The following is a 53,979-nucleotide window of genomic DNA, read 5'->3' on the forward strand; positions in this document are numbered from 1 at the left end:
ACCTTCTCCGGATCACCGTTGAACGGCACGTCCTCCACCAACGTGCCGTCCCGATCCAGCAACACCGCATCGAACAGGAAGGGCCCGGACCCGGCCCGGTCAGCACCGGCGTTCACCCCGGCTGACCTGCGCTGATCCGCGTCCACCTGGTCCTGTCGCACAGCCGGCGGGTTCCCTGCGCCCCGGGGAGTAAACATCATCTTCAACGCGGTGCCGCACCGCGTACGCCCGGGGCGTCCGCACGGCCGCCCGCGCTGGCCTTACCCGCCGCCCCGGAGAAGCTAACCCGGCCCGCCTGTTAGCCCCGGGGGCAACGCGGGTATGGGAGCGCAGTGGCGATTGTGGAGAAAGTGATCGACGCACGGCCGGAACAGGTGTGGGCGGTGCTGGCCGACGGCTGGACGTACAGCGACTGGGTGGTCGGCACGGTGCACGTCCGCGGCGTGGACGAGGCCTGGCCGCGGGTGGGCAGCGAGCTGCACCACCGGGCCGGGCCGTGGCCGTTCTCGCTGGAGGACTCCTCGACGGTGCTCGCCTGCGAACCGCCGCGCCGGCTCCTCATCAGGGCCGGGCTCTGGCCGGCCGGCGAGGCGAGGGTGGCCTTCACCCTGGAGCCGGTCGGCGAGGGAGCCACCCGCGTCCGCATCGGTGAGGACTTCGCGGCCGGACCGCTGCGCTGGGTGCGCACCAAGCTGAACGACCTGGTGCTGCACCAGCGCAACAAGGAGACCCTCCGGCGCCTCTCCGACATCGCCACCCGGCAGAAGGCGGACGAATGACGCAGGCCGTGGTGGTGACCGGCGCGAGCGCGGGCGTGGGCCGGGCGGTGGCCCGGGCGTACGCCGAGCGGGGGGCGCGGCTGGCGCTGCTGGCCCGCGGCACGGCCGGGCTGGCCGCCGCCGAGCGGGACTGCCGGGAGTTGGGCGCCGCCGAGGTACGGACCTACCGGGTCGACGTGGCCGACGCGGGCGCCGTGCAACAGGCCGCCGACGACGTGGTACACCGGTACGGCCGGATCGACGTGTGGATCAACAACGCGATGCTCTCGGTCTTCGCGCCGGCGTGGGAGATCACCGCCCCCGAGTTCCGGCGGGTCACCGAGGTGAACTACCTCGGCACCGTGCACGGCACGCTGGCCGCGCTGCGGCACATGCGGGCGCACCGCCGGGGCGCGATCGTGCAGGTGGGCTCGGCGCTCGCCTACCGGGGCATCCCGTTGCAGTCGGCCTACTGCGCGGCCAAGCACGCCGTGCAGGGCTTCAACGACTCGCTCCGGGCCGAGTTGCTGCACGACTGCCCGACGGTCCGGCTGTCGATGGTGCAGTTGCCGGCGATCAACACCCCGCAGTTCTCCTGGGTGCGCACCCGGCTCCCCCGCCACCCGCAGCCGGTGCCCCCGATCTTCGCCCCGGAGGTCGCCGCCCGCGCCATCCTGTGGGCCGCCGACCACGGGCCACGGGAGCTGAACGTGGGCGGCCCGACGTGGCGGGCCCGGCTCGCGGACGCCCTGATCCCCGGCCTGCTCGACCGGAAGCTGGCCCGCGACGGCTACGACAGCCAGCAGACCGGCACCCCGATCGACCCGGCCAGCTGGCGGGACAATCTGGACCATCCCGGTGACGACGAGCGGGACCGGGGCGCGGCCGGGGTCTTCACCGACCGGGCCCGCTCCAGCTCCGCCGCCCTCTGGGTCGGTACGCACAAACCCGCCGTCTCCGGCCTCGTCCTGGCCGGCGTCGGCATCGCCCTCACCGGCCTCGCGCGCCGCCGGCGCTGACCGGCGTCGACGCCTCGCCAGCCCCGCGCGGACCGGCGGTGACCGCCCGGACGGGGAGCCTTTCCCACCCGGATGTGGCAACTGGCTACCCTCTCAGGGAACCCTGTCCGCAAACCGAGGATGTCCGACATGATCCAACCCGTGCAGTTGCCCGCACCTTGGCGGGACGCACGCCTGACCGTCGTGGTCCCCACCTACAACGAGGCGGGCAACCTCCCGGTGCTGGTCGAGCGGCTCCTCGCCCTGCCCCTGCCGGGCCTGAAGATCCTGGTCGCCGACGACAACTCGCCGGACGGCACCGGCGAGGTGGCCGACAAGCTGGCCATCGAACATCCGGAGCGGATCGAGGTCGTGCACCGGGCCGGCAAGGAGGGCCTGGGCCGGGCGTACGTGGACGGGATCGGGCGCGCGCTCGACGGCGGCGCCGAGTACGTGGCGCAGATGGACGCCGACCTGTCGCACCCGCCGGAGGCGCTGCCCGGCATGCTCGGCGCGCTGCTCTCCACCCAGGCCGGCGTGGTGATCGGCTCCCGGTACGTCCCCGGTGGCGAGCTGGACGAGAACTGGCCGCTCTACCGGCGGGCGCTCAGCGGCTGGGCGAACCTCTACGTGCACACCCTGCTGCGGGTGCGGATCCGCGACCTCACTGCCGGGTTCAAGATCTGGCGCGCGGACGCGCTGCGGGACATCGGCCTGGAGCGGGTGCAGTCCAACGGCTACAGCTTCCAGGTGGAGATGCACTACCTGGCCACGAAGCTGGGGCACACCATCCTGGAGGTGCCGATCCGCTTCGAGGAGCGGCGTGACGGCGCGTCCAAGATGACCACCGCCACCAAGATCGAGAGCGCGCTGATGCCGTTCAGGCTGCGCAGCAAGCACCGCAACATCGAGCGCTGACGGGGCGGCCGGGCACGGTCCGGCAGCGGCGTCACTCACCGTGTCATCACGGCGGGTGACGCCACCCCGCCGGGTCGGCACCGCGCCGTCGATCCTTTGCTCCGCACCTGATCGTGTCGTGCCCAGGTGGCGCGGCAGGCTGGTGCGGACGCCGAGCGGCGGCAGCGCGGCCCGCGGACCCGCGACCCCGCCGGTCAGCGGTAGACGGTGCGGTGGGCGGCGTCGATGACGGCCGCGTACACCCGGCCGGTGCCGGCCCGGTCGCGGGCCAACGCGGCCCGCGCGGCGTTCGCGCCCGGCGCGCCGTGCACCCCGCCGCCCGGGTGCGCCGACGCGCTGGCCAGGAAGAGCCGGTCCACCGGTGTGTCCGCGCGCCCCAGCCCGGGGATCGGCCGCAGGAACAACTGCTGGTAGGCGGCCGAGGTGCCGCCGCCCACCGCGCCGCCGACCAGGCTCGGGTCGCCCGCCTCCAGGTCGGCCGGGCCGGCGACGTGCCGGCCGACGATCAGGCTGCGGAAGCCGGGCGCGGCGGCCTCCAGCACCGCCTCCATCCGCTCCACCTGCGCCGCGATCTCCTCCGCCCGCCAGTGCCGCCGGAACGGCAGGTGGGTGTACGACCAGAGCGACTCGGTGCCGGGCGGCGAGTGGCTCGGGTCGGCCACCGACATCTGCCCGACCAGCAGGAACGGGTCGCGCGGCACCTCGGAGCGGGCCAGCGCGGCGGCGTAGCCGGTCAGCCCGTCCAGGTCCGCGCCGAGGTGGACGGTGCCGGCGGTGGCCACCGCCCGGTTGGTCCACGGCACCGGTGCGGACAGCGCCCAGTCCACCTTGAGCGTCGAGCCGTCCCACCGGAAGTGCGCCAGGTCCTCCACCAGCCGGGGCGGCAGCGCCGCCGCGCCGACCAGGTCCAGGTAGAGCGCCGGAGCCGGCACGTCGGCGAGCACCGCCCGGCGGGCCCGCCACAGCGCCCCGCCGACCGTGCGCACCCCCATCGCCCGGCCGCGGGCGGTGAGCACGCGGTCCACCCGGGCGCCGTAGAGGACCCGCCCACCGCGCTCGGTCAACCGGGCCACCAGCGCGTCGGTGATCCGCTGCGCGCCGCCGGCCGGCACCGGCCAGCCGACCTGCTGGCCCAGCATCGCCAGCAGCCAGCCGTACACCCCGGAGCCGGCCTCCTCCGGGGACAGGTCGGTGTGCAGGGCACAGCCGGCCAGCAGCGCCGGGCCGCCGGCGCCGTCGAAGAGTTCGTCGCCGAGCTTGCGGACGGGCACCACCAGCCGGCGGGCCAGCCGGAGCGCCCCGGAGACCCGCAGCCGGCGCAGCAGCGTCAGGCCGCCGCGCACCGGCGGGAAGGGCGTGGTGATGGTGTCCAGCATCGGCTCGGCGACCTCGAGCCAGTCGGTGTACGCGTTCAGCCAGCGCTTACCGTCGCCGGGCGCGAACGCCTCCAGCGACGCGGCCGTAGCCTGCGGGTCCCGGTTGAGCACCGCCGCCCGCCCGTCCGGCAGCAGGTGGGCCAGCACGTCCGGGGCGTGCCGCCAGCTCAGGCCGTACCGCTGCAGGTCCAGCCGGCGCAGCACCGGCGAGGCGTAGCCGAGCGGATAGAACGAGCTGTACAGGTCGCTCAGGTAGCCAGGAGCCGTCACCTCGGCCGAGCGGACCGCGCCACCCGCCGCGCCGGTCGCCTCCAGCACCAGGACGTCCCAGCCCGCGTCGGCCAGCAGGTTGGCGGCCACCAGGCCGTTGTGGCCGGCCCCGACGACGACCGCGTCCGCGCTCTCCGCGCCGGTGGAACTCATCCGATCCGCCTACCCGACCAGGAACCGGGCGAAACGCGTTTGCCTCGCCGGGCCCGGGGCATCCACCCCCGCATGTACACGGTTGCGCAGCTCATAGGTGGAGTGTGGGGCGCGGGCGGCGAAGGGGGCGAGCTGGTCGTACACGACCCGGCGGACGGCACCCCCGTCAGCACCGTGCCGGTGGCGACGGCGGACGAGGTCGGCAAGGCGGTGGAGGCGGCCCGCGGCGCCGCGGCGGAGTGGGCGGCGACGGCCCCGGCGGAACGGGCGGCGGCGCTGCACCGGGCCGCGGACGCGGTGGCGGCGGTCGCCGACGAGCTGGCCGAGGCCACCACGGCCGAGATGGGCAAACCGCTGGCGGACGCCCGCGGTGGCGTCGAGGCGGGGATCGGCACGCTGCGACAGTACGCCGAACTCGCCCCGGTGCGGGGCGGGCGGACCCTGCACGGCGCCCACCACGCGCTCGACTTCATGGCGCCGCAGCCGCGCGGCGTGGTCGCCGCGATCACCCCGTGGAACGACCCGGTGGCGGTCTCCTGCGGGCTGCTCGGCGCGGCCCTGGTCACCGGGAACGTGGTGCTCTACAAGCCGAGCGAGCGCACCCCGGCGACCGGCTGGCTGCTGGCGAAGGCGCTGGACAGCGCGCTGCCCGCCGGGGTGCTGTCGCTGCTGATCGGTGGGCCCGAGGTCGGCGCGGCGCTGGCCGCCCAGGAGGTGGACGTGGTGGCCCACGTCGGCTCCACCGGCACCGGCCGGGCGATCGCCGCGGCCGCCGCCCGGACCGGCGCCAAGCTGCTGCTGGAGAACGGCGGCAGCGACCCGCTGGTGGTCGACGCCGACGTCGACCCGGTCTGGGCGGCCGGGCAGGCGGCCACCGGGGCGTTCGCCAACGCGGGGCAGATCTGCGTCGCGGTGGAGCGCATCTACGTACACCGGGACCTGGCCGAGGACTTCGTCGACGCGCTGGTGGAGCGCGCCCGGGCGCTGCGCACGGGGCCCGGCCACGATCCGCAAACCGAGCTGGGCCCGCTGGTCGACCGGCGGCACCGGGACCACGTGCACGGGCAGGTGACCGCCGCGGTGGCGGAGGGCGCGCGGATCCGCACCGGCGGCACCCTGCCGGACGGGCCGGGGGCGTTCTACCCGGCGACGGTGCTGACCGACTGCCGGCACGACATGCCGGTGGTCCGGGACGAGACGTTCGGGCCGGTCGCCCCGGTGGTGGTGGTCGACTCGTTCAGCGAGGCGCTGCGCTGCGCCGCCGACTCGCCGTACGGGCTGGCGGCGACCGTGCTGACCGGGTCGATGAGCCACGCCCAGCGGGCCTGGCGCGAGTTGCCGGTGGGCACCGTGAAGGTCAACGCGGTCTTCGGCGGCGCGCCGGGCGGTGCCGCGCATCCACGCCGCGGCAGCGGCCACGGCTTCGGGTACGGCCCGGAACTGCTGGACGAGTTCACCGCCACGAAGGCGGTGCACATCGAGGCGCCCGGCGGCGGCCACTGGTGAGCCGCCGAAGGGGTGGCCGTCCGGTCGGACGGCCACCCCTTCGGGTGTTCCGGGACGTCGCTCAGCGGCCGCGCGACTTGCCGGTCTCCCGGGCCTTGGCGGTCTGCCGGTTGTTCGCCTTCTCGATCGCCTTGACCAGTTCCGGCTTCGTCATGGTGGACCGGCCGGGGACGTCGAGCTTGCGCGCGACCTTCATGAGGTGGTCCTTGGTGGCGTTGGCGTCCACCCCACCGGCGGTGGGCGCGCGGCGCTCCGGTCCGCCACCGGCCGCCTGCCGGTCGCTCGGGCCCTTGCGGCCCTTGGGCTCCCAGTGGTCGCCCACCTTCTCGAACTCGTGCTTCACGGCGGCGAAGGCGGTGCGGTGCGCCCGCTCCCCCTCGCCGTAGGTCTCCACCGCCGAGTCGTGCGTCTTCTCCCAGGTGCGCTGCGCCTTCGCCGGGGAGCGTCGCAACGTGCTGGGCAGTACCTCACGCCCGGGCATCTCGTCCTCCTCCGTGTCGACGGTTCCGCGTGACCTGTATCCGTTCCCGCGGATCGGCGGCCGCAAACCGCGCCCGGCCTGGCCCGCCGGGTGTCGGCGCCGATGCGGGCGGCTGCCCGACGGGGGCCGTTTGTGGGCTTCCGGGCCTGGGTACCGGCGGGCCAGGCGAGAACCGGATGAGCCGGTCATCCGGTGGCCGGGGCACAGGGAGCGGGCCATGACGACGACGGAGCCCGGTGCGGCGCTCGGCGGAGAACGGGGCCTGCGGGCGCCCCGGCGGGTACGCCAGCTGAGCTGGCGGACCTGGCGCGGCGTGCTGGTGCGCAGCGCCCGCAACTTCGTCACCGACAACTGCGCGGACTGGGCCGCGGCGCTGACCTACTACGGGGTGCTGGCGCTCTTTCCGTCCACCATCGTGGTGGTCTCCCTGGTCGGGCTCGTCTCCGACGGCGAGCGGACCGTCGACACCGTCCTCGACCTGGCCCGGGAGATCGGCGCCGGCTCGGTGGTGGCCAACGAGGGCTTCGTCGGGGTGGTCCGCGACGTGGTCGACCAGAAGAGTTCGGCGGGGGTGCTGCTGAGCTTCGGCCTGCTCGGCGCGCTCTGGTCGGCCTCCGGGTTCATCGGCGCGTTCACCCGCGCCTCCAACGCCATCTACGGGGTGTCCGAGGGGCGGCCGTTCTGGAAGCTGCGCCCGCTGCAGATCGGCCTGGCCGGGGTGTCGCTGGTCCTGCTCGCCGTGGTGGCCACCGGGCTGATCGTCAGCGGCCCGGTCACCGACGCGGTGGGCGACCTGGTCGACGCCGGCGACCTGGCCCGGACGGTGTGGAGCGTGAGCAAGTGGCCGCTGCTCGCAACGATCATGATGGTGCTGCTCTCCCTGCTGTTCTGGATCGCCCCCAACGTGCGGCAACCGCGGTTCCGCTGGCTCACCCCCGGCGGCGCGGTGGCACTGCTCGCCTGGGTGGCGGCCAGCTTCGGCTTCGGCCTGTACGTGGCGAACTTCGGTTCGTACGACGCCACCTACGGCAGTCTCGGCGCGGTGATCGCGTTCCTGGTCTGGCTCTACCTGTCCAACTCGGCGCTGATGCTGGGAGTGCAGATCAACGCGGAGTTGCAGCGCGGGCGGGCGCTCCAGGCCGGCGATCCGGACCCCGAGGAGCCGGTGCTGCCACCGAAGCAGCCGGCCGGTACGTGACCGCTTGCCGGGTTTATCGCCGGTCCCGCCGGGTAGCGCAACAGGCATGGAGCGTGGCAACAGCAAGCACGGACCGAGGCTCGACGAGCAGATGAGCCAGGAGGTCGCCGGCCTCTTGCAGGGGCCCGGCACCGGTGGCTCGCGGGTCGACGAGGCCCGGGTGCCGGAGCCGGCCGGTGAGGACCAGCCGGAGGCGACCACCGCCCCGGCCGGCGAGCTGCGCACCGGCGCGCCGAAGGGGATGAGTTCCCAGGACGTCGAGCGGCGCAGCCGGCTGGGCCGGTTCATCACCATGGCGGCCCTGCCCGGCGACCGCGCGGCGCTGATCGCCAACGCGCGGGACAACGACGCCCCGGACGACATCGTCGCCGAGTTGGAGCGACTGCCGGACGGAACCCGCTACGAGACGGTCTCGGAGGTGTGGGCGGCGCTCGGCCACAAGAACGAGACGACCCGCTGGTGACCGGATCGCCCGCGAATCCGGAACGGGCCGGCGGAGAAGAGGAGGATGCCTGATGAGCGGCGTTACCGAACATGTGGACGTTTCCGTACCCGTGCGCACCGCGTACGACCAGTGGACCCAGTTCGAGGAGTTCCCCCACTTCATGGAGGGGGTGCAGGAGGTCCGGCAACTCACCGACACGATGACGCACTGGACGGTCGAGATCGCCGGGGTGAAGCGGGAGTTCGACGCCGAGATCACCGAGCAGCTTCCGGACGAGCGGGTGGCCTGGCGCTCCACCGGGGGCACCAAGCAGGCCGGCGTGGTGACCTTCCACCGGCTGGACCCGGAACACACCCGGGTCACCCTGCAACTCGAGTTCGAGCCGCACGGCGTGGTCGAAAAGGCCGGCGACAAGCTCGGCATCGTCGACCGGCGGGCCAAGGGCGACCTGGAGCGGTTCAAGCAGTTCATCGAGCGGCGCGGGCAGGAGACCGGCGCCTGGCGCGGCAAGGTCGACCGGCCGCAGCCCTGATCCCCCGGGCACGAGCTCCGATGGCCGCCGGCGTACCGGCGGCCATCGCCGTGTCCGGAGCACCCGCCGCCGCGGGGCACCCACCGGCCCGGCCGTGCCGTTTGCGCCCACCGGGCCGGGGTACGGCGATGGCATGACCGACGACAACAAGGTGTGGCGGAACGAGGAACGGACGTCGCTGGAGGAACTGGACCGGGCCGTCGCACGCTCGACGCTGGACGGCCAGGCCGACGACGTGACCGGCAACGACGCCGGCGAGGAGGCCGCCTTCGGCCACGGACCGGAGGCGGTGGACCGGGGCGGCGAGCCGGCCGGCGCCGGCCGGGAGCCCACCGACCGGGACCGCGCCTACCGCCCCTCCACCACCGGACGCACCGGTCCCGACACCCTCTGACCCCGGCTGTTTCCGGAAGATCCGGGCACGGAGGGGCCCTCGACGGTCCTTTCGTACCCGGATCCGCCGCCGCGGACGGGGTGGTCAGGCGCGCCGGGTTCCGGCCGCGTGCAGGGCGATCAGCCCGACCGCGAGCAGCACCAGCGCCGAGCCGAGCAGCTCCACCGAGGTGTTGCCGAGCAGCACCCCGATCCCGGCCGGGATCAGCGCTCCGCCCAGCCCGGCCGCCCCGATCTGCAGCCCGATGGTCCGGTCCGCGTGCGCGGCCCCGACCCGGTCGGCGGTGGTGAGGGTGAGCAGCGGAAAGACCGGAGCGGCGGCGAAGCCGACGACGACCAGGCCGGCCACCGCGAGCCAGGCCGGGGCGGGCAGGGCGATCAGCGCCGCGCCGACCGCCATCCCGAGCAGGCTCACGCGCAGCACCACGGGCGCGCCCAGCCGCTCGGCCACCACGCCCTGCACCACCCGCCCCACGAACAGGCTGCCCCAGTAGCCGGACACGCAGAGCCCGGCGACCGTCGCGCTCAGCCCGCGGCCCTCGGTGAGCAGCAGGAACGCCCAGAGCCCGGCGGCCACCTCGATCGCCACGTAGACGGCGAACGCCAGCGCGCCGAACCAGACCGCCGGCAGGCGCAACGTCTCACGCACCCGTACCGGCGCGAGCGTCGCCGGCGCGGCCGACGGGGCGCCGCCCACGCCGGCCGGCACGCGGACCTCCGCCGGCAGGCCACCCTCCCCCGGGGCGGCCGGCGCGGCGCCGGGGACCGGCCGGCGGTCCCGCCAGGCGCGTACGGTCAGCGCGAACGCCGCGGCCAGCGCGAGCTGGGCGGCGGCCACGATGCCGTACCCCCACCGCCAGGCCAGCCCGGCGGTGAGCGCCCCCGTCATGATCAACGGCCCGATCGCCACGCCGAGGCCGAAGAAGGCGTGCATCCAGTTCATGTGCCGCGGGCCGAAGGCGCCCGCCGCGTACGCGTTGAGCCCGGAGTCGATCGCGCCCGAGCCGAGGCCGAGCAGCAGCGCGCAGCCGACCATCAGGGCCAGGGCGGGGGTGGACGCGTACCCGGTGAGCGCCAGGCTGGCCAGCAGGGTGCTGCCGGCGAGCAGCCGGCCGACACCGAGCCGGGCCAGCGTGAACCCGGCGAGCACGCTGGAGGTGAGGTAGCCCACGGTGCCGGCGGTGAGCACCAGGCCGACCGCCTCGGTGGGCACGCCGAAATCCGCCCGGATCGACGGCCAGCCGACCCCGATCAGCCCGTCGGGCAGGCCGAGGCTGACGAAGGCGAGGTAGGCGAGCAGGAGCAGCGAGGCGCGGGGCGGCGGGGTGGCGGGCACGGGGAACCATCCTGCCGCAGCCACGGCAGCCGGCTCGGGTCTCCCCCGCTAAGACAAAAAGTGCCGTCCGGACAGTCGGGAAAACGGACAGCTCATCCAGAATCGGCCGTTCGGCTGACGGCAAGCCCCGGCTCCCGCGTAAGACTTTCGGGATGCAACAGGGCTCCGGCATCCTCTCCGCGCGTCAGCGCCGCCTGGCCTGGCTGGGCTTCCTCCTGGCCGCGATCCAGGCTCCCGTCTCGGCCAAGCTGGTCTCGGACAGCTCCTGGCTGTTCAGCCTCTGTGTCGCGCTGATGGTGGCGACCGTGATCATCGCCGACGACGCCGCCCGGCGTCGGCCGGCCGACGCCCGCTCCGGCGACTAGCCCGCCGCCGCCGGGCGCGCCTCGTGCCCGGGGCGGCCCCGGCTCCGGCGGCGTTCCTTCATCTCCGCCTCGTAGAGGTGTCGCCGGCCGCCGACGAGCTGGTCGCGGGCCTGTCGGTCCAGGTCGCGGAAGAGCGCGTAGTACCCGTCGTCGAAGTCCTCGACGATCTGGAAGGTCCACCGCCCGGCGATCACGTTCCGGCCGAGCAGGTCGGTGGCGATCCGCTCGGCGAGGTCGGGGTGCCCGGCGGCGCGGAACATCTCCACCGCGTCGTCCAGCATCAGGTCGGCGTGGCCGACCAGCTGGTGCAGCGAGTACAGGTGGCCACGGACCCGCTCCACGCACTCCAGCGCCTCGCTGAGCTTGCCGAGGGCGGCCACCGTCTCGTCGCTGACCCCGGCCGGTCGGCGGTGGGCCTCGTCGGGGCCGTCCGCGTGCTGTCCCATCCGTCCCTCCCTGTTCCCGGTCACGCTCCTCCGGGCGGTTCTCCTAGTGCCCCGCGCGCGCCCGGTTAAGCCCCTCGGCCGGCCCCGGCGACCGGTGGCGCAGCCGACACCGTCCGACCGGCCGAGGTCACCCGGGCGACCGGTTGGCTAGCCTCGTTTCCCATGCGTGTGCCGTCGAACCGGGTCGCCGCCCGTACCGTCGTCGACTCGGCGCGGTCCACCCTCGCCGCCCTGACCATCGCCGTCGGCGCCGACGGCCTCGCCGCCGCGACCGCCCGGCCGGGCCTGCTCGCCCTGGTCGACCAGCACGCCGCCGCCGTGCGGGACAGCCTGGGCGGGTGCCGGCGGCCGCTGAGCGCCGCCGCCCTCGCCGGCTACGCCGAGGGGGTGCGCGCCGCCGCCCTGGAGCACGGCTGGCAGCCGCCGACCGGGCCGGCGGACTGGTCCGACCCCGACTGGACGCTCACCCGGTTGCTGGCGGTCTGCGCGCTGGTCCGCGCGCTGGACGCCCCGGCTCCGGGCCCGCTGCCCCCGCTCTGACGGCACGCCGGGAGGGCGCCCGCCACCGCGGACACCCTCCCCGGGTGCGTGCCCGGTCCCGTCAGCGACGGAACTGCTGGGTCTCGTCGCTCATGGTGCCGGACTGGTAACCGCCACGCCCGCCCATCGGCGTCGCGGACTCCTCGGTGCGCGCCGCCGCCGCCCGGGTGCGCTCGGCGCCCGTCCGGTCGGCCATCTGCCGCTCGACGTCGGTGCGCCCCGCGGTCTGCCCCTGCCGCTGCTGCTGCACCGCCCGCGACTCCTCGGCCATCCGGTCCAGCCAGCGGTCCCAGCGGCTCTGCATCGGCCGCACCAGACCGCCACCGACGCCGACGATCAGGATGCCGGCCGCGGTGGCGAGCACCGCGATCAGCACCGGCGTGGTCACCGTGGTGGCGATGCCCACCTGGTTCAGCGCGGCGATCACACCGAGCGCGATGATGAAGACCGCCGCCAGGTCGGCGAGGATCTTGCCGTACGAGAGCCCGCCGAGCGCGCCGGTCACCAGGTCCCGGACGGCGTTGGCGATCGCGGCCGCCACCACCACGATGACGATCGCCACGAAGGCCCGCGGCAACCAGGCGACCACGCCCGCGATCAGGTCACTGATCGCGTTCGGGCCCCACACGCCGAAGGCGAACTGCAGGGTGAACAGCAACACCGAGTAGTACGCCAGCTTCGCCAGGATGTCACTGGCGTCGTACTTGGTGCGTTCCAGCGCGCGCTTGATGCCGCCCCGTTCGACTGCCCGGTCGAAGTTCAACCGTTCCAGTACCGTGTCCACGATCTTGAGGACGGCTCTGGCGATGAGCCATCCGACCACGAGGATCGCGATGAACGCGATGGCCCTCGGTATGAACAACAGCACCGACCTCCACATGTCGGCCACGGCGTCGCCGATGTCGACCTGCCTGACCGCCAGGGTTTCCGGCATGATGTCCCTCCTGTCGCATGGACTGCGCCGCGCGCTTACCCCGTCGCTCGGACGGCACGCCGCGCCGGTCACCACGTTTTTCCCGACATGTCGCGGCAGACCAACCCTGACCTGCACGAATAGGCGTCCCGCGCGACGCGCGGGGCATGATCGGGAATGCTCCACGGGCGGTCGGGCTAGGCTGCGGTCATGCCAGGAACGGTCGGGCGGGTACCCACGCCACCAGCGCCGGTCTCGGCGGCACCGACCACCCCGGGCGCCGCCACCGCCGTCCTCGGCCACCACTGGGCCGGCACCGCGCTGGGCGCGCCGGAGGGCTGGGACCCGGCCCTGCGCGCGGTGGTCGACGTGGTGCTGGCCTCCCCGGTGCCGATGGCCCTCACCCTGGGCGACGACTTCCTGCTGCTCTACAACGACGGGTACGCCGAGCTGATCGGCGACAAGCACCCGGAGGCGGTCGGCCGGCCGGCGCCGGAGGTGTTCGCCGAGATCTGGCGGGCTCCCGGCATCGGCGACGCGGTCGAGCACACCTACCGCACCGGCGAGCCGTTCCTGGAGAAGGAGGCCACCCTGCCGCTGCGCCGCGGCTCCGGGGTGGTCGAGCACGCCGTCTTCACCCGCGGCTACTCCCCGGTGCGGGACAGCGCCGGCCGGACCGTCGGGGTGCTCGCCGTGGCGGCGGAGACCACCCAGGTCACCCAGCAGCTGCAGAGCCTGAGCGACTTCTCCGCCGCGCTCGCCGGCACGCTCACCCTGGACGACGTGGCCCGGGTCGCGCTGCGCTACGCGATCAGCCCGTTCGACGCCGACCTGGTCACCTTCGCCGTCGACGAGGGCGGCGGCGGCTGGCGGCTGGTCCGGCGCATCCGCGGCGAGCTGCTCGACGAGGCCGACGAGCGGCTCCCGCCGCTGTGGCGGCGGACGTCGGCGGACTGGCCGGCCCCGGTGGTGGTCGCGGCGCGCAGCGGGGTGCCGCACTTCGCCGGGGACGGGCAGCCGCTGCGGGAGACCGCGGTGGACCGGCACGACCAGAAGATCCGGGCGCTGGCCACGGTGCCGCTGCGGGCCTCCGTGGTACGCGGCGGTCTGGCCGTCGGCTACCAGGCCCCGCACACCTGGTCGGCCGCCGAGCGCGCGCTGCTGGCCGCGGCCGCCGAGCTGGCCGGGCAGGCGGCCGAGCGGGCCCGCCGGTTCGAGACCCAGCACGGCACCGCCCAGCTGCTGCAGCGCAGCATGCTCCCGGAGCACCTGCCGGACCTGCCCCGGCTGCGTATCGCCGCCCGGTACGACCCCGGCGTCGACGGCAACGCCGCGGGCGGCGACTTCTACGACGCCTTCCTGCTGCCCACCGGCGAGCTGGGCGTGGTGCTCGGCGACGTCGCCGGGCACGACGTGCAGGCCGCCGCCCGGATGGGGCAGGTCCGGGCGGCGCTGCGCGCGCTGGCGCTCAGCGACCCCCGCCCGGACAGCGTCCTCGCCGGTCTCGACCGGCTGGTCACCAGCCTGGGCGCCGAGGCCGGCACGCACGAGCTCTTCGTGACCGTGGTGCTCGGGGTGGTCGACGCCGAGCGGCAGCGGCTCACCCTGGCCAGCGCCGGCCACCCGGCCCCGCTGATCCGCCGGTGCCCGCCGGCCGGCGAGCCGGTCGCCGAGTACGTGGAGGTGCCCACCGGGGCTCCACTCGGCCTGGGCTGCCGGCCGGCCACCACCACCGTCCGCTTCGCCCCCGGCGACACCCTCCTGCTGTTCAGCGACGGGGTGGTGGAGCGGCGGCGGCAGGGCCTGGCCACCGGCCTCGATTCGCTGGCCGAGGCGGTCGCCGGCGCGGGCAGCGGCGACCCCCGGGCGTTGTGCGCGGTGGCCACGGCGGCCGTGCCCGGAGCCACCGAGGACGACGTCGCGGTGCTGGCGGTGGAGCACGCGCTGCGGCCGAGCCGCTCCGCGAGCATGGAGGTGCCGGCCGAGCCGACCGCGCCGAGCCGGGTGCGGCACTGGATGAGCGGGCAGCTCGCCGAGTGGGGGGTGGCCGAGTCGGTGGTCGGCGCGGCCGTGCTCTGCACCAGCGAGCTGACCACGAACGCGTTGCTGCACGCCGGCACCGCCGCCCGGGTGGAGATCGACCTCAGCCCGGAGCGGCTGCTGGTGTCGGTCGCCGACTCCGGCACCCGGGGCACCGTCACCCGGGCGCAGACCGACACGTTGAGCAGCCGGGGGCGCGGGCTCGGGTTGATCGAGGAGCTGAGCGACGCGTGGGGGACGGACCCGACCGTACGCGGGTCGACCGTCTGGTTCGAGATCCTGTTGCCGTCCGGCTGACCGGCTGCGTCAGCCGGACCCCGACCGGGTAGGAGACGGTCATGCCCACCGACAACCCCGCCGGAGTCCTCTTCGACGTCGACGGCACCCTCGTCGACACCACCTATCTGCACACCGTGAGCTGGTGGGAGGCGCTGCGCCAGGACGAGCGGCCGGTGCCGATGGCGAGCATCCACCGAGCCATCGGGATGGGCTCGGACAAGCTGCTCGACCACCTGCTCGGCCCGGAGCGTGACCGCGACGCCGACGGCCGGCTGCGCGACGCCCACGACACCCTGTACGGCGAGTACTGGGAGCGGCTCGAACCGCTGCCCCGCGCCGCCGACCTGCTGCGGGCGTGCGCCGAGCGGGGGCTGCGGGTGGTGCTCGCCACCTCGGCCGCCGAACACGAGGTGGCCGCCCTGCGCCGGGCACTGGCCGCGGACGACGTGATCGACACCGTCACCTCGTCGGCGGACGCCACGCAGAGCAAGCCGGCGCCGGACATCCTGGTCGCCGCGCTGGACCAGTCCGGGCTGGACGCCGCCCGGGTGGTCTTCGTCGGCGACTCGGTCTGGGACGTCGCGGCCGCCGGCAAGCTGGACGTCCCCTGCGTGGGGCTGACCTGCGGCGGCACCAGCCGCGGCGAGCTGGCCGGCGCCGGCGCGGTGGCCGTCTACGAGGATCCGGCCGCGCTGCTGGCGGCGCTCCCCGATTCACCCATCGCCGCCCGCCGGTGACACCGTCGCCGGCGTCGCGCGGCGGGGAGGAATACGGACACCCTCGGCGGGGCATGGTCTGACACCACCTGCCCGCACCCGCGGGCGAGGCGAGGGGTGTGGTGTCGTGGAGCCGGTGGACGTCGCGTTCGCGGTGGTGGGTCTCGGTGCGCTGCTGGCGGGCATCCTGCCCCGGGTGCTGGAACGCCGGCCGCTCTCCATGCCGATCGCCTTCCTCGCGCTCGGCATGCTGATCTTCCTGCTCCCCACCGGCCTGCCCGACCCGGACCCGCTGGTGCACAAGGAGATCGCCACCCACCTCACCGAGATCGGCGTGATCGTCGCGCTGATGGGCGCCGGCCTGAAGATCGACCGGCCGCTGAGCTGGCGGCGGTGGTCGACCACCTGGCGGCTGCTGGCCATCGCGATGCCGGTGTGCATCGCGGCGGTGGCCCTGCTCGGCTGGTGGTGGGCCGGCCTGGTGCCGGCCGCCGCGCTGCTGCTGGGCGCGGCGCTCGCCCCCACCGACCCGGTGCTCGCCTCCGACGTGCAGGTCGGCGAGCCCACCGACGTGGAGGACTCCGAGGACGAGGTGCGCTTCGCGCTCACCTCCGAGGCGGGGCTCAACGACGGGCTGGCCTTCCCGTTCGTCTACGCGGCGATCGCCGTCGCCACCACCAGCCTCGCCCCCGCCGACTGGCTGGGCCGGTGGCTCGCCGTCGACGTGCTCTACCAGGTGGCGGTCGGGGTGTTCGGCGGCTGGCTGGTCGGCTGGCTGCTCGGCAAGCTCTTCTTCCGGGCACCCAGCACGTTCCGGCTGGCCCGGCACGCCGAGGGGTTCCTCGCGCTGGCCGCGACCTTCCTGGCGTACGGGCTGGTGGAGGTGGCCGGCGGATACGGCTTCCTGGCCGTGTTCGTGGCCGCCCGGGCGATCCGGGCCGCCGAGCGCACCCACGAGTTCCACTCCGTGCTGCACGATTTCGCCGAGCAGGTCGAGCGGCTGCTGACCGTGCTGCTGTTGCTGCTCTTCGGTGGCGCGGTGGTCGGCGGCCTGCTCGCCCCGCTGACCTGGCCGGCCGCCGCGGTCGGGCTGGCGCTGGTCTTCCTGGTCCGCCCGCTGGTGGGCTGGCTGTCGCTGCGCGGCGCGCCCGGCCGGCCCGCCGAGCACTGGGTGATCGCGCTGTTCGGCATCCGCGGCGTCGGCTCGTTCTTCTACCTGGCGTACGCCACCACGAAGGCGGACTTCCCGCAGGCGGAACTGGTCTGGGCCACCGTCGGCCTGGTGGTGATCGTCTCGGTGGTGGTGCACGGGATCGCGGCCACCCCGGTGATGCAACTGCTGGACCGGGCGGGCGAGCGCACCGCCGACCCGGCGGAGCGGACGGACGAGCCGGTCGCCGGCGCGGCCCGGGCCTGACCCGCCTGCCAGCCGCCAGGGCGGCCTTCCGCCCACCCCGACACCCGGCGGCACGCCCTCCGACCGGTGGACGGCCCGCGCGCGCCCGCGGGTCAGCGCAGCCGGTCGACCAGGGCCCGGCCCAGGTCGCGGCCCGACCGCCAGGCGCTCTGCACCCGGGGCGGGCCGAACGCGTCCCCCGCCAGCCCGACGCCGTCGGCGTCGAGGTGGTACGTCCCCTCCGCGCGCGCCGTCGGCTTGGCGTACGTCCAGCGGTGCACGTGCACCAGGTCCGCCGGCTCGGGCAGCCCGAGCAGGTCCCGGACGGCCGCCTGGACGGCCGGGCCGGCCCCGGTCGGCTGGGCCAGGTGGCCGGCGGCGAACCCCGGCGTGGTGTGCGCGACCAGCACCGGCGCGTCGTCACCCCGCCGGTCGCCGTCGTCGCAGACCAGGCCGAGGACCGGGTGGTCGTTGACGAACGCGCCCCGGAACCGGGCCCACCGGCGGGTCGGAAAGCGCAGCACCGCGGCGAGCGAGGGCGACCAGCGCTGCGCCCGGGTGGCCCGGGTGGCCGCGGGGTTAGCGCCGGGTCGAGCAGCAGCGCGGCCTGCGGCCCGGGCATGGCCAGCGCCACCGCGGCGCAGGGACGCCCGTCGACCACCGGGCCCGGCTCGACGCCGAGCACCAGCCGGTCGACCACCACGGGCAGTTCGCGGGCCAGGTGTTCGACCAGGGACCGGAGCCCGCCCAGCGCATCGGGCCCGGCATCTCCCGGCGCCCGTCGGCGCCGTACGCCACGAAGGTGTCGGTCCACTCGCGGGCCAGGCCGGTGGCCCGCCACCGGTCGACCACGGCGGCGAAGTCCGGGTCGCTGACGGTGAGGTAGGCGGCGCCGGTGTCGGCCGGCCGGCCGTCGAAGCGCCGGCTCGCCATCCGGCCGCCCGGCACCCGGCCGCGCTCCCGAACCTCCACCGGGATGCCGGCACGGTGCAGCTCCGCGGCGCACGCCACGCCGGCGATGCCGGCGCCGGACACCACCACTCCCGCCCGGCTCGCCGTCACCCGGCGATCGTATGCGCCCCGTGCCCGGGCGGCGCGGTGCCCGATGTCGGCGGGTCGCGGCCGCGACGAAACCGGCGCCGGGCGCATGAATCGGCGCCGGGCCGGGTATTGGCACGCCTGTTCGAAGGAAGGTGGAGATCATGACGGACCGCAGCAGCAGCCAGCCCGACCCGCGGGGCGCGATCAAGGACCCGGACGAGTGGGTCACCGGCGAGGAGCCGCCGACCGCGGCCCAGGAGTCGTACCTGTCAACGCTGGCCCGGGAGGCCGACGCGGAGGTGCCGGAGGGGCTGACCAAGGCGGAGGCCTCGAAGCGGATCGACGAACTCCAGGCGGAGACCGGCCGGGGCCGGTGAGCCGTCAGCGCGGTGGCAGGCGGTGCAGCTCGACCTCGTCGAGCCGCCCCGCCACCACCCGGGCGGTCAGGTAGGTGGCGTACGGCTGGGCCCGGCGGTCGGTCGGCGATCCCGGGTTGAGCAGCCGCAGGCCACCGGGGGCCAGGGTGTCCCAGGGGATGTGCGAGTGGCCGAAGACCAGCAGGTCACAGTCGGGGAAGCGGGCCGCGCAGCGCTCCTCCCGCCGGGCGCGCGGGCCGGTCTCGTGCACCACCGCCACCCGCAGCCCGGCCAGCTCCACCCGGGCGATCTCGGGCAGCCGGGCGCGCAGCGGCGGACCGTCGTTGTTGCCGTAGACCCCGACCAGCCGGCGGGAACGGGCCTGCATCGCGTCCAGCAGCGCCTCGTCCACCCAGTCCCCGGCGTGCAGCACCACGTCGGCGGCGTCGACCGCCGCCCAGAGCGGCGCCGGGAGGTCCCGGGCCCGCTTCGGCACGTGGGTGTCGGCGGTGATGACCAGACGCATCCCCGCATTGTCCCGGCTCACCCGGCGCCGCGCCGGGAGCGGGCGGCAACCGGGTCTTCACATGGCGGCGATCAGGCCGTAGGTTGACGTCGATGCATGGGAGCGCTTCCAGCGTCACTCGTCGATCTAGCCAGGAGAGAGCCCATGAGAAGCAGACCGGCGCTCGCCGCGGCCGCCGCCGCGCTCACCGTCGCCGCCACCGTCGGCATCCTCCGGGCGCCGGCGGCGTCGGCGGCCGATTCGGCCTTCTACGTCGACCCGGCCACCGCCGCCGCGGCCTGGGTCGCCGCCAACCCCGGTGACCCGCGGGCCGCCGTGATCCGGGACCGGATCGCGAACGTGCCGCAGGGTCGCTGGTTCACCCGCACCAACACCTCGGCCGTACGGGCCGAGGTGGACGCCCTGGTCGGCGCGGCGGCCGCCGCCGGCAAGGTGCCGATCCTGGTGGTCTACAACATCCCCAACCGGGACTGCAGCGGGGCCAGCGGCGGCGGCGCCCCGGACCACGCCACCTACCGACAGTGGGTCGACCAGGTGGCGGCCGGGCTGGCCGGCAGGCCGGCCACCATCGTGCTGGAGCCGGACGTGCTGCCGCTGATGACCAACTGCCAGAACGCCGGCCAGCAGGCCGAGACGATGGCCTCGATGGCGTACGCCGGCAAGCGGCTCAAGGCCGGCTCGGCCGCCGCGAAGGTCTACTTCGACGCCGGCCACTCGGCCTGGCTCTCCCCCGCCGAGGCGGCCGCCCGGCTCACCGGCGCCGACATCGCCAACAGCGCGGACGGCATCTCGCTGAACGTCTCCAACTACCGCCGCACCGCCGACGAGGTCGCGTACGCCAAGGCGGTGATCGCCGCGACCGGGGTGTCCCGGCTCAGGGCGGTCATCGACACCAGCCGCAACGGCAACGGTCCGGCCGGCTCGGAGTGGTGCGACCCCGCCGGCCGGGCGATCGGCACGCCGAGCACCACCGCCACCGGCGACCCGGCGATCGACGCGTTCCTCTGGGTGAAGCTGCCGGGCGAGGCCGACGGGTGCATCGCCCCGGCCGGCCAGTTCGTGCCCCAGCGGGCGTACGACCTGGCCGTCGCGGCCGGACCCACGACCGCGCCGCCCACCACGACGCCGCCGACCACCACCCCGCCGACCACGCCCCCGCCGACCACCGCTCCCCCGACCACGCCCCCGCCGACCAGCCCGCCGCCGACCGGCGGCTGCGCGGTGACGTACGCGCCGAACTCCTGGCCGGGCGGGTTCACCGCCGAACTGCGGGTGACCAACCACGGCGCGGCACGCAGCGGATGGACGCTCACCTTCACCGCCGGCGCCGGGGTGCGGCTGAGCAACGGCTGGAACGGCGAGTGGAGCCAGTCCGGCGACCGGATCACCGTCCGCAACGTCGCCTGGAACGCCAGCCTGCCCGCCGGCGGCACGGTCACCGTCGGCTTCCAGGGCACGTACTCCGGCACCACCCTGCCCGCGCCGGGCGGCTTCGCGCTCGACGGCGTGGCCTGCACCTGACCCACCCCCGGGCCGTTCCCCGGCGCTGCCGTCGGGAACGGCCCGGGCCGGCGGCGCTGCGTAGGATCGGGCGGTGGTCTCCAGTGGGGTCGACGAGCGGCAGCCGTCGGTCGGCGGGCTGCTGCGCCGGTGGCGGCAGCGGCGCGGGCTGAGCCAGCTCGCCCTCTGCACCGAGGCCGAGATCTCCACCCGGCACCTGAGCTTCGTGGAGACCGGACGCTCGGTGCCGAGCCGGGAGATGGTGCTCCGGCTCGCCGACCACCTCGACGTGCCGCTGCGGGAGCGCAACCGCCTGCTGCGCGCCGCCGGCTACGCCCCGGTCTACTCGCAGGCGCCGCTGGACGCGCCGGAGCTACGCGGGGTGCTCGACGCGGTAGCCCTGGTGCTGCGCGCGCACGAGCCGTACCCGGCGGTGGCCGTGGACCGGCTGTGGAACCTGGTCGCCGGCAACGCCGCCGTGCCGCTGCTCACCGCGGGGGTGGCCGCCGACCTGCTCCGGCCACCGGTCAACGCGCTGCGGCTGACCCTGCACCCGGCGGGCCTGGCGCCCCGGATCGCCAACCTCGGCCAGTGGCGGGCGCACCTGCTCGGCCGGTTGCGCCGGCAGGCGGCGCTCACCGGCGACGCCGACCTCACCGCCCTCCACGAGGAGCTGCGCGGCTATCCCGGCGGGCCGGAGCCCGCGGCCGAGCCGACCGGCCCGGGCGAGGTGGTGGTGCCGCTGCGGCTGCGCCACCCCGGTGGCGAGCTGACCTTCCTCAGCACGGTGTCGACCTTCGGCACGCCGCTCGACGTGACCGTCGAGGAGCTCGCCGTCGAGTCGTTCCTTCCCGCCGACGCGGCCACCGCCGCCTACCTGCGGGACGCTTCCCCCCGGTCCTGACCCGCCCCGCCCGAGGGCCTCCCCGGCGGGAGCCCCCGCGGTCGCCGCCGCATCCGTGGCCGGGGCGGAGTTACCGGCGGGCCCCGCGGGGAAGGCAACGTCTTCACGAAGGAGGACGCTCATGACCAATCCCAGCTCGGCCTGGCGTCCCGGGATGCCCGGCGGCGAGACCCTCCCGTCCGGTCCGGCAGGCCGCGTGGCGGCGCCCGGCGGCGACGGACACGGGCCGGAGACGGGCCCACCCACCGTGACGATCGGCTCGTATCCGGACTATCCGGCCGCCCAGCGGGTGGTGGACTACCTGGCGGACAACCGGTTCCCGGTGGAGCACAGCGCCATCGTGGGCACCAACCTCACCCTGGTCGAGACGGTGCTCGGCCGGATGACGACCGGACGGGCCGGGCTCGTCGGCGCCGGCACCGGGGCGTGGTTCGGCCTCTTCATCGGGCTGCTCTTCGGCATCTTCACGGTCGGCAACTGGCTGGCGGTGATCCTGGTCGGCCTGGTGATCGGCGCGATCTGGGGTGCGGTCTTCGGCGCGGTGGCGCACGCGATGACCGGCGGACAGCGCGACTTCACCTCGGCGAGCTCGCTGCGCGCCGGCCAGTACGCGGTCATCGTCGACGTCCAGTTCGCCGAGCAGGCCCGCCAGCTGCTGGGCCGGATGCACCTGACCGGACCCCGCCAGCAGCCGGCCTGACCGGCATTCCCAGACCGCCGCGACGGCCCCGGGGACCTCCTCCGGGGCCGTCGCCGTGTCCGGACTGTCGCACGCGGAACAGCGTCGCGTCCGCACCGCTTCCGGGCTGTTCGTTCAAAGCTGCACGACCCCGCTGTGACCGGCGGCCGAGACTCGGCAGGTCCCGAGGTGGAGGCCACTAGTCAAAATTTGAAATAGTGCTACTCTGGTGGCGTGACCGAGAGCCTGGACAGCGCCCGACTCACCGCCTGGCGCGCGTACATCGAGGCCAGCCAACGGCTGTTCACCCAGCTTGAGGACGATCTGCGCGCCGACAGCGAGCTGAGCTTCGCCGACTACCACGTGCTGGTGCTGCTCTCCGAGGCGCCGGGGCAGCGGCTGCGGATGGGTGACCTGGCCAGCCGGCTGGTCTTCTCGCCGAGCCGGCTGACGTACCAGATCTCGTCCATGCAGAAGCGCGGCCTGGTGGCCCGGCAACCCTGCCCGGACGACCGGCGCGGCAGCGAGGCGGTGCTCACCGCCGCCGGGCTGCTCACCCTGCGCGAGGCCGCCCCGCACCACCTGAAGTCGGTCCGCACCCACCTGATGGACGACCTCGACGACGCCGAGGTCGCCTGCCTCACCCGGGTCTTCGAGCGGCTCGGCCGGCGCCTACGCGCCGAACGCGACGCGTCGACCACCCCTGACGACAGCGACAGCTAAGGAGCCCGCGATGCCCGCCATCACCGTCGACAACGTGCTCGTCCTGCCCCGCCTGCCCCGGCTCGACGAGTCCACCACCTTCCGGCCGGTCCGCCGGCTGACCACCGCGCCGAGCGGCTACGAGGGCGAGGGCTTCCCGGTCCGCCGGGCCTTCGCCGGCGTGCCGATGAGCGAGCTGGACCCGTTCATCCACCTGGACCAGATGGGCGAGGTGGAGTACGCCCCCGGCGAGCCGAAGGGCACGCCCTGGCACCCGCACCGCGGCTTCGAGACGGTGACCTACATCATCGACGGCATCTTCGACCACCAGGACTCGCACGGCGGCGGCGGCACCATCACCGACGGCGACACCCAGTGGATGACCGCCGGCAGCGGCCTGCTGCACATCGAGGCCCCGCCGGAGCACCTGGTGGTCAGCGGCGGGCTGTTCCACGGCACCCAGCTCTGGGTCAACCTGCCCCGGGTGGCGAAGATGATCCCGCCGAAGTACCAGGACATCCGCGGCCGGGAATCCGCCCTGCTCACCACGCCGGACGGCGGCGCGCTGATCCGGGTGATCGCGGGCGAGGTCGCCGGCCACCGGGGGCCGGGCTCCACGCACACCCCGATCACCGTCACGCACGTGACGGTCCAGCCGGGGGCGCAGGTCGACCTGCCCTGGCGGCCGGACTTCAACGCCCTGGTCTACGTGCTCGCCGGGCGCGGCACGGTCGGCGCCGACGCGCGCCCGGTGCACACCGGCCAGCTCGCCGTGCACGGCCCGGGCGACGCGCTCCGGTTCGCCGCGGACGCCCGGCAGGACAGCCACACCCCGACGCTGGAGCTCTACATCATGGGCGGTGAGCCGATCCGGGAGCCGGTGGCACACTACGGCCCGTTCGTGATGAACACCCGCGACGAGCTGATCCAGGCGTTCGAGGACTTCCAGGCCGGCAAGCTCGGCGTCATCCCGGCGCAGCGGTTGCCGCACACCGAGGGCCAGGGCCCCCGGCCCTGACCGGCGCAGTGGTGAGCGCCCCGGTCGGGCCGGGGCGCTCACCTCCGTCAGAGGGTCCAGTGTCAGGACACGGCGAATATGCCCGCGACGCCGAGGATCACCATCACCAACACGGCCACCAGCGCACCCCGCTCACTCTCCACCGCCTGCTCGCGGTACTCGGTCACGGGGTTCGTCGTCTCGCCGGGCATGGTGTGGCCTCCTCGGTTGTTCGCGTCGTGTCGGCTACGGGTGCCGGGGGTGCCGCCGGGTCGGCGCGGTGCCGGCCGGCGTGCGGACCTCCGGCGGGGGTCCTACCGTGAGGACGTGGTCGACCTCCGGAGGGCTGGAGCGGCGCGGTTGCGGGACTGGTTCCTCACCGCACCGGAACGCGCCAACCCGATGTCTGAGTTACCCGTCTGGACCAGCGGAAACCTTGCCGAGCCGCTAATTCACGGCGCCGCCTACTTCGACCGGCTGGTCGACGAGGTGACCGCACTGGACGCCGGTGACCATCTCTGGTTCACCGACTGGCGGGGCGATCCCGACCAGCGGCTGCGCCCGGACGGCCCGACGGTGGCCCAGCTGTTCGCCCGGGCCGCGCAGCGCGGGGTGGTCGTCAAGGGCCTGATCTGGCGGTCCCACCTCGACGCGCTGGCGTACAGCGAGGAGGAGAACCGGGACCTCAGCGAGGCCGTCTCCGCGGCCGGCGGCGAGGTGCTGCTCGACCAGCGGGTCCGCCGGGGCGGGTCGCACCACCAGAAGCTGGTGGTGCTGCGGCACCCCGGCGCGCCGGAGCGGGACGTGGCGTTCGCCGGCGGGATCGACCTGTGCCACAGCCGGCGGGACGACGCCGCGCACCGGGGCGATCCGCAGGCGGTGCGGATGTCGGCCCGCTACGGCGACCGGCCGCCCTGGCACGACGTGCAGCTCGCGCTGCGCGGCCCGGTGGTCGGGGCGCTGGACACGGTGTTCCGCGAGCGGTGGACCGACCCGATGCCGCTGGACTCGGAGAACCCGACGGCCTACCTGCGGGACCGGCTGCGCAGGGCGGACCTGCGTCCCGACCCGCTGCCCGAACGGCCGGCCGACCCGCCGCCCCGTGGCCCGCACCACATCCAGGTGCTGCGCACCTACCCCGCCGTGCGGCCCCGGTACTCCTTCGCCCCGGACGGGGAGCGCACGGTGGCCCGCGGCTACACCAAGGCGGTCCGCCGGGCCCGCCGGCTGATCTACCTGGAGGACCAGTACCTCTGGTCCCGCGAGGTGGCCGAGCTGTTCGCCCGGGCCCTGCGCGACAACCCCGAGCTGCACCTGGTGGCGGTGGTCCCCCGATACCCCGATGTGGACGGCCGGCTGGCGCTGCCGCCGAACACGGTCGGTCGGGAGCAGGCGCTGGCGCTGTGCGAGCAGGCGGCGCCGGACCGGGTGCACGTCTTCGACCTGGAGAACCACTCCGGCGCGCCGGTGTACGTACACGCCAAGGTCTGCGTGGTCGACGACGTCTGGGCCAGCGTGGGCAGCGACAACTTCAACCGTCGATCCTGGACGCACGACAGCGAGCTGTCCTGCGCGGTGCTGGACGAGACCCGCGACGAGCGGGAGCCGACCGACCCGGCCGGGCAGGGCGACGGCGCCCGGGTCTTCGCCCGGGAGCTGCGGTTGCGGCTGTGGCGCGAACACCTGGACCGGGACCCGGACGGCGGCGAGGACGCGGACCTCCTCGACCCGGCCGACGCGGTCGCGACGATCACCGCCGCCGCCGACGCCCTGCAACGGTGGTACGACACCGGCCGGGTCGGCCCCCGTCCCCCGGGGCGGTTGCGCCCGCACCGGCCGGAGCGGCTGCGCTGGTACACCCGGGCCTGGGCGCTGCCCGCGTACCGGCTGGTCTACGACCCGGACGGCAGGCCGCTGCGGGCCCGGCGGGCCGGTACCTGGTGAACCGCGGGTGAGCGGTCACCGCCGCGCTGCGGCTTCACCCGCTCCGCCCCCGCGCCGGGATGCACCGGGTGGCCGCCACCGGGGTAGGTGCTGAAGCCGCCGGGATAGGCGAACGAGGCGCGCGGCGCGTAGAACCCGAAGCCGATGGTGAGCGGGTTGGCCGGGCGGAGCGCGTAGCTGGGGTGGCCCGGTTCGAGGAACTCCACCGACTCGATGACGAACGGGGTGACCGGTTCGGCGATGTACGGGTACACCGAGCTGAGCAGCTGGCCGTCGCGGGCGGTGAAGTAGCGGTGGTGCCCGCTGCTGATCAGGCTGCCGGTCTCCCCGACCTGGCACCGGGCCCGGATCAGCGGCACCCCGTCGATCTCGGTCTCGGCGACCAGGTGGCCGCCGTGCACGTCGATGGTGGTCCGGCCGAGCACCGCCGGGGCGCCCCGGGCGACGCCGTACTCGCGCACCCGCTGGCTGGAGGTCACGTACTGCGTCCACCAGCCGCCGGGGCTGGTGCCCCCGGGCGCGTCCACCCCGCTCAGCGACGCCCCGAGATAGGTCAGCGAGTATGCCCCGAAGCCGGACGTCTGGGTGTCGTCCTCGACCACGTACTGGTTCATGAAGACCTGCCGGTCCGGCCGGGGGCGCAGCCCCGGCGGAACCAGCGCCGCGACCGCGTCCGGGTCGGCCGGCAGCCAGCTGAAGTAGAGCGCACGGCTGTTCACCACGAGCTGGGGAGCGGCTGGATCGAGCACGACGCCTCCGAAACCGGACGGGTACACAGCGACGCTAGGCCGGTCCCGTCGATGGGACAACGACGGAAAGTCGACACTCCTGCCGACATGTCGGGTTGCCGGCTGCCCGGTTGGCGCACCGCGGTGGCCGAGCGGTCCGGCGGCGGCGGATGCCCGGACGGCGGCGAGTCGGACGACCGAACCGGTAACCGCCCTCACAATCACGCAGCGTTCTGTCCAGTTCGCGCCCTTGATGGCGGAAGATTACTTAAGTACATCGTACTTTCGGCTAGCTTTGGCCAAGCCGATCAGGCTAAGGTGAGTCCCGAACGGCCCATCTGAAGCTAAACCAAAGCGTCACGTCTCATATCCGCGGACGAGGTGCAGGGAGGACCACCCATGACCGCGCCAACGATCAGCGAGCAGGCGACGAGCACACCCACCACCGAAAAGCTCGACCCGCGGTCGCTCACCGACAGCGCCGCCGACCTGCTGAACGCGATGGCCGCACTGCCCGCCAACCACCCGTCGCGGGCCGCACTGCGCGACAGGGCGATCGAGGCCTGGCTACCGCTCGCCAACCACCTCGCCCACCGCTACAGCGGGCGCGGCGAGCCCACCGACGACCTGGCGCAGACCGCCGCCGTCGGCCTCATCAAGGCGATCGACAAGTTCGACCCGTCCCGCGGCGTCGACTTCGCCGGCTACGCGATCCCCACCATCATCGGCGAGCTCAAGCGGCACTTCCGGGACCGCACCTGGGACATCCGGGTGCCCCGCCGGCTGCAGGAGCTGCGGCTGGCCATCTCCGACGCGAACAGCTCGCTGCTGCAGACCCTCGGCCGCTCGCCGACGGTCGCCGACATCGCCGCCCACCTCAAGATCACCGAGGAAGAGGTGCTGGAGGGCCTGGAGGGCGCCCGCGCATACAACGCGGTGTCCCTGTCCACCCCGACCGGCGACGGCGACCGCGCCACCGAGCTGGGCGACATGCTCGGCGGCGAGGACGGCGAGTTCGAGCTGGCCGAGCTGCGGGTGGCCCTCGGCCCGGCGCTCGCCACGCTGGACGAGCGCGAGCAGAAGATCCTCACCCTGCGCTTCTACGGCAACCTGACCCAGTCGCAGATCGCCGAGCAGATCGGCGTCTCGCAGATGCACGTCTCCCGGCTGCTGGCCCGGGCGCTGACCAAGCTGCGCGGGCAGCTCGACGGCACGTACTAGAGGGGTGGTGGACGGTGGCCGGGTCGGCGGGCCCGGCCACCGTCGTGTCCGGCCACCGGGTCGCCGGGTCGGAGTGACCCGGCGGCCCGGTGCCGGTCAGCGGGGGTCCCGCCACATAGGCCAGAACGGGGTGCCGTCCGGCAGCCGGAACGGCTCCCCCACCCGGTAGCCGTGCCGCGCGTACAGGTCGCGGCTGCGCTCGCTGCTCGCCTCCAGGTAGCCCGGCACGCCGTTGGCGTCCAGCCAGGTGTGGTGGTGCCGCAGCAGCGCCGTACCGAGGCCCTGCCCCTGCCGGTCCGGACGCACCGCGAGGAACGCCAGGTGGTGGTGGTCCGGGTGCGGGTGGTTGGCGGCGAAGAGCTCGTCGAGGTGGGCGAAGCGCTCGGTCCACTCACCGCAGGCCGCCGCCAGCCGGGCGGCGTAGTTCTCCGGTGGCGGGGCCGGCTCGCCGACCGAGGGGAACCACACCGCGACGGCGGCCAGGTCCGCGCTGCCGTGGACCAGGCCGTGCCGCATCGCGTGGTCGACCAGGATCTCGAAGTGCCCGGCCAGCGCGGCCCGGCGCCGGGTGGCGTCGGGCACCAGCCACCGGGTCGCGTCGAGCACCATGAACGCCTCCGCGATCCGCCCGGCCACCAGCGCGGTCTCGGCCGGCCCGAGCCGCCGCACGGCCGCCCCGGTCGTCACCGCGGCTCCGCGCCGGCCGGGTCGCCGGCGGGCGCCACCAGCGCCGCGGTGCTCTGCGCGCCCAGACCGATCCGGGCGTACGTGTCCGGACGGCGACGGCGCAGCACCAGCGCCCAGAGCACCCCGAGCAGGGCGGCGCCCACGTAGGCGGCGGGCACCGCCCAGCGCAGCGGCGAGTCCGGTGCCACCCCGAGCAGGGCGGCGAAGTTGTCCACCGCCAGCGCCACGACCACCAGCAACGCCAGGGCGGCCAACCCGGGGGCGACCGCCCGACGCCAGCGGGTCTCCGCCCCGCCGGAGCGGGCGAAGAAGGCGATCACCGCGATCGAGGTGGCGGCGATCAGCAGCAGCACCCCGAAGCCGCCGCTCGTGCCGCACCAGTAGAACAGCTGCACCACCGGGTCCCAGCCGTTGGTCGCGTAGAGCACGATCACCGCGAGGCCGAGCACGCTCTGCGCCAGCGACGCCGCCCGCGGCGCCCCGGTACGCGGTGCGGTCTGCCCGAACACTGCCGGCAGCACCCGCTCCCGGCCGAGGGCGAAGGCGTACCGGGCGGTGGTGTTGTGGAAGGAGATCATCGCGGCCAGCACCGAGGTCAGGAAGAGCGCCTGGCCGATGGTGACGGCGGTGTCGCCGAGGTGCGCGCCGGCCAGGTTGAAGATCAGCCCGACGCTCTGCTCACCCGCCTCGGCGACGATCCGGTCCGGTCCCACGGCGACCGTCATGCTCCACGAGGAGAGCGCGTAGACGGCGGCGATGATGGCCACCGAGAGGTAGGTGGCCAGCGGCACCGTCCGGCGCGGGTCCTTGCTCTCCTCGCTGAACACCACCGCCGACTCGAATCCGACGAAGCCCAGGATGGCCAGCACCAGCACCGCGCCGACGCCCGGCCCGGCGAGATTCTCCGGCGACAGGGCGGCGAGGCTGACCGAGCCGCCGGCCGGGTTGGCCAGCTGCCCGAGGTCGAAGACGAGGATCACCGCGATCTCGGCGACCAGCAGCGCGGCCAGCACCCGCCCGTTGACGTCCACCCGCAGCACGCCGAGCGCGGCGACCACGGCCCAGGCCGCGAGTGCCACCACCCACCAGTCCGGATGCGAGCCGAAGAGCCGGTCCAGCACCGGCTCGGCGGCGACGCCGACGGTGCCGTAGAGCCCGACCTGGAGCGCGTTGTAGGCGATCAGGGCCACCCAGGCCGCGCCCACGCCGGCCGGCCGGCCCAGCCCGCGCGAGATGTACGCGTAGAAGGCGCCCGCGTTGGCCACCCGCCGGGCCATCGCCACGTAGCCGACGGAGAAGAGCCCGAGCACGGCGGCGACCACCAGGAACGCCAGCGGGATGCCGGTGACCCCGATGACCCCGTAGCCGGTGGTGACCACGCCGGCCACCACGGTCAGCGGCGCCGCCGCGGAGAGGACGAAGAAGATCACCGAGGGGACGCCCAGCCGGCCGCGGGCCAGTGCCTCGGAGACGTTGCTCGGTCGTTCGATCGTCGCTGTCGACGGCATGGGCTGCTCCGGTGTCGAGGGGGTCGGGGACAGGTGCGATCAGGGCACGCCACGCAGCACCGCGGCGCCGACGGCCGCCTCGGTGTGCGCGACCAGATCCTTCAGCGGCGTGGGCAGCGCCGGGACGAGCACGCCCAACCGGTGGTGGGCGCGGGGGCCGGCGCTCCAGAGCACCTCGCGGGTCAGCCCGGCGGCGGCGATCAGCCCGAGCAGCACCGCGTCCGGCACGCTGGGCGGCTCGGGCCGTTCCAGCAGGGCGCGCAGCCGGGTGGCCGGCCAGGCCGCGGCGTTGAGGTCGACCGGCTGGTAGCTGACGGTGGTGCGCAGCAGCCGCCGGCTCTCCTGCCGGCGCAGCACCCCGGCCCGGGCCAGCCGCTCCCCCACCGAGCCGACCGCGGTCTGCGCCAGGAAGCTCAGCCAGGTCCGCACCGCCTGGTGCTGGTACTCGCCGACCAGTTGGTCGAGCACCGTGTGCGCGAGCGCGTCCGCCGGCGGGCGGCGGTCCAGCACCCTGACCATCCCGGCGGAGACGGTGAGGTGTCCAGACAGGACCAGTTCGCCGAGCAGGCCACCGGCGAGGCCGAGGCCGGTCGCCGTCGGGTTGAGTCTCGCCTTGCCGCGACTGTCGTTGTGGGCGACCAGGAAGAACTCGTCGGCGATGAGCAACCGTTCCTCCCGGGCGTCCGTCCACAGTGCTCGCGACCGGGAAAGGATGCACCCACCACAACTGCAACGCAACTCCCGTTTCCGGCAGTTGCAATCCGTGCTGGCGCGACCTGCGGATCTTGTCGTGACAGACTCGGAGGGTGACCGCCAGCCCCACCGTCCGCCGCCGCCGTATCGCCCGGGAACTGCGCCAGTTGCGCGAGCGCGCGGGCATGACCCTCGACGTCGCCGCCCGGCAACTGGACATGTCCAAGAGCAACCTGTCCCGGATCGAGACCGCCCAGATCGGCATCAAGCCGCGCGACGTCCGGGCGGCGTTGGCGCTCTACCGGGTCACCGGCGCGGACGCCGAGGCGCTCATCGAGATCGCCCGCGGCGCGCAGCAACGCGGCTGGTGGCAGAAGTACAGCGACGTGCTGCCGGACTGGTTCGAGTTCTACGTCGGACTGGAGGCGGAGGCGGCGACGCTGCGGACGTACGAGGCCGAGGCGGTGCCCGGGCTGCTGCAGACCGAGGCGTACGCCCGGGAGGTCTACCGGTTGACCGCCGGCGAGGAGGGCATCGAGCGCAAGGTCGCCGCCCGGATGCACCGGCAGTACGTGCTGCACCGGGAGAACCCGGTCGAGTTGTCGGTGGTGCTGAACGAGGCGGTGCTGTGCCGGCCGATCGGTGGCAACGCCGTGATGGCGGCCCAACTGGCCCACCTCGGCCGGATGGCCCAACTACCGAACGTAACCCTGCAGGTACTTCCCTTCACCGCCGGCGGGCACCCGGCGATGAACTCGCCGTACGTCGTGCTGACCTTTCCCGACGCCGCCGACGCCGCCGTGGTCTACCTGGAAAACCTCAGTACAGGGCTGGCTCTGGAGGAGGAGGCTCAGGTCCGCGGGTATAGCCTGGTGCACGAGGAGCTGAGCCGCGCGGCACTGCCTCCGGCGGCCTCGCTGGCCCGCCTGGAGGAGGCTTCTCGTTACTTTGCGTGACCGCCTCGGGTGCGGCACGCCGGCACAGACGAGGGGTACCGCGATGACCGCGCTCGACCTGACCCGGGCCCAGTGGCGCACCAGCACGCGCAGCGTGGGCAACGGCAACTGCGTCGAGGTCGCCGCCGCCGACGGTCGGGTCGCCGTGCGGGACAGCAAGGACCGGGGCGGGCCGGTGCTGGCCTTCCCGCGGCCGGCCTGGCACGCCTTCCTCAGCGGCCTGCACCGGGTACACCCCGACTGACGACCCCGGCGCGGTGCGAGACTGGGCCGTGCTCCGTGACGTGCCCCTCGACCTGCCGGTCCGGCCGGCGCTGCCGGAACTGGTGGCGGCGCTGCGGGCGACCGGGGCCGGGGTGCTGGTGGCGCCGCCGGGCACCGGCAAGACCACGCTCGCCCCGCTGGCCGTGGCCGACGAGGTGTCCGGTCGGGTGCTGGTCGCCCAGCCGCGCCGGGTGGCCGCCCGGGCGGCGGCCCGCCGGATGGCGGCGCTGCTCGGCGAGCGGGTCGGCGACCGGATCGGGTACGCGGTGCGCGGCGAGCGGCGGGTCGGCCCGCACACCCGGGTCGAGGTGGTGACGACCGGGCTGCTGGTGCGCCGGCTGCACCACGATCCGGAACTGGCCGGCACCGGGGCGGTGCTGCTCGACGAGTGCCACGAGCGGCACCTCGACGCCGACCTGGCGCTCGGCTTCACGGTCGAGGCCCGCGCCGCGCTCCGCCCCGACCTGTGGCTGCTGGCGATGTCGGCAACCCCGGAGGCGGACCGGTTCGCCGCGCTGCTCGGCGGTGCGCGCGGCCCGGCGCCGGTGGTCCGGGCTCCGGCGGCGCTGCACCCGGTGACCCGGATCTGGGCCCCGCCACCCCGGCCGGTGGTCGCGCCCGGCGCCGGTCCGGTCGACCGGGCGCTGCTCGACCACGTCGCGGCCACCGTCCGGCGGGCGCTGCGCGAGCGCGACGGGGACCTGCTGGTCTTCCTGCCCGGCGCCGGCGAGATCGCCGCCGTCACCGCCCGGCTGGCCGAGCTGCGCGACGAGGTGGCGGTGCTGGCGCTGCACGGCCGGCAGCGGGGCGCCGAGCAGGACGCCGCGCTGCGCCCGGCGGACCGGCGTCGGGTGGTGCTGGCGACCGCGGTGGCGGAGAGCAGCCTGACCGTGCCCGGGGTCCGGGTGGTGGTGGACGCCGGGCTGGCCCGGGTGGCCCGCACGGATCTGGCGCGCGGGCTCGGCGCGCTGGTCACCGTGCCGGTGTCCCGCGCGGCGGCCACCCAGCGGGCCGGCCGGGCCGGCCGGGAGGCGCCCGGGTACGTCTACCGCTGCTGGTCGGCGGCGACCCACGAACGGTTGGCCGCCCAGCCGGCGCCGGAGATCGCCACCGCCGACCTGACCGGGTTCGCGCTGGAGCTGGCGGCCTGGGGGCGGCCGGACGGCGCCGGGCTGGCCCTGCCCGATCCCCCGCCGGCGGCGGCGCTGGCGGTGGCCCGGGAGACCCTCGTGGCCCTCGGCGCGGTCGACCCGGACGGCCGGATCACCGACCGGGGCCGGGCGATCGCCGCCGTCGGCACCCACCCCCGGCTGGCGAGGGCGCTGCTGGACGGCGCCGACCGGGTCGGCGCGGACCGCGCGGCCGAGGTGGTGGCGTTGCTCGCCGAGGACACCGTGGCCGGACCGGGCGACGACCTGGCCGCCGCCTGGCGCCGGCTGCGCGCGGGCGCCGATCCCGGTGCCACCGCCCGCTGGCGGGCCGAGGTACGCCGGCTGCGCGCCGCCCTGCCCGCCGCACCGGCCGCGGCGGGGTCGAGCGCGGGCCGGCAGCACCCGGCGACCAGACCCGGGGCCGACCGGGAGCGCCGTTCCGCCGGGCGGGGCGGCGCGTCGACCGGACCGGGCGCGCCGGGACGCGGGCCGGACCGGCTGCCGGACGACCTGGCCGCCGGGCTGCTGGTCGGGCTGGCCCACCCGGAGCGGCTGGCCCGGGTGCGCCGGCCGGGCGGCTCGGCGTACCTGATGACCGGCGGGACCGCCGCGGAGCTGACGCCCGGGTCGGCGCTGGGCGGGTCCACCTGGCTGGCGGTCGCCGTCGCGGACCGCTCCCCCGGTGCGCCGACCGCCCGGGTGCGGCTGGCCACCCCGCTGGACGAGACGACCGCCCGGGAGGCGGCCGGCCCGTTGCTGCGCACCGAGCGGGAGGTCGCCTGGTCCGGCGGCGACGTGGTGGCCCGCGAGGTGGTCCGGCTCGGCGCGGTCGAGCTGGTCGAGCGGCCGCTGGCCCGACCCGACCCGGAGGCGGTCGCGGCGGCGCTGCTCACCGGGCTGCGCCGCACCGGCCTCGGCCTGCTGGACTGGACCCCGGCGGCGCGGGCGCTGCGCGAGCGGTTGGCGTTCTGCCGGCGGGCGCTCGGCGCGGACTGGCCGGACGTGACCGACGAGGCGCTGCTCGCCGCCGCCCCCGACTGGCTCGGGCCGGAACTGGCCACCGCCCGGCGCCGGGCCGACCTGGCCCGGGTGGACGTCGCCGCGGCGCTGCGCCGGCTGCTCCCCTGGGCGCGGGCGGCCCGGCTGGACGAGCTGGCCCCGGAGCGGATCACCGTGCCCAGCGGCTCCCGGATCCGGGTCGACTACGCCGATCCGGCCGCGCCGGTGCTCGCGGTGAAGCTCCAGGAGACCTTCGGCTGGCGGGACGCGCCGCGGATCGCCGACGGCCGGGTACCGGTGCTGCTGCACCTGCTCTCCCCGGCCGGGCGCCCGGTGGCGGTCACCGCCGACCTGGCGTCGTTCTGGCGGTCCGGGTATCCGCGGGTGCGGGCGGAGCTGCGCGGCCGCTACCCGCGCCACCCCTGGCCGGAGGACCCGACCACGGCCGAGCCCACCCGGCGCACCACTCCGCGCCGCCGCTGAGCGGGCTGGTTCGCCCGTTCACTCCTCCACCACGTCGGCGATCACCACGGTGACGTTGTCCGGGCCGCCCGCGCGCAGCGCCAGGTCGATCAGCTTCCGGGCGCACTCGGCCCGGTCCGGGTGGCCGGCGAGCACCTCCGCGAGGGTGTCCGGCCGGACCACGTTGGAGAGCCCGTCGCTGCACAGCAGCCAACGGTCGCCGGCCCAGGGCACCATCGTGGCGTACGTCGGGGAGACCTCGTCGCCCTGCAACGCCTGGGTGACCACCGCCCGGCGGGGGTGGCTGCTGGCCTGGTCGGGGGTGATCAGTCCCTGGTCGACGAGCATCTGCACGTAGGTGTCGTCCCGGGTGATCTGCTTGAGCACCCCTTCCCGGAACAGGTAGGCCCGGGAGTCGCCGACGTGGGCCAGGGCCAGGCAGCTGCCCGTCCGGGCGAAGAGCAGGGCGGTCAACGTGGTGCCCATGCCCTGCCGCTCCGGATCCTCGCTGACCGCCTGGCGGATCCGCGCGGTGGCCAGCTCGATGCCGCTCTGCAGCGCGGCCACCAGCGCGTCCTCCGGGGTCTCCACGTCCAGCGGAGCGACGGCGTCGATGGTGATCGCGCTGGCCAGGTCACCGGCCGCCATCCCGCCCATGCCGTCGGCGACGGCGACCAGCCAGGTCCCGGCGTGCAGGGCGTCCTGGTTCCCGCTGCGGATCAGCCCACGGTCGCTCGTTCCCACGGAACGCAGCTTCAGGGTCATGGGAGGCAGCCTGCCAGGAGAAGGGCGCAGTTGTCTCTAGGAGATCAGGACGGCCGGGCGTGGCGCGGCGAATCTCACTGCCGGGGGGACCGGTGCGCCATCAAACAGGATCGATTGACACGGCGGCCGGACGCTGGAAACATCGAGCCGATGACTGGGAGCGCTCCCAGGTCGCCACCACCGTCGCATCTCCGTCCCCGCCGTCCCGGAAGGACACCCCGTGACGCCATCCCGACGCCGCCTCGCGTTGCTCGCCGCGGCCACCACCCTGGCCCTGACCGGCGCCAGCGCCGGCGCGGCCCACGCCGATCCCCCGCCCGACGCCCCCGAGCAGATCGACAACGGCGACTTCAGCGCCGGTGTCTCCCCCTGGTTCTCCTACGGCACCGGCCCGCTCGCGGTGACCGACGGGCGGCTCTGCGCCACCGTCCCGGCCGGGCTGGCCAACCCGTGGGACGCCGGCATCGGTCAGGACGGGGTGCCGCTGCTCGCCGGCGCCGAGTACACCCTCGGCTTCGACGTCGCCGCCACCCCCGGCAGCGCGGTCACCGCGGTGCTGCAACTGGGCAGCGCCCCCTACACCACGTACGCCAGCGTGACCGCCACCGCCACCGGCACCGCCCAGCGGGTCGAGAAGACCTTCACGGCGCCGGCCGACAACCCGAGCGCCCAGCTGATCTTCCAGGTGGGCGGCAGCGCCGACGAGCAGACCGTCTGCCTGGACGACGTGTCGCTGCGCGGTGGCGAGCCGCCCGCGCCGTACGAGCCGGACACCGGCCCGCGGGTGCGGGTCAACCAGGTCGGCTACCTGCCCGGCGGGCCCAAGCACGCCACCGTGGTGACCGGGGCGAGCGACCCGCTGCCCTGGGAACTGCGCTCCGCCGCCGGCGCCGTGCTGGCCACCGGCAGCACCACCCCGCGCGGGCTGGACGCCGCCTCCGGGCAGCAGGTGCAGACCCTCGACTTCTCCGCGTACCGCACCCCGGGCGCCGGGTTGACCCTGACCGTCGACGGCGAGACCAGCCACCCGTTCGACATCTCCGGCACCCTCTACGACCGGCTGCGCGCCGACTCGCTCCAGTTCTTCTACGCCCAGCGCAGCGGCATCGCCATCGACGGCGACCTGATCGGCCCCGAGTACGCCCGCCCGGCCGGGCACCTGGGCGTCGCCCCCAACCAGGGCGACACCGACGTGCCCTGCCAGCCCGGCGTCTGCGACCACCGGCTGGACGTGCGCGGCGGCTGGTACGACGCCGGCGACCACGGCAAGTACGTGGTCAACGGCGGCATCGCCACCTACCAGCTGCTGAACACCTTCGAGCGGACCAAGACCGCGCCCACCGCGGCCGGCGGCGCGGCGCTCGGCGACGGCAGCCTGCGGGTGCCCGAGCGCGGCAACGGCGTGCCGGACATCCTCGACGAGGCCCGCTGGGAGCTGGAGTTCCTGCTGCGCATGCAGGTGCCGGCCGGCGAGCCGCTCGCCGGAATGGCCCACCACAAGGTGCACGACCGGAACTGGACCGGGCTGCCGCTGCTGCCGCACGAGGACGCCCAGCCCCGCGAGCTGCACCCGCCGTCCACCGCGGCCACCCTCAACCTGGCCGCCACGGCCGCCCAGTGCGCCCGGCTCTACGCCCCGTACGACGCGGCCTTCGCCGCCCTTTGCGCCACCGCGGCCCGGACGGCGTACGCGGCCGCCGAGGCCAACCCCAGCCGCTACGCCGACCCGCAGGACGGCAACGGGGGCGGCGCCTACAGCGACGCCGACGTCAGCGACGAGTTCTACTGGGCCGCGGTGGAGCTGTACCTGACCACCGGCGAGCAGGCCTACCTGGCCGACCTGACCGCGTCCCCGCACCACACCGGCGAGGTCTTCGGGGCCCAGGGCTTCGGCTGGGCCAGCACCGCCGCGCTCGGCCGGCTCGACCTGGCCACCGTGCCGAACGGGCTGCCCGCCGCCGACCTGGCGCGGGTGCGCGCCTCGGTGACCGCCGCCGCCGACCGATACCTGGCGACCTTGGGCGGCCAGGCGTACGGGCTGCCCATGCCGGGCGACCGGGGCAGCTACTTCTGGGGCGCGAACAGCAACATCATCAACAACGCGGTGGTGCTGGCCACCGCGTACGACCTGACCCGGGACGCCCGGTACCGGGACGGCGCGGTGCAGGCGATGGACTACATCCTCGGCCGCAACGCGCTCAACATCTCGTACGTGACCGGCTGGGGCGACCGGGCGGCCCGCAACCAGCACAGCCGGATCTTCGCCAACCAGCTGGACCCGGCGCTGCCCAACCCGCCCGCCGGATCGATCGCCGGCGGCGCCAACGCCAACCTGGAGGATCCCTTCGCGGCGCAACTGCTCGCCGGCTGCGCCCCGATGTTCTGCTACGTCGACGACATCAACTCGTACGCGACAAACGAGGTGGCGATCAACTGGAACTCGGCGCTGGCCTGGATCGCCTCGTTCCTGGCCGACCAGGGCGAGGCCGGGGCGGTGCCGGCGCCCACCTGCGCGGTCACGTACACCAACTACGGCAGCTGGCACGGCGGTGCCGGCTTCACCGCCCAGGTCACCATCCGCAACACCGGCCCGACGGCGGTGCAGGGCTGGACCGCCCGGTTCGCGTTCACCGGCGACCAGAAGGTGCGCGAGGCGTGGCTGGCCAGGGTGACCCAGGCCGGCGCCACGGTGACCGCCCGGAACGAGTCGTACAACGCCCGGATCAACCCGGGCGGCACGGTGACCTTCGGGTTCAACGCGGTGACCGGCGGCGGCGCCAACCCGGCACCCGGGCTGATCACCGTCAACGGCGCACCCTGCACCGCCGGCTGAGGCGCCCCGGCGCGGGCGACCGCGCCACTGCCGGGACGTGGTGGCCTCCGGTCGGAGGTCACCACGTCGGTGGGGCCCTGGTGACGCGTCAGCCGAGCGGCAGGGTCTTGCTGAACGCCTGCTCGGTCTTGACCTCCCGGTAGCCGCGCCCCCGGTAGAAGCCGTGCGCCGCGAGCCGCTCGCTGCCGGAGAGCACCCGCACGGTGTGGACGCCCTCCTGGAGCGCCCACCGCTCGGCGGCGGCGACCAGGGCGCTGCCCACGCCCCGGCCGTGCTGGTCGGCGGCGACCACGAGCCCGGCGATCTCCATCCGGTCGCCGTGCAGCACGCTCGTCGTCCGGCAGGCGTGCAACCAGCCGAGCATCCGGTCGGGGTCGGCGGCGACCAGCACGACGTGCCCCGGCGGCAACCCGGCCACGCGCCGCCCGACGTCCTCCCCCTCGACCTGGTAACCCAGCTCGCCGGCGAGCCGGGCGATCACCGGCCCGTCCTCGGGCCGCGCCCGCCGCACCGCCACGTCGCGCATCCACCCACTCCTTCCGCACGGCCATGATCACCGTTGCGCCCGCCGGGCACCCTACCCGCGGACCGGCCCCAGGGTCGAGCAATGGTCGGGTCGTGCCGTGCGGCGACCCGGTGCCCGGGCAGGACGCGGGCCAAGGCCATCGACCGGCGCCGCTGTAGCAGCATGGCGGTCATGACCGACCAGCGGAGCCTGACCCTGCGCCCCGGCGGGCCGGCGGACGCGCCGGCCGTGCTGCGGCTGCTCGACGACGCCACCGCCTGGCTGGTGGCCCGGGGCCGGACCGGCCAGTGGGGCACCGAGCCGGCCTCGACCGATCCCCGGCGCGTCGCGCAGGCCGACGCCTGGGCCACCGGCGGCGGGCTGTGGCTGGCCGTCCTCGGCGAGCAGCCGGTGGGCGCACTGGTGGTGGGCGCCGCCACCGAGTACGTGCCACCGGCCACCGAGCCCGAGCTGTACGTCAACCTGCTGGTCACCGACCGGGCGCACGCCGGGCTGGGGATCGGCGGCCGGCTGCTGGCGCACGCCGCGGAGCTGGCCCGCGAGCGCGGACTGGGCCTGCTCCGGGTGGACTGCTACGCCGGTGGGGACGGCGCCCTGGTCCGCTGGTACGCCCGGCAGGGCTTCACGCCCACCGACCCGTTCACCGTGCGCCGTCCCGGCCGTCCGCCCTGGCCCGGCCAGGTGCTCGCCCGCCGGCTCGACTGACCGGCCGCGACGCTCAGCCGATCTCCTCGTCGACGAAGCACCAGCGCCAGGACTCCCCCGGCTGGACCGAGCGCATCACCGGGTGCCCGCTCTGCTCGAAGTGGGTCGTCGCGTGCCGCAGCGGCGAGGAGTCGCAGCAGCCCACGTGCCCGCAGGTCAGGCAGGCGCGCAGGTGCACCCAGTCGGGGTTGCCGACGGCGACGCAGTCCGGGCAGACCTCGGTGGTCGACGGCTCGGCGGTGCCCGCCTCGGTCAGGTGCGTACAGCTCACCTTTCTCCCACCTCCCGGCCCAGCAACGACTCCTCCAGGTCCAGGTCTCGATAGGCCCGCACCAGCACCTCCTCCGGGATCCGGCCGGTGTCCCGGGCGGCCCGGAACACCTCCCGCTCGGCGTCGATCATCTCCTGCCGCAGTCGACCGTACGCCTGCGACGGGGTCTCCCGCGCGGTGCCGCCCAACCGCTCCCAGGCCATGTTGGTCCGGTCGTCGAGCAGCCGGCGCAGCCGCTCGACGACCGGAGCGGGCGCGGTGTCGGCGAGCGCGTCCAGGCGTGCCCGGGCGGCCCGGCTGGCCTGCTGCTGCACGCCGGCAGCGGAGAGCGCCTCCTGCACCGGGTCGTCCGGCGGCAGCTTCAGCCGGCGGGCCACCATGGGCAGGGTGGCGCCCTGACCGACCAGCGTCACCACGATCACCGCGAAGGCCAGCCAGATGAAGAGCGCCCGGGGGTAGGGCTCGTCGCCGGCCACGGTGAGCGGCAGGGCGAGCGCGGCGGCCAGGGTCACCACCCCGCGCATCCCGGCCCAGCCGATCACGATCGGGTAGCCCACCGACTTCGCGGCCCCCCGCTGCCGGACCCGGGGCACCAGCCGGGCCAGATAGGTGGCCGGGAAGAGCCAGACGAACCGGGTCAGGAAGACAGTGGCCAGCACCGCCGCGGTGACCGCGACCAGGAAGCCGACCGGCTCGTCCAGGTCGCGCAGCACCTCCGGCAGCTGCAACCCGACCAGCAGGAAGACCAACCCCTCCAGCAGGAACCGGACCAGCCGCCAGACCGCGCCGACCTGGAGCCGGGACGCCGCCGACATCAGCCGCGGCAGCTGGTGGCCGAGCGCCAGCCCGGTCACCACCACCGCGACCACGCCGGAGGCGTGGATCGTCTCGGCGACGAAGACCACCGCGAACGGGATGATCAGCGACAGCGCGTTGTCCAGCAGCGGGTCGCTGATCCGCTTGTGCAGGAACCCGAAGAGCACCGCGCCGAGCGCACCGACCAGCACCCCACCGCCGGCGGAGCGGAGCACCTCCAGCCCCACCTCGGGGACGCCGACCGCCGCGCCGACGGCGGCCAGCGTGCCGACCCGCAACAGCACCAGCGCGGTGGCGTCGTTGAGCAGGCTCTCCCCCTCCAGGAGGGTCACCACCCGGCGGGGCAGCCCGATCCGCCGGGCCACCGCGGTGGCGGCGACCGCGTCCGGCGGCGCGACCACCCCGCCGAGGGCCAGGCAGACCGCGAACGGCGCCGCCGGCACCATCAGGTGGACGACCAGCCCGACCGCGAACGCCGTGAAGATCACCAGCCCGACGGCGAGCAGCAGGATCGGTCGCAGGTTGAGCCGGAACGCCGGCACCGACGTCTCGAGCGCCGCGACGTAGAGCAGCGGCGGCAGGATGCCGACCAGGACCAGTTCCGGGTCGAGCCGCACCTGCGGCAGACCCGGCACGTAGGAGAGCGCGAGGCCGACCACCACCAGCACGATCGGCGCGAGGAGGCCCAGCTTGCGGGCCAGCGCCGCGCCGAGGGTCGCGATCGCGAGGAAGACGACGACCTCGAACAGTGGCTCCATGGGGTACGAGCCTAGGGCCGCCCACCCCTCGGGAGGATCATCGGGCGGTGCGCAGCTTCGGCAGCACCTCGGCGCCGAACGTGTCGACGAAGGCGCGCTGCTCCTGCCCGACGTGGTGCAGGGCGATCTGGTCGAAGCCGAGCGCCAGGTACTCCTCCAGCCAGCCGACGTGCCGGCCCAGGTCGGCGGAGACGTTGACCACCTGCGCCACCTTCGCCATCGGCACGTCCGCGGAGATCGCGTCGAAGTGCTCGGCGGTCTCCAGGTCCCAGCAGACCGGCGGGGCGAAGACGTTGCTGCGCCACTGGTCGTACGCGACCCGCTCGGCCTCGGCCTGCTCCGGTGCCCAGCTCACGTGCACCTGCAGGTGCAGCGGGCCACGGCCGCCGGCCTCCCGGTAGGCGTCGATCATCTGCCGTAGGTGCGGCACCGGCGCGTTGACGGTGATCAGCCCGTCGGCCCACTCGGCGCACCAGCGGGCGGTGGCCACGCTCACCGCCGCGCCGATCAGCGCCGGCGGCTGCTCGGGCCGGGTCCACAGCCGCGCCCGGTCCACCCGGACCAGGCCGTCGTGGCTGACCTCCTCGCCGGCCAGCAGCGCCCGGATCACGTCGACGCACTCGCGCAGTCGGGCGTTGCGGACGTCCTTGCGCGGCCAGCCGTCGCCGGTGATGTGCTCGTTGCTCGCCTCGCCGGTGCCCAGCGCGGCCCAGAACCGGCCGGGGTACATCGCGGCCAGGGTGCCGATCGCCTGGGCGATGATGGCCGGGTGGTAGCGCTGGCCGGGCGCGTTGACCACGCCGAACGGCAGGGTGGTGGCCTGCAGCGCCGCACCGAGCCAGGACCAGGCGAAGCCGGACTGGCCCTGCCGGGCGCTCCACGGCGAGAAGTGGTCCGAGCACATGGCGGCGTCGAAGCCGGCCCGCTCCGCGTGGATCACCGCGTCCAGCAGCGCGCGGGGATGGATCTGTTCGTGGGACGCGTGGAAGCCGAACACCGTCATGACGTCGTTCCGTACCCAGCCACGGGTCCGGCCAAGCTCCCCCGGCCGGATCACCGGAGGCGGACCGCGCCGCGGCGGCGGCTACTCCGCGTGCGCGCCGGCGGGTCCGGCCGAGCCGGCGCCCTCGCCACCCACCCAGACCGTCTTGGTGTTGCAGAACTCGCGCATCCCCAGCGCCGACAGCTCCCGGCCGTAGCCGGAGTTCTTCACCCCGCCGAACGGCAACTCGGGGAAGGACGTGGTCATCCCGTTGACGAAGACGTTGCCGGCGTCCAGATCGGTGGCGAACCGTTCCTGCTCGTCCGGGTCCCGGGTCCAGGCGTTCGAGCCCAGCCCGAAGTTGGTCCCGTTGGCCACCTCGATCGCCTCGTCGTAGGACGACACCCGGAAGAGGCCGGCAACCGGGCCGAACACCTCCTCGCGCCACATCCGCATCTCCGGGGTCAGGTCGGTGACCACGGTCGGCGGGTAGTACCAGCCCGGCCCGGCCGGCGGCTCGCCGCCGCAGAGCACCGTCGCGCCCCGGTCGACGGCGTCCCGGACCTGGGCGTGGATCTCGTCCCGGCCGCCCTCGCTGGCCAGCGGCCCGACATCGGTGCGGTCGTCCATCGGGTCGCCGACGCGCAGCGCGGACATGTTCGCGGCGAACCGTTCGGCGAACGCGTCGAAGACGTCGGTGTGCACGATGAAGCGCTTCGCGGCGATGCAGGACTGCCCGTTGTTCTGGCAGCGGGCGGTGGTGGCCACCTCGGCGGCCCGGTCCAGGTCGGCGGAGGGCATCACCACGAACGGGTCGCTGCCGCCGAGCTCCAGCACGGTCTTCTTCAGCTCCCGGCCGGCGATCTGGCCGATCGAGCGGCCGGCGCGCTCGCTGCCGGTCAGCGTCGCGGCGCGGACCCGGGGATCGCTGAGGATCCGGTCGACGGCGTCCGAGCCGACCAGCAGGGTGGTGAACGCGCCCTCGGGGAAACCGGCGCGGCGGAACAGGTCCTCCATCAGCAGCGCGGTCTGCGGCACGTTGGAGGCGTGCTTGAGCAGGCCGGTGTTGCCGGCCATCAGCGCCGGGGCGGCGAACCGCATCACCTGCCAGAGCGGGAAGTTCCACGGCATCACGGCCAGCACCGGCCCGATCGGCTGGTAGCGGACGAACGCCCGGGTCGCCTTGACCGCCGGGGCGTCGGCCGGCTCGTCGGCGAGGAAGGCGGCGGCGTTGGCGGCGTAGAACCGGCAGGCGGTGGCGCACTTCGTCACCTCGGCCCTGGCCGCCGCGTACGTCTTGCCCATCTCGGTGGTCATCAGCCGGGCCGTCGCGTCCCGCTCCGCCTCCAGCAGGTCCGCCGCCGCGGTCAGCCACCGACCCCGCGTCTCGATCATCGTGCCGCGCAGCTGCCGGAAGGCCAGGTCGGCCCGCTCGATGGCGGCGTCGACCTCCTCGTCGGACATCGCCTCGAACGTCTTGAGCAGCTGCCCGGTGGCGGGGTTGGTGGTGGCGATGGGCATCTCGTACTCCTGTCACTCGAAGAGTGAGTGCCGCACGCCCGGCTCCTCCCGGCGGCGGGCGGCGCGACGGCGCTGGATGATGACCATGTCGACGACGGCGACCACCGCGAAGACCACGCAGAGGACGCCCAGCCAGACCAGGTCGGCCCGGAACGCCAGCACGGCGAAGACGGCCATGGTCACCAGGCCGAAGCCGGCGAGCACGAGCCGGAGGTTCAACGCGCTGTAGGCGTGACCGACCGTGCCACGGGCGCGTCGGGGCTGCGCTCTCGTCATTCCTCCGACCTACCCCGGCAGCGGCGCGGCTAACCGACGGGACGGCCCGGCGCGCACCCGGGCGACTCCGGCGCCGCGCCGCCGAGAGAGGGTGCCGGTGCCCTGGCGCGGGCTCAGTCGCGCCAGGCGCCCCGGGCGGCCGCCTCCGCCGCGTACGCCTCGAAGTCCCGCGGCGGGCGCCCGGTGACCCGGAGCACGGTGTCGGTCGGCTCGGCGTCGCCGAGGTCGCGCAGCGCGGCGAACGCCGCGATCTCGGCCTCGGTCTGCTCGGCCGGTGCGCCGAACGACGCCATCACCGCCCGGTAGTCCGCCGCCGCGCCGAGGTGGCGCACCGGGCGGCCGGCGGCCCGGCCGATGATCTCGGTGGCCTCGGCGAACGACAGTGCCCGGGGCCCGGTGATCTCGTGCACCTGCCCGGCGTGCCCGTCCCCGGTGAGCGCCGCCACCGCGACCGCGGCGATGTCGTCGGCGTCCACGAACGCCTGCCGGGCCGGCCCGACCGGCACGGCCACCTCGCCGGCGAGCACCGCCTCCCGGAACACGCCCTCGTCGAAGTTCTGGTCGAACCAGTCCGCCCGCAGGATCGTCCACTCCGCGCCCGACTCGCGCACGCTGCGTTCGGCCGCCAGCAGCCGCTCGTCGCCCATCGCCTCGATCGCCCGGCTGGAGAGCAGCACGATCCGCCGCACGCCCTGCTCGACGGCGCGGCTGACGAAGGCCGGGTCGACCGGCAGCTCGTGCGGGGCCATCAGGTACACCCGGGAGACCCCGGAGAGGGCGGTGGACCAGGTCCGCGGCGCCGACCAGTCGAACCGGACCGGGCCGCCGCGCCCGGCGGCGCGGACGGGCCGGCCGGCGGCGCGCAGCCGGCGTACCACTCGACGCCCGGTGGTGCCGGTGGCGCCGAGCACGAGGATCTCGTCGTGCGTCATGCGCCGGGTCTACCATCCGGCACCGACGAAAACCGGCGGTGATCCGGCCGCCGGACCGGGTAACCAGGGCGGGCGGCCGTCGATCGGCGCCGGTCCTGCGGGGAGCCGGTGGGGTGCGTTACAGCCGTGCCTCGCGATCGGGGCGGCACCGCTCGGGCCGGGGAGGATGAGGGCATGACCACGACCCACGCGGCACCGGTGACGGTCGCCATGACCCGGCGCGTCGACCCCGCCCGCAGCAGCGAGATGGTGGCGTGGATGCGGGCCGGCACCGCGCTGGCCGAGGCGTTCCCGGGTTTCCTGGGTGCCGGCTGGGTGCAGACCGGGCCCGGGTCGCCGGAGTGGCACATGCTGTACCGCTTCGCCGACTCCGAGACGCTCCGCCGGTGGGAGGAGTCTCCGCAGCGGCGCTGGTGGCTGACCTCGGCGCAGGGCATCGTCGAGCACACCCGGGCCGAGCGGCGCACCGGCATCGAGGGCTGGTTCGACCCGCCCCGGGAGCGCAGCGTCGAGGAGTTGGCGGCCAGCGTCGAGCCGACCGTGTCGCCGTCGCCGCCACGCTGGAAGCAGGCGGTGGCCATCTGGCTGGCGTTCTTCCCGCTCAGCCTCGCCGCCACGCTGCTGACCGGCCGGTTCATCGCCGACGTGCCGGTGCCCGCGCGAGTGCTGCTGACGACGCTCTGCCTGACCCCGTTGATGACCTACCTGGTGCTGCCCCGGATCACCCGGGCGCTGCACTGGTGGTTGCACGGCCACCCGGCGCCGTGGCGTACCCGGCGCTGACCGCCGGGTCGATACCACCTGCGGGGCGAACGCGGCAACCGTCTGCCGCATACCCGACAGCAGCCGACCCCCGGCCATCGCCACACGCATAGAGTTACCAGGCTGTCGCTCTCCGCTGCCGGACTGGGGAAGCCATGCCTCGACGCTGGGTCGCCGCCGTCGCCTGCCTGCTGGCACTGGTCGCCCTCGCCTGCGAGGGGGGCCGGGCCGGGCCCGAGCCGACCCGGGCCCCGCCGGGGGCCGGCGGGATCGCGGCGCTCGGCGACTCGATCAGCACCGGCTTCGGCTCCTGCCTGGTGCTCACCTCCTGTGCGCGCAACTCCTGGTCGACCGGGGACGGGCTGCGGGTGGACAGCCACTACCGGCGGCTGCTGGACCGCGACCCGGGCATCCGGGGCCGGGCCTTCAACCACGCCCGGCCGGGAGCCCGCGCCGCGGCGCTGGCCGGCCAGGCCGAGGCGGCGGTACGCGACCGCCCGGACCGGGTCACCGTGCTGGTCGGGGCCAACGACGTGTGCCGGGGCGGGATCGAGGCGATGACCCCGGTGGCGCGGTTCCGCGCGGACGTCGACCGGGGGCTGCGGGTGCTGCGCACCGGCCGGCCGAAGGCGCGGGTGCTGGTGGTGAGCGTCCCGGACCTGCACCGGCTCTGGGAGGTGGGGCACACCGATCCGCGGGCGGTCCGGGCCTGGAACCGGGGCGTCTGCCCGGCGCTGCTGGCCGATCCCACCTCGCAGGACCCCGACGACCGGGCCCGGCGGGCCGCCGTCCGGGAGCGGATCGCGGCGTACAACGCCCAGCTCGCCGCGGCCTGCCGGGCGTACGGGTCGCGCTGCCGGTACGACGGCGGGGCGGTGCACCGGGTGCGGTTCGGCCTGGATCTGGTCAACCCGCTGGACTGGTTCCACCCGAACGCGGCCGGGCAGGGCCGGCTCGCCGAGGTCACCTGGGGGGCCTGGGGCCGGGCCGACTGACCGTCGCGGCCCGGCGCGGTGGGCGGCCGGGACGGTGGTCCGGCCCGGCCGGTCTTCGACGCGGCCGGTCAGGGCCGACGCGGCTCGGGTACGCCGGTGCGGTACTGGCGGTACAGGGCCTGGGACCGCTCGGCGAGATCCTTGGTGGCCGACGAGTTGGCCCAGGTGCCGAGGATGATCGCGGCGCCCGGCACCACCTTGGCGAAGACCCGCTTGGCGGCCCGCACCCCGGCCATCTGGGCCAGCCGTACGCCCAGCCGCAGCATCACCTTGCCGAGCGCGTGCTGCCCGCCGGAGCCGAACAGCGCACCGGCCCGCTCCCGGCCGGCGGCCACGCCCAGGGCCAGCCGGGCGCTCTCGGCGACCTTGTGCACACGCTGCAGCACCAGCAGGTCGGTGGCCCGGTCGGGGTGCACCGGGTCGACCCCGTACGCGGCGGCGATGTGCAGCACCATCCGGGCCTGGGTCCAGGCCAGCACACCGACGTCGAGCACCGCGCCGGGCAGGCCGGCCGCCCCGCTCACCGCGCCGGAGAGCCGGGCCCGGTTGACGAAGCGGCGGACCGCCTGGTCGGCCAGCGCCTCGGCGGGCGCCCCGGGCTGCTCGGCCCGCGCCCGTGCCGCCCACTGCGCCGCCTCGGGGCCGAGCCGGCGGACGGCCTCCAGGGCGAGGTGCTCCGGGGCGTAGTGCGGGTCCTCCCGCATCCGGTCCCAGAGCCGGGCCGGCGGCGCCTCCGGGGCGTCCTGCGGCGCGGCGGGCACCACCGGCTGCGGGGTGACGGGCAGCTGGCCGTCGCCGGGCGCGGAATCGGTCACGTCATCTCCCGAGGGGTCGGTGCGGGCGGAGACGGCGGATCAGCGGCGCTTCTGGAGCTTGGCCGCCAGGCCCCGGAGCTTCTGCTGGTTGGCCGGCTTGGCCAGCTCGCGGCGGCCCCGCTCGACCAGTTGCTGCCCTCTGGGTGAGCGCAGGAACGCGCTGATCCGTTGCATCAGAGCCATGACGTCCTCCTGTCGGTGGTGCCTCACTCATGTGTACCCCGTGCCGACAAGGTGCGAACCCCGGACCGCCGGATCCGCCACCGTCCACAGTGGTCGCGAGGAGACTACTTCCCGGCCGGGACGATGGCCGCGACGACCTTGCTCGCCCGCCACTCGTGCTTGGCGTAGTGCTCGGGGTAGGCGGAGACCTGCACGGCCTGGGCGGCGTCGGTCAGCCGCATCTGCTGCCAGCCGGGCACCTCCTCGAGCGCGGAGAGGAACTGCCGGGTGGCGAACTCGGGGTCCATCAGCTGACCGACCGGGCCCCAGCCGCTGCTCGGGCGCTGCTGGAACAGCCCGACCGAGTCGTGGTCCCAGCCGATGGCCTGGTGCGGGTAGTCCTGCGACTCGGGGAGCACGCCGCTGGCGTAGTTGTAGAGGTTGCTCTCCTGCATCGCGGTGGCCACCGCGATCACCAGCGCACGGCGGGGCATTCCCATCTTCCGGCCGGTCCGGACGATCGCCTCGGCGTTCTCCATCTGGGCCTCGGTGAGACCGGCGACCGGGGCCGGGTCGACCGGCTTCGGCTTGCGGGTGGGTCGGGGGCTGGTGTCCGGGTCGGTGGCCGGCGCGGCCGAGGTGGCGGGCGTCCGGTCCGCGTCCCGGGAGGGCCGGTCCTGCTCGGCCCGCTGGACGACCTCGGAGCGGGCGGTGAGCGGGGCGACCCGGGTCGCCGCGTCGGCGGCCTCCCCGTGGACCTGGGCGAAGGTGGCCAGGCCGAGGCAGCAGAGCACGCCGGTGGCGAGCGCCACCCGGGCCCGGACCGGTCCGTGCAGCAGGTTGCGGGCGTACGTGCCCGAGCTACGGAGAGCTGTCCACCGGTCGGATGAAGGGGTATCGTCCGAACGGTCGATCAGGTCACCGGGGGTGATCTGGTGGTCGAGGGTGCCGTCGTCACGCATCAACCGAGGCTAGGCAGGCCGAAACCCCGATCACGCACGGTGATCATGTGGCCCTCGTCACTGAATCGGCGTCCACGGCCGGACGAGCGGGGTGAGCCGGGCGACAGCCGGCACGCACCTCGCGGAACCGGCAGACCTCCGGATCGCCGCAAGGCCCGGCCGGAGGGCGGAAACCTCGCGATCGTCCGGCGATCACCCCATGATCCACCAACTCGCCCGTACAGCCGAAGGGCTATTCATCCGAACGGCCATCGCTGGCCGGCCGTGCGCCGAGATGGCCGGATACCGCCCGATCCCGCCCACCCGCCGGCCGCCCGACCGGCTCGGGAAGGAATGCATCAGGATGGCGGGTACGTTCCCCGAACCGGGTGCCGTCCGCGAACGGCGACCCGTACGCACATTCCAGGGAGGTCCGCACCGGTGCTCGACCCACACGAGCTCTACGAGCTCACCGACGATCTGCCCGACCTCGGTCAGCCGGTCCTGATCCAGGCCCTGACCGGCTTCGTCGACGCCGGCAACGCCACCCGGTTGGCCCGTGAGCAGCTGCTCACCTCGCTGGAGTCCCGCCCGGTCGCCCGGTTCGACGTCGACCAGGTCTTCGACTACCGCTCCCGCCGGCCGATGATGACCTTCGTCGAGGACCGCTGGGAGTCGTACGACACGCCGAAGCTGGAGCTGCACCTGCTCCACGACGACGACGAGACCCCCTTCCTGCTGCTCACCGGCCCCGAGCCGGACCTGCAGTGGGAGCGCTTCGTGGCGGCCGTCGCCGAGCTCTCCGCCCGGCTGGATGTCCGGCTCACCGTGGGGCTGAACTCGATCCCGATGGCCGTGCCGCACACCCGGCCCACCGGGGTCACCGCGCACGCCACCCGCCGTGACCTGATCGCCGGCTACGAGCCGTGGTTGCAGCGGGTGCAGGTGCCGGGCAGCGTCGGCCACCTGCTGGAGTACCGCCTCGGCGAGCAGGGCCGCGACGCGCTCGGCTTCGCCGCGCACGTGCCGCACTACGTGGCCCAGAGCGAGTACCCGGCCGCCGCCGAGGTGCTGCTCGCCTCGGTCTCCCGCAGCACCGGGCTGCTGCTGCCGCGCGACGGGCTGCGGTCCGCCGCCGAGGTGGTCCGGGTCGAGATCGACCGGCAGGTCGCCCAGACCGAGGACGCCGCCGCGCTGGTCCAGGCGCTGGAGGAGCAGTACGACGCGTTCGCCCGCGGTCGCGGCGAGAAGAACCTGCTCGCCGCCGAGACCGGCCCGCTGCCCACCGCCGACGAACTCGGCGCCGAGCTGGAACGGTTCCTGGCCGAGCAGACCCGCCCGGGCGACAACCCGACCGGCTGACCGGCACGGCTCGCGGCGCCCCGGGCGGGGCCGGAGCCGCCCGCGGCTCGCGACACCCCGGGGCGGCTGACCCGGCGGGCCGGCCGCCGATACGGCAGGCTGGTGCCATGCGCCTGGCGACCTGGAACGTGAACTCGGTGAAGGCCCGCCTGCCCCGGCTGCTGGAGTGGCTGGCCGGCACCGGCCCCGACGTGGTCTGCCTGCAGGAGACCAAGTGCCCCGACGGGGCCTTCCCGGTGGCCGAGGTGGGCGAGCTGGGTTACACCGTGGCCAGCCACAGCGACGGCCGGTGGAACGGGGTGGCCGTCCTGTCCCGGGTCGGCCTGTCCGACGTGACCGTCGGGTTCCCCGGCGAGCCGGGCTTCCCCGAGCCGGAGGCCCGGGCCATCTCGGCCACCTGCGACGGGCTGCGGGTCTGGTCGGTGTACGTGCCGAACGGCCGGTCGCCGGACGATCCGCACTACGCGTACAAGCTGGCCTGGTTCGCCGCGCTGCGGGACGCCCTGGAGACCGAGCTGACCGGGGCGCTGCCGCTGGCCGTCTGCGGCGACTTCAACGTCGCCCCGACCGACGCCGACGTCTGGGACCCGGCGCTGTTCCGGCACTCCACCCACGTCACCCCGGCCGAGCGGGCCGCCCTCGCGGAGCTGCGCGACCTCGGCCTCGCCGACATCGTGCCGACCCCGATGAAGGGGCCGCACCCCTTCACCTACTGGGACTACCGGGCCGGGATGTTCCACCAGAACAAGGGCATGCGGATCGACCTGGTGTACGCCTCGGCGCCGTTCGCCCGGGCGGTCCGCTCGGCGTACGTGGACCGGGAGGCGCGCAAGGGCAAGGGCCCCTCCGACCACGCTCCGATCGTGGTCGACGCCGATCTGGTGCCGGCCGTCGAGTCGTTCTGACCGGGGCCGGCCCGCTGGTTAGGGTGGCGGCATGGCAGTCGTGAAGATCAACGCGATCGAGGTGCCGGCCGGGGCCGGTCCCGAGCTGGAGAAGCGGTTCGCCGCCCGGGCCGGCGCGGTGGAGAACTCCCCCGGCTTCCTCGGCTTCGAGCTGCTCCGCCCGGTCGCCGGGGAGAGCCGCTACTTCGTCTACACCAAGTGGGAGTCCGAGGAGGCCTACCAGGCGTGGGCCGCCGGCCCCGCCCGCGCCGCCCACGCCCCCACCCCCGGTGAACCCCAACGCCCCCCGGTCGCCGCCGGCGCCACCCTCCTGGAGTTCGAGGTCATCCAACAGGTCCCCTGACCCACCCCGCTCCCCACCCCCGTTGATCATGAGGTTGACGGCGATGTCGATCTCGCGGCGTGCCGCCAACCTCATGATCAACAGGCCGGCCGGGAGAGGGACGCGGGATCAGGGGGTGCGGGAGGTGGTGAGGGAGGCGAAGGCGATGACGTTGTCGGTGTAGCCGGTACGGCCGCCGACGAACTCGCCACCGCAGGTGATCAGCCGCAGCCCGGGCGGGCCGTCGTCGCCGTAGATGCGGTCGGCCGGCAGCCGGTCCTTCGGGAACCGCTCCACCGAGTCGACGGTGAACACCACCACCGAGCGGTCGGCCCGGGTGACCTCGATCGTGTCGCCGGGGCGCAGCTTGCCCAGGTCGTAGAAGACCGACGGGCCGTCCCTGGTGTCCACGTGCCCGACGATGACCGCCGGGCCGGGCTCGCCCGGGGTCGGCCCGCGGTCGTACCAGCCGGTCTCGTGGTGCCGGCTCAGCGGGGGTACGCCGATCGAGCCGTCCCGGGCCTGGCCGACCGGTGCCACCGGCGCGGCGACCTTGATCGCGGGCACCGAGAGGCGCACCGGGCGGCTCGCCCGCAGACCGGCGGAATCGCTGCGGGTCGGCCGGTCCCCACTGGCGGCCGCCCAGTCCAGCGGGCCCACCGAACGGCCCAGCCCCGCCCCGGTGGCGAAGACACCGACCAGCACCAGCACCACGGCCACCGGGATCGACCACGGGCTGCGCCCGCCGGGCCGGCGGGAGGCCGGCGGCGAGGTGCGGACGGTGGTCACGACCGGAGCCCTCAGCGTCGGGCGGCGCCACGGACGGTACGGGGCCGGCGCAGCGCCAGCACCCACACGACCAGGCCGACCACGGTGAGCGCCAGCCCGCCGGGCAGCAGCAGGCCGCCGGTCATCCCGCCGGCGCCGCCGCCGAACCCGGTCGCCGGGCCGCGACTGGGCTTCACCGCCTTGACCACCTGGAGCATGGTCGAGGCGGTCTCGCCGTCCGGGCACTCCAGCTTGACCCGGTAGTTGCCGGGCCGGGTGCGCTCCCGGACCATCGGCGCCGCGGTCAGCAGCCCGCGTTGCGGCTGCACCTGCACCCGGCCGAAGGCGTCCGACACGACGATCGCGGGGATCGAATTGTCCCGGCAGCTGGCCCGGATGCCGACCAGGAAGCCGGGCTCGACGGTGCTCGGGCTCACCTCGACGAAGACGGTGGGGCCGGGGGTGGGCTGGGGCGCGGCCACCCGCGCGGCCGCGGCCTGGGCCGGGACGGCGGCGAGCAGCGGGCCGGCGAGCAGGGCCGCCGTCGACAGCGCCAGACCAGCGCGGGTCACTGACACGATGCCCCCTCCCGGCGCGCTGGGGCAGTGCCGGACAGCCGAGGCGCCCGGGCCTGCCGTGTGGGATGGATCCTCTCATCCCCGGTCGTACATCACATCCGATCCGGCGCGGCCGTCGCGTACGCTCGGGTCGCTGTGACCACCACCGACTCCGAACCCGCCACCGTCGCGCCGCCCGCGGCGCGGGCGATCCGTACCTTCCACCCGCGTCGCGGCCGGATGACCGACCGCCAGCGCGAGGCGCTGGAGCAGCTCTGGCCGGCGTACGGCCTGCGCGTGCCGGACGACGGCCGGGTGGCCGTCGACCCGGCCGAGGTGTTCGGGCGCCGGGCCCCGCTGGTGCTCGAGATCGGATCCGGCATGGGTGACGCCACCGCCGCGATGGCCGCTGCCGACCCGGATCGAGACTATCTGGCGGTCGAGGTGCACACGCCCGGAATCGCCAACCTGCTGGACCTGGTCCGCCGGCACGGGTTGGGCAACGTGCGGGTCGCCCAGGGCGACGCGTTGGAGCTGGTCCGGTCCCTGCCGGCCGGCGCGCTGGACGCGGTGCACGTCTTCTTCCCCGACCCGTGGCCGAAGGCCCGGCACCACAAGCGGCGGCTGATCCAGCCGGCGCACGTCGCGCTGCTGCGCTCCCGGCTGGCCCCGGGCGGCACCCTGCACTGCGCCACCGACTGGGCCGAGTACGCCGCGGCGATGCGGGAGACGCTGGACGCCGACCCGGAGCTGGTGAACGCCCACGACGGCTACGCGCCCCGCCCGGCGCACCGCCCGGTGACCAAGTTCGAGCGGCGGGCCCTCACCGCCGGTCGCCCGGTCTTCGACCTCGTCCACCGCCGCCGCTGACCCCCCGGGTCGACCGGGCCGGGCCGGTCCGCCCGAACCGCCGCCGAGTCCCGTCGGGCCGTTCCGCGACGGGCCCGGACCGGTCGCCGCGGAGCCCGGTTGGCGCGCGGGGCCATGATCCAGGCACCATGGACGCGCTATGACGCTCACCGCCGCGCTGCCGACAAGCGCCGACCCCGACACCCTCTACGACGCGTTCGCCGGCTGGGCGAAGGAGCGCGGCCTCGACCTCTACCCCCACCAGGAGGAGGCGGCCATCGAGATCGTCTCCGGCGCCAACGTGATCATGAACACCCCGACCGGCTCCGGCAAGAGCCTGGTCGCCGTCGCGGCGCACTTCGCGGCCCTGGCCGACGACCGGACGACCTTCTACACCGCGCCGATCAAGGCGCTGGTGTCGGAGAAGTTCTTCGCCCTCTGCGAGGTCTTCGGCGCCGACAACGTCGGCATGCTCACCGGCGACGCCAGCGTGAACGCCGACGCCCCGATCATCTGCTGCACCGCCGAGATCCTGGCCAACCTCGCGCTGCGCGAGGGCGACCGGGCCGACGTCGGCCAGGTGATCATGGACGAGTTCCACTTCTACGCCGAGCCGGACCGGGGCTGGGCCTGGCAGGTGCCGCTGATCGAGCTGCCGCAGGCCCAGTTCGTGCTGATGTCGGCCACCCTCGGCGACACCACCCGCTTCGTGGACGACCTGACCCGGCGCACCGGGCGGCCGACCGCCGTCGTCCGCTCCGCCGAGCGGCCGGTCCCGC

General features: G+C 75.0%; 58 protein-coding genes and 1 pseudogene (1 of these 59 only partly in view). 33 read left to right on the forward strand and 26 right to left on the reverse strand.

Translation table 11 applies throughout. From position 1 onward, the window contains the following. Positions 1-197: hypothetical protein (locus AC1WTP_RS29275; protein WP_481652525.1), on the reverse strand; the 197-nt coding region annotated here is incomplete at its 3' end. A 153-nt stretch (positions 198-350) separates the two neighbouring features. Between AC1WTP_RS29275 and AC1WTP_RS29280 the strand changes: the two genes are divergently transcribed. The 3 genes from AC1WTP_RS29280 (at position 351) to AC1WTP_RS29290 (ending at position 2,674) form a co-directional block, all read left to right on the forward strand. After that, on the forward strand, positions 351-779 hold the full coding sequence (locus tag AC1WTP_RS29280; protein ID WP_481652470.1) for an SRPBCC family protein: 429 nt from the start codon (positions 351-353) through the stop codon (positions 777-779). Further along, positions 776-1,777, forward strand: a complete 1,002-nt coding sequence (locus AC1WTP_RS29285) for an SDR family oxidoreductase (protein ID WP_481652471.1) — start codon at positions 776-778, stop codon at positions 1,775-1,777. The genes AC1WTP_RS29280 and AC1WTP_RS29285 overlap by 4 nt, the downstream gene beginning before the upstream one ends. 129 nt (positions 1,778-1,906) lie before the next feature. Continuing rightward, on the forward strand, positions 1,907-2,674 hold the full coding sequence (locus AC1WTP_RS29290) for a polyprenol monophosphomannose synthase (RefSeq protein ID WP_481652472.1): 768 nt from the start codon (positions 1,907-1,909) through the stop codon (positions 2,672-2,674). A 194-nt stretch (positions 2,675-2,868) separates the two neighbouring features. Here the strand turns inward: AC1WTP_RS29290 and AC1WTP_RS29295 are convergent, their stop codons facing one another. Beyond that, a complete protein-coding gene (locus tag AC1WTP_RS29295; protein WP_481652473.1) occupies positions 2,869-4,473 on the reverse strand; it encodes a phytoene desaturase family protein in 1,605 nt (534 codons plus the stop codon). A gap of 72 nt (positions 4,474-4,545) precedes the next feature. On the opposite strand from AC1WTP_RS29295, the gene AC1WTP_RS29300 reads away from it, so the two are divergent. Next, positions 4,546-5,979 carry an aldehyde dehydrogenase family protein gene (locus AC1WTP_RS29300; protein ID WP_481652474.1) on the forward strand — a complete coding sequence of 478 codons (1,434 nt, stop codon included), beginning with the start codon at positions 4,546-4,548 and terminating at the stop codon, positions 5,977-5,979. 61 nt (positions 5,980-6,040) lie between these two features. Here the strand turns inward: AC1WTP_RS29300 and AC1WTP_RS29305 are convergent, their stop codons facing one another. After that, positions 6,041-6,460 carry a ChaB family protein gene (locus tag AC1WTP_RS29305; protein ID WP_481652475.1) on the reverse strand — a complete coding sequence of 140 codons (420 nt, stop codon included), beginning with the start codon at positions 6,458-6,460 and terminating at the stop codon, positions 6,041-6,043. Positions 6,461-6,677: 217 nt separating this feature from the next. On the opposite strand from AC1WTP_RS29305, the gene AC1WTP_RS29310 reads away from it, so the two are divergent. The 4 genes from AC1WTP_RS29310 (at position 6,678) to AC1WTP_RS29325 (ending at position 9,029) form a co-directional block, all read left to right on the forward strand. Continuing rightward, positions 6,678-7,658: a YihY/virulence factor BrkB family protein gene (locus tag AC1WTP_RS29310; protein ID WP_481652476.1), complete on the forward strand. Its 981-nt coding sequence runs from the start codon at positions 6,678-6,680 to the stop codon at positions 7,656-7,658. Between the two features lie 46 nt (positions 7,659-7,704). Beyond that, positions 7,705-8,121: a DUF2795 domain-containing protein gene (locus tag AC1WTP_RS29315; RefSeq protein ID WP_481652477.1), complete on the forward strand. Its 417-nt coding sequence runs from the start codon at positions 7,705-7,707 to the stop codon at positions 8,119-8,121. 52 nt (positions 8,122-8,173) lie between these two features. Beyond that, a complete protein-coding gene (locus tag AC1WTP_RS29320) occupies positions 8,174-8,635 on the forward strand; it encodes an SRPBCC family protein (RefSeq protein ID WP_481652478.1) in 462 nt (153 codons plus the stop codon). Between the two features lie 133 nt (positions 8,636-8,768). Continuing rightward, positions 8,769-9,029 carry a hypothetical protein gene (locus AC1WTP_RS29325; RefSeq protein ID WP_481652479.1) on the forward strand — a complete coding sequence of 87 codons (261 nt, stop codon included), beginning with the start codon at positions 8,769-8,771 and terminating at the stop codon, positions 9,027-9,029. 84 nt (positions 9,030-9,113) lie between these two features. On the opposite strand, the gene AC1WTP_RS29330 is transcribed toward AC1WTP_RS29325, so the two are convergent. Next, the gene (locus tag AC1WTP_RS29330; protein ID WP_481652480.1) at positions 9,114-10,364 is read right to left on the reverse strand and encodes an MFS transporter; all 1,251 of its coding nucleotides are present in this window, start codon (positions 10,362-10,364) and stop codon (positions 9,114-9,116) included. Between the two features lie 152 nt (positions 10,365-10,516). Here AC1WTP_RS29330 and AC1WTP_RS29335 point away from each other — a divergent pair, with 152 nt between their 5' ends. Next, entirely contained in the window at positions 10,517-10,729 is a 213-nt protein-coding gene (locus tag AC1WTP_RS29335; RefSeq protein WP_481652481.1) for a hypothetical protein, read from the forward strand. Here the strand turns inward: AC1WTP_RS29335 and AC1WTP_RS29340 are convergent. Further along, positions 10,726-11,175, reverse strand: a complete 450-nt coding sequence (locus AC1WTP_RS29340) for a hypothetical protein (protein WP_481652482.1) — start codon at positions 11,173-11,175, stop codon at positions 10,726-10,728. The two genes, AC1WTP_RS29335 and AC1WTP_RS29340, sit on opposite strands and share 4 nt — an antisense overlap. 162 nt (positions 11,176-11,337) lie before the next feature. Between AC1WTP_RS29340 and AC1WTP_RS29345 the strand changes: the two genes are divergently transcribed. After that, on the forward strand, positions 11,338-11,715 hold the full coding sequence (locus AC1WTP_RS29345; RefSeq protein ID WP_481652483.1) for a DUF6401 family natural product biosynthesis protein: 378 nt from the start codon (positions 11,338-11,340) through the stop codon (positions 11,713-11,715). Positions 11,716-11,776: 61 nt separating this feature from the next. Here the strand turns inward: AC1WTP_RS29345 and AC1WTP_RS29350 are convergent, their stop codons facing one another. After that, a complete protein-coding gene (locus AC1WTP_RS29350) occupies positions 11,777-12,649 on the reverse strand; it encodes a membrane protein (RefSeq protein WP_481652484.1) in 873 nt (290 codons plus the stop codon). A gap of 189 nt (positions 12,650-12,838) precedes the next feature. Between AC1WTP_RS29350 and AC1WTP_RS29355 the strand changes: the two genes are divergently transcribed. The 3 genes from AC1WTP_RS29355 (at position 12,839) to AC1WTP_RS29365 (ending at position 17,080) form a co-directional block, all read left to right on the forward strand. Beyond that, a complete protein-coding gene (locus AC1WTP_RS29355) occupies positions 12,839-14,965 on the forward strand; it encodes an ATP-binding SpoIIE family protein phosphatase (RefSeq protein ID WP_481652485.1) in 2,127 nt (708 codons plus the stop codon). 41 nt (positions 14,966-15,006) lie between these two features. Further along, a complete protein-coding gene (locus tag AC1WTP_RS29360) occupies positions 15,007-15,684 on the forward strand; it encodes an HAD family hydrolase (RefSeq protein WP_481652486.1) in 678 nt (225 codons plus the stop codon). Between the two features lie 106 nt (positions 15,685-15,790). Beyond that, positions 15,791-17,080 (forward strand): cation:proton antiporter, encoded by a 1,290-nt coding sequence (locus tag AC1WTP_RS29365; protein WP_481652487.1) that lies wholly within the window; start codon positions 15,791-15,793, stop codon positions 17,078-17,080. 92 nt (positions 17,081-17,172) lie between these two features. Here the strand turns inward: AC1WTP_RS29365 and AC1WTP_RS29370 are convergent. Further along, positions 17,173-18,100: pseudogene (locus AC1WTP_RS29370) on the reverse strand (NAD(P)/FAD-dependent oxidoreductase). A gap of 161 nt (positions 18,101-18,261) precedes the next feature. Here AC1WTP_RS29370 and AC1WTP_RS29375 point away from each other — a divergent pair. After that, positions 18,262-18,477 carry a DUF3072 domain-containing protein gene (locus AC1WTP_RS29375; RefSeq protein ID WP_481652488.1) on the forward strand — a complete coding sequence of 72 codons (216 nt, stop codon included), beginning with the start codon at positions 18,262-18,264 and terminating at the stop codon, positions 18,475-18,477. A 4-nt stretch (positions 18,478-18,481) separates the two neighbouring features. Here the strand turns inward: AC1WTP_RS29375 and AC1WTP_RS29380 are convergent, their stop codons facing one another. Then, positions 18,482-18,982, reverse strand: a complete 501-nt coding sequence (locus tag AC1WTP_RS29380; protein WP_481652489.1) for a metallophosphoesterase family protein — start codon at positions 18,980-18,982, stop codon at positions 18,482-18,484. A gap of 144 nt (positions 18,983-19,126) precedes the next feature. Between AC1WTP_RS29380 and AC1WTP_RS29385 the strand changes: the two genes are divergently transcribed. The 5 genes from AC1WTP_RS29385 to AC1WTP_RS29405 all read left to right on the forward strand — a co-directional run bounded on the left by AC1WTP_RS29385 (position 19,127) and on the right by AC1WTP_RS29405 (position 23,785). After that, positions 19,127-20,503: a glycoside hydrolase family 6 protein gene (locus tag AC1WTP_RS29385; RefSeq protein ID WP_481652490.1), complete on the forward strand. Its 1,377-nt coding sequence runs from the start codon at positions 19,127-19,129 to the stop codon at positions 20,501-20,503. A gap of 73 nt (positions 20,504-20,576) precedes the next feature. Then, a complete protein-coding gene (locus AC1WTP_RS29390; RefSeq protein WP_481652491.1) occupies positions 20,577-21,386 on the forward strand; it encodes a helix-turn-helix domain-containing protein in 810 nt (269 codons plus the stop codon). 121 nt (positions 21,387-21,507) lie between these two features. Then, positions 21,508-22,086 (forward strand): general stress protein, encoded by a 579-nt coding sequence (locus tag AC1WTP_RS29395; RefSeq protein ID WP_481652492.1) that lies wholly within the window; start codon positions 21,508-21,510, stop codon positions 22,084-22,086. A 213-nt stretch (positions 22,087-22,299) separates the two neighbouring features. Further along, a complete protein-coding gene (locus AC1WTP_RS29400) occupies positions 22,300-22,788 on the forward strand; it encodes a MarR family winged helix-turn-helix transcriptional regulator (protein ID WP_481652493.1) in 489 nt (162 codons plus the stop codon). 10 nt (positions 22,789-22,798) lie between these two features. Continuing rightward, positions 22,799-23,785, forward strand: coding sequence for a pirin family protein (locus tag AC1WTP_RS29405; RefSeq protein ID WP_481652494.1), 987 nt, complete (start codon positions 22,799-22,801; stop codon positions 23,783-23,785). Positions 23,786-23,847: 62 nt separating this feature from the next. On the opposite strand, the gene AC1WTP_RS29410 is transcribed toward AC1WTP_RS29405, so the two are convergent. Beyond that, positions 23,848-23,976: a hypothetical protein gene (locus tag AC1WTP_RS29410; RefSeq protein ID WP_481652495.1), complete on the reverse strand. Its 129-nt coding sequence runs from the start codon at positions 23,974-23,976 to the stop codon at positions 23,848-23,850. 190 nt (positions 23,977-24,166) lie between these two features. Between AC1WTP_RS29410 and AC1WTP_RS29415 the strand changes: the two genes are divergently transcribed. After that, a complete protein-coding gene (locus tag AC1WTP_RS29415) occupies positions 24,167-25,708 on the forward strand; it encodes a phospholipase D family protein (RefSeq protein ID WP_481652496.1) in 1,542 nt (513 codons plus the stop codon). Here the strand turns inward: AC1WTP_RS29415 and AC1WTP_RS29420 are convergent. Next, on the reverse strand, positions 25,657-26,457 hold the full coding sequence (locus AC1WTP_RS29420) for an acetoacetate decarboxylase family protein (RefSeq protein WP_481652497.1): 801 nt from the start codon (positions 26,455-26,457) through the stop codon (positions 25,657-25,659). The two genes, AC1WTP_RS29415 and AC1WTP_RS29420, sit on opposite strands and share 52 nt — an antisense overlap. 378 nt (positions 26,458-26,835) lie before the next feature. Here AC1WTP_RS29420 and AC1WTP_RS29425 point away from each other — a divergent pair, with 378 nt between their 5' ends. Beyond that, positions 26,836-27,657, forward strand: coding sequence for a SigB/SigF/SigG family RNA polymerase sigma factor (locus tag AC1WTP_RS29425; RefSeq protein ID WP_481652498.1), 822 nt, complete (start codon positions 26,836-26,838; stop codon positions 27,655-27,657). Between the two features lie 96 nt (positions 27,658-27,753). On the opposite strand, the gene AC1WTP_RS29430 is transcribed toward AC1WTP_RS29425, so the two are convergent. Genes AC1WTP_RS29430 through AC1WTP_RS29440 form a run of 3 tightly spaced genes read right to left on the reverse strand, consistent with a single transcriptional unit; the run spans position 27,754 to position 30,518 of the window. Next, a complete protein-coding gene (locus AC1WTP_RS29430) occupies positions 27,754-28,344 on the reverse strand; it encodes a GNAT family N-acetyltransferase (protein ID WP_481652499.1) in 591 nt (196 codons plus the stop codon). Then, positions 28,341-29,852 carry an APC family permease gene (locus AC1WTP_RS29435; protein ID WP_481652500.1) on the reverse strand — a complete coding sequence of 504 codons (1,512 nt, stop codon included), beginning with the start codon at positions 29,850-29,852 and terminating at the stop codon, positions 28,341-28,343. Before AC1WTP_RS29435 ends, AC1WTP_RS29430 begins: the two co-directional genes overlap by 4 nt. A gap of 39 nt (positions 29,853-29,891) precedes the next feature. Further along, positions 29,892-30,518 carry a GOLPH3/VPS74 family protein gene (locus tag AC1WTP_RS29440; RefSeq protein ID WP_481652501.1) on the reverse strand — a complete coding sequence of 209 codons (627 nt, stop codon included), beginning with the start codon at positions 30,516-30,518 and terminating at the stop codon, positions 29,892-29,894. 140 nt (positions 30,519-30,658) lie between these two features. Here AC1WTP_RS29440 and AC1WTP_RS29445 point away from each other — a divergent pair, with 140 nt between their 5' ends. From AC1WTP_RS29445 to AC1WTP_RS29455, 3 genes are read left to right on the forward strand one after another with little or no spacing between them, the layout of a single operon-like run. Further along, entirely contained in the window at positions 30,659-31,501 is an 843-nt protein-coding gene (locus tag AC1WTP_RS29445; protein WP_481652502.1) for a helix-turn-helix domain-containing protein, read from the forward strand. Positions 31,502-31,544: 43 nt separating this feature from the next. Then, positions 31,545-31,745 (forward strand): DUF397 domain-containing protein, encoded by a 201-nt coding sequence (locus tag AC1WTP_RS29450; protein ID WP_481652503.1) that lies wholly within the window; start codon positions 31,545-31,547, stop codon positions 31,743-31,745. 28 nt (positions 31,746-31,773) lie between these two features. Continuing rightward, positions 31,774-34,398 (forward strand): ATP-dependent RNA helicase, encoded by a 2,625-nt coding sequence (locus AC1WTP_RS29455; protein ID WP_481652526.1) that lies wholly within the window; start codon positions 31,774-31,776, stop codon positions 34,396-34,398. Between the two features lie 18 nt (positions 34,399-34,416). On the opposite strand, the gene AC1WTP_RS29460 is transcribed toward AC1WTP_RS29455, so the two are convergent. Further along, positions 34,417-35,142 carry a PP2C family protein-serine/threonine phosphatase gene (locus AC1WTP_RS29460; RefSeq protein ID WP_481652504.1) on the reverse strand — a complete coding sequence of 242 codons (726 nt, stop codon included), beginning with the start codon at positions 35,140-35,142 and terminating at the stop codon, positions 34,417-34,419. A 220-nt stretch (positions 35,143-35,362) separates the two neighbouring features. Between AC1WTP_RS29460 and AC1WTP_RS29465 the strand changes: the two genes are divergently transcribed. Next, the gene (locus AC1WTP_RS29465; RefSeq protein WP_481652505.1) at positions 35,363-37,975 is read left to right on the forward strand and encodes a glycoside hydrolase family 9 protein; all 2,613 of its coding nucleotides are present in this window, start codon (positions 35,363-35,365) and stop codon (positions 37,973-37,975) included. A gap of 88 nt (positions 37,976-38,063) precedes the next feature. Here AC1WTP_RS29465 and AC1WTP_RS29470 read toward each other — a convergent pair whose 3' ends face one another. After that, on the reverse strand, positions 38,064-38,501 hold the full coding sequence (locus tag AC1WTP_RS29470; RefSeq protein ID WP_481652506.1) for an N-acetyltransferase family protein: 438 nt from the start codon (positions 38,499-38,501) through the stop codon (positions 38,064-38,066). A 171-nt stretch (positions 38,502-38,672) separates the two neighbouring features. On the opposite strand from AC1WTP_RS29470, the gene AC1WTP_RS29475 reads away from it, so the two are divergent. Continuing rightward, positions 38,673-39,206, forward strand: coding sequence for a GNAT family N-acetyltransferase (locus tag AC1WTP_RS29475; protein WP_481652507.1), 534 nt, complete (start codon positions 38,673-38,675; stop codon positions 39,204-39,206). Positions 39,207-39,219: 13 nt separating this feature from the next. On the opposite strand, the gene AC1WTP_RS29480 is transcribed toward AC1WTP_RS29475, so the two are convergent. The 6 genes from AC1WTP_RS29480 to AC1WTP_RS29505 form a co-directional block, all read right to left on the reverse strand. After that, complete coding sequence (locus AC1WTP_RS29480; RefSeq protein ID WP_447140530.1) at positions 39,220-39,477, reverse strand: UBP-type zinc finger domain-containing protein; 258 nt, start codon at positions 39,475-39,477, stop codon at positions 39,220-39,222. Then, complete coding sequence (locus AC1WTP_RS29485; protein ID WP_481652508.1) at positions 39,474-41,051, reverse strand: Na+/H+ antiporter; 1,578 nt, start codon at positions 41,049-41,051, stop codon at positions 39,474-39,476. Before AC1WTP_RS29485 ends, AC1WTP_RS29480 begins: the two co-directional genes overlap by 4 nt. 37 nt (positions 41,052-41,088) lie before the next feature. Beyond that, the gene (locus AC1WTP_RS29490; protein WP_481652509.1) at positions 41,089-42,054 is read right to left on the reverse strand and encodes a TIGR03885 family FMN-dependent LLM class oxidoreductase; all 966 of its coding nucleotides are present in this window, start codon (positions 42,052-42,054) and stop codon (positions 41,089-41,091) included. Between the two features lie 81 nt (positions 42,055-42,135). After that, positions 42,136-43,554, reverse strand: a complete 1,419-nt coding sequence (locus tag AC1WTP_RS29495; RefSeq protein WP_481652510.1) for an NADP-dependent succinic semialdehyde dehydrogenase — start codon at positions 43,552-43,554, stop codon at positions 42,136-42,138. 12 nt (positions 43,555-43,566) lie between these two features. Beyond that, positions 43,567-43,830, reverse strand: coding sequence for a DUF6343 family protein (locus AC1WTP_RS29500; protein ID WP_447140534.1), 264 nt, complete (start codon positions 43,828-43,830; stop codon positions 43,567-43,569). A 113-nt stretch (positions 43,831-43,943) separates the two neighbouring features. Then, positions 43,944-44,762: an NmrA family NAD(P)-binding protein gene (locus AC1WTP_RS29505; RefSeq protein WP_481652511.1), complete on the reverse strand. Its 819-nt coding sequence runs from the start codon at positions 44,760-44,762 to the stop codon at positions 43,944-43,946. 174 nt (positions 44,763-44,936) lie between these two features. Between AC1WTP_RS29505 and AC1WTP_RS29510 the strand changes: the two genes are divergently transcribed. Further along, complete coding sequence (locus AC1WTP_RS29510) at positions 44,937-45,545, forward strand: antibiotic biosynthesis monooxygenase (protein ID WP_481652512.1); 609 nt, start codon at positions 44,937-44,939, stop codon at positions 45,543-45,545. 134 nt (positions 45,546-45,679) lie between these two features. Continuing rightward, positions 45,680-46,519, forward strand: a complete 840-nt coding sequence (locus AC1WTP_RS29515; protein WP_481652513.1) for a GDSL-type esterase/lipase family protein — start codon at positions 45,680-45,682, stop codon at positions 46,517-46,519. A gap of 68 nt (positions 46,520-46,587) precedes the next feature. Here the strand turns inward: AC1WTP_RS29515 and AC1WTP_RS29520 are convergent, their stop codons facing one another. From AC1WTP_RS29520 to AC1WTP_RS29530, 3 genes are all read right to left on the reverse strand, one after another. Next, positions 46,588-47,334, reverse strand: coding sequence for an EcsC family protein (locus AC1WTP_RS29520; protein WP_481652514.1), 747 nt, complete (start codon positions 47,332-47,334; stop codon positions 46,588-46,590). Positions 47,335-47,373: 39 nt separating this feature from the next. After that, a complete protein-coding gene (locus AC1WTP_RS29525) occupies positions 47,374-47,517 on the reverse strand; it encodes a hypothetical protein (protein ID WP_481652515.1) in 144 nt (47 codons plus the stop codon). Positions 47,518-47,621: 104 nt separating this feature from the next. Then, a complete protein-coding gene (locus AC1WTP_RS29530; protein WP_481652516.1) occupies positions 47,622-48,458 on the reverse strand; it encodes a peptidase M23 in 837 nt (278 codons plus the stop codon). Positions 48,459-48,878: 420 nt separating this feature from the next. Here AC1WTP_RS29530 and AC1WTP_RS29535 point away from each other — a divergent pair, with 420 nt between their 5' ends. From AC1WTP_RS29535 to AC1WTP_RS29545, 3 genes are all read left to right on the forward strand, one after another. Next, positions 48,879-49,799, forward strand: a complete 921-nt coding sequence (locus AC1WTP_RS29535; RefSeq protein WP_481652517.1) for a proteasome assembly chaperone family protein — start codon at positions 48,879-48,881, stop codon at positions 49,797-49,799. Positions 49,800-49,906: 107 nt separating this feature from the next. Next, positions 49,907-50,704 (forward strand): exodeoxyribonuclease III, encoded by a 798-nt coding sequence (locus AC1WTP_RS29540; protein ID WP_481652518.1) that lies wholly within the window; start codon positions 49,907-49,909, stop codon positions 50,702-50,704. Between the two features lie 31 nt (positions 50,705-50,735). Beyond that, entirely contained in the window at positions 50,736-51,047 is a 312-nt protein-coding gene (locus AC1WTP_RS29545; protein WP_481652519.1) for an antibiotic biosynthesis monooxygenase family protein, read from the forward strand. A 108-nt stretch (positions 51,048-51,155) separates the two neighbouring features. On the opposite strand, the gene AC1WTP_RS29550 is transcribed toward AC1WTP_RS29545, so the two are convergent. Further along, a complete protein-coding gene (locus AC1WTP_RS29550; RefSeq protein ID WP_481652520.1) occupies positions 51,156-51,815 on the reverse strand; it encodes a class F sortase in 660 nt (219 codons plus the stop codon). A gap of 11 nt (positions 51,816-51,826) precedes the next feature. After that, positions 51,827-52,375: a hypothetical protein gene (locus AC1WTP_RS29555; RefSeq protein ID WP_481652527.1), complete on the reverse strand. Its 549-nt coding sequence runs from the start codon at positions 52,373-52,375 to the stop codon at positions 51,827-51,829. 132 nt (positions 52,376-52,507) lie between these two features. Between AC1WTP_RS29555 and trmB the strand changes: the two genes are divergently transcribed. Together trmB and AC1WTP_RS29565 are read left to right on the forward strand one after the other, a co-directional pair. After that, on the forward strand, positions 52,508-53,221 hold the full coding sequence (gene trmB, locus AC1WTP_RS29560; RefSeq protein ID WP_481652521.1) for a tRNA (guanosine(46)-N7)-methyltransferase TrmB: 714 nt from the start codon (positions 52,508-52,510) through the stop codon (positions 53,219-53,221). Between the two features lie 139 nt (positions 53,222-53,360). Further along, positions 53,361-53,979 carry the 5' portion of a DEAD/DEAH box helicase gene (locus AC1WTP_RS29565; RefSeq protein ID WP_481652522.1) on the forward strand. 1,895 nt of this gene lie beyond the right edge of the window, so the window shows 619 of its 2,514 coding nt (coding positions 1-619); it begins with the start codon at positions 53,361-53,363; the stop codon falls past the right edge of the window.

It is taken from the genome of Micromonospora sp. R311 (assembly GCF_056780015.1).

Excerpts from the sequence above, each read along its gene's own strand:
- AC1WTP_RS29285 (WP_481652471.1), top strand. The coding sequence starts at position 776 with ATGACGCAGGCCGTGGTGGTGACCGGCGCGAGCGCGGGCGTGGGCCGG.
- AC1WTP_RS29290 (WP_481652472.1), top strand. The coding sequence starts at position 1,907 with ATGATCCAACCCGTGCAGTTGCCCGCACCTTGGCGGGACGCACGCCTG.
- AC1WTP_RS29295 (WP_481652473.1), bottom strand. The coding sequence starts at position 4,473 with ATGAGTTCCACCGGCGCGGAGAGCGCGGACGCGGTCGTCGTCGGGGCC.
- AC1WTP_RS29300 (WP_481652474.1), top strand. The coding sequence starts at position 4,546 with ATGTACACGGTTGCGCAGCTCATAGGTGGAGTGTGGGGCGCGGGCGGC.
- AC1WTP_RS29305 (WP_481652475.1), bottom strand. The coding sequence starts at position 6,460 with ATGCCCGGGCGTGAGGTACTGCCCAGCACGTTGCGACGCTCCCCGGCG.
- AC1WTP_RS29310 (WP_481652476.1), top strand. The coding sequence starts at position 6,678 with ATGACGACGACGGAGCCCGGTGCGGCGCTCGGCGGAGAACGGGGCCTG.
- AC1WTP_RS29315 (WP_481652477.1), top strand. The coding sequence starts at position 7,705 with ATGGAGCGTGGCAACAGCAAGCACGGACCGAGGCTCGACGAGCAGATG.
- AC1WTP_RS29320 (WP_481652478.1), top strand. The coding sequence starts at position 8,174 with ATGAGCGGCGTTACCGAACATGTGGACGTTTCCGTACCCGTGCGCACC.
- AC1WTP_RS29325 (WP_481652479.1), top strand. The coding sequence starts at position 8,769 with ATGACCGACGACAACAAGGTGTGGCGGAACGAGGAACGGACGTCGCTG.
- AC1WTP_RS29335 (WP_481652481.1), top strand. The coding sequence starts at position 10,517 with ATGCAACAGGGCTCCGGCATCCTCTCCGCGCGTCAGCGCCGCCTGGCC.
- AC1WTP_RS29340 (WP_481652482.1), bottom strand. The coding sequence starts at position 11,175 with ATGGGACAGCACGCGGACGGCCCCGACGAGGCCCACCGCCGACCGGCC.
- AC1WTP_RS29345 (WP_481652483.1), top strand. The coding sequence starts at position 11,338 with ATGCGTGTGCCGTCGAACCGGGTCGCCGCCCGTACCGTCGTCGACTCG.
- AC1WTP_RS29350 (WP_481652484.1), bottom strand. The coding sequence starts at position 12,649 with ATGCCGGAAACCCTGGCGGTCAGGCAGGTCGACATCGGCGACGCCGTG.
- AC1WTP_RS29355 (WP_481652485.1), top strand. The coding sequence starts at position 12,839 with ATGCCAGGAACGGTCGGGCGGGTACCCACGCCACCAGCGCCGGTCTCG.
- AC1WTP_RS29360 (WP_481652486.1), top strand. The coding sequence starts at position 15,007 with ATGCCCACCGACAACCCCGCCGGAGTCCTCTTCGACGTCGACGGCACC.
- AC1WTP_RS29375 (WP_481652488.1), top strand. The coding sequence starts at position 18,262 with ATGACGGACCGCAGCAGCAGCCAGCCCGACCCGCGGGGCGCGATCAAG.
- AC1WTP_RS29380 (WP_481652489.1), bottom strand. The coding sequence starts at position 18,982 with ATGCGTCTGGTCATCACCGCCGACACCCACGTGCCGAAGCGGGCCCGG.
- AC1WTP_RS29385 (WP_481652490.1), top strand. The coding sequence starts at position 19,127 with ATGAGAAGCAGACCGGCGCTCGCCGCGGCCGCCGCCGCGCTCACCGTC.
- AC1WTP_RS29395 (WP_481652492.1), top strand. The coding sequence starts at position 21,508 with ATGACCAATCCCAGCTCGGCCTGGCGTCCCGGGATGCCCGGCGGCGAG.
- AC1WTP_RS29405 (WP_481652494.1), top strand. The coding sequence starts at position 22,799 with ATGCCCGCCATCACCGTCGACAACGTGCTCGTCCTGCCCCGCCTGCCC.
- AC1WTP_RS29410 (WP_481652495.1), bottom strand. The coding sequence starts at position 23,976 with ATGCCCGGCGAGACGACGAACCCCGTGACCGAGTACCGCGAGCAGGCG.
- AC1WTP_RS29415 (WP_481652496.1), top strand. The coding sequence starts at position 24,167 with ATGTCTGAGTTACCCGTCTGGACCAGCGGAAACCTTGCCGAGCCGCTA.
- AC1WTP_RS29425 (WP_481652498.1), top strand. The coding sequence starts at position 26,836 with ATGACCGCGCCAACGATCAGCGAGCAGGCGACGAGCACACCCACCACC.
- AC1WTP_RS29435 (WP_481652500.1), bottom strand. The coding sequence starts at position 29,852 with ATGCCGTCGACAGCGACGATCGAACGACCGAGCAACGTCTCCGAGGCA.
- AC1WTP_RS29450 (WP_481652503.1), top strand. The coding sequence starts at position 31,545 with ATGACCGCGCTCGACCTGACCCGGGCCCAGTGGCGCACCAGCACGCGC.
- AC1WTP_RS29460 (WP_481652504.1), bottom strand. The coding sequence starts at position 35,142 with ATGACCCTGAAGCTGCGTTCCGTGGGAACGAGCGACCGTGGGCTGATC.
- AC1WTP_RS29470 (WP_481652506.1), bottom strand. The coding sequence starts at position 38,501 with ATGCGCGACGTGGCGGTGCGGCGGGCGCGGCCCGAGGACGGGCCGGTG.
- AC1WTP_RS29475 (WP_481652507.1), top strand. The coding sequence starts at position 38,673 with ATGACCGACCAGCGGAGCCTGACCCTGCGCCCCGGCGGGCCGGCGGAC.
- AC1WTP_RS29485 (WP_481652508.1), bottom strand. The coding sequence starts at position 41,051 with ATGGAGCCACTGTTCGAGGTCGTCGTCTTCCTCGCGATCGCGACCCTC.
- AC1WTP_RS29490 (WP_481652509.1), bottom strand. The coding sequence starts at position 42,054 with ATGACGGTGTTCGGCTTCCACGCGTCCCACGAACAGATCCATCCCCGC.
- AC1WTP_RS29495 (WP_481652510.1), bottom strand. The coding sequence starts at position 43,554 with ATGCCCATCGCCACCACCAACCCCGCCACCGGGCAGCTGCTCAAGACG.
- AC1WTP_RS29500 (WP_447140534.1), bottom strand. The coding sequence starts at position 43,830 with ATGACGAGAGCGCAGCCCCGACGCGCCCGTGGCACGGTCGGTCACGCC.
- AC1WTP_RS29505 (WP_481652511.1), bottom strand. The coding sequence starts at position 44,762 with ATGACGCACGACGAGATCCTCGTGCTCGGCGCCACCGGCACCACCGGG.
- AC1WTP_RS29510 (WP_481652512.1), top strand. The coding sequence starts at position 44,937 with ATGACCACGACCCACGCGGCACCGGTGACGGTCGCCATGACCCGGCGC.
- AC1WTP_RS29515 (WP_481652513.1), top strand. The coding sequence starts at position 45,680 with ATGCCTCGACGCTGGGTCGCCGCCGTCGCCTGCCTGCTGGCACTGGTC.
- AC1WTP_RS29525 (WP_481652515.1), bottom strand. The coding sequence starts at position 47,517 with ATGGCTCTGATGCAACGGATCAGCGCGTTCCTGCGCTCACCCAGAGGG.
- AC1WTP_RS29530 (WP_481652516.1), bottom strand. The coding sequence starts at position 48,458 with ATGCGTGACGACGGCACCCTCGACCACCAGATCACCCCCGGTGACCTG.
- AC1WTP_RS29540 (WP_481652518.1), top strand. The coding sequence starts at position 49,907 with ATGCGCCTGGCGACCTGGAACGTGAACTCGGTGAAGGCCCGCCTGCCC.
- AC1WTP_RS29545 (WP_481652519.1), top strand. The coding sequence starts at position 50,736 with ATGGCAGTCGTGAAGATCAACGCGATCGAGGTGCCGGCCGGGGCCGGT.